Here is a 55,450-nt window from a genome sequence, read left to right on the forward strand (position 1 = left end):
TCCGCCGCCAGGCGTCCTTCCAATAGGAGGTGGCGGGGCGGTCCTGGATGAAGTTCTCCTTCTCCTGGTTGGTTGCGGGGGCAAAGTCCGCGCCGGTAAGGCCGCCGAAGTCGAAGGCCTCCTCATTGAGATGGAGGGAGAAGGGCTTTCGGAGGGGTTTCTTCTCTGCCATATCAGCCATTCTCCTTTCCAAGGTTGATGCGGGGATCCACCACTTTGTAGAGCAGGTCCACCAGCAGGTTCATCAGGATGACGAAGGCGGCCAGGAAGATGGTGGTCCCCATGATGACCGGGTAGTCCCGGGCGGTGATGGACTGGACGAAATACCGGCCCAGGCCGGGGATGGTGAACACCGTCTCCACCACGAAGCCGCCGCAGAGGGTAAAGGCGATCTGGGGGCCCAGGTAGGTGAGGACGGGGATAAGGGCGTTACGAAGCGCGTGCTTCAAAACGATGCGGGGGGTGGCCAGGCCCTTGGCCCGGGCGGTCTTGATGTACTCCTGGTTCAGCGCGTCCAGCATGGAGGTTCTGGTCTGCCGGGCGATGTAGCACATGGGATAAAGCCCCAGGGCCCCGCAGGGCAGCACGTAGGACTGCCATAGCTCCGCGTCAAAGAGGGTTGGGAAGGGCTTGCCCGCCCCGCACAGCAGCAGGAGCAGTAAGGTGGCCACCACGAAGGAGGGCATGGAGATGCCCACGGTGCACACCACCCGGAGGGCGGAGTCCGCCGCCTTGCCCCGGTTGTAGGCCGAGACACAGCCCAGCAGCACGCCCACCACCACCGCCCAGCTCAGGGCGATGGCGCCGATCTTGGCGGAGGTGGGGAACATGGTGGTGATGATGTCGATGACCGGACGGCCCTTACCCAGCTTCACCGACTCGCCCAGGTCGCCCTTGAGCAGGTTGCCCATGTAGATGCCGTACTGCTCAATTTTAGGCCTGTCCAGGCCGTACTTGGCGGTGATGGCCGCCACCACGGAGGGCGGGGGGGATTTTTCTCCGATGTACGGATTGCCGGGAACGGCTTTCATCAGAAAGAAGGTGAGCGAGGCCACCACGAAGACCGTGACGAGAGCCATGAGCACACGCTTCAAAATGTATTTTGCCATTTTGTCACTCCCTAAGATTCACTTTGCGGGAATGACAAGGTTTCCTGCCTTCCCGCGCCAAACGGTTCGTTTATTTTATCGCATAGAGGCTGTCCCGTCAAGGATTTCCCGGCCTCAAAATTATTCCTGGCTTCGTTATTCTTGACATTTGTCCGCCCGCCACGGACAATCGTTCCGCAAGTTGTCCGCCCCATACCGTCATTTTTCTCCATTTTGTCCGTCATATAAAGACAAATGCAGGCGGTAAAAATCCCGCCTGCATTTGCGTCTCCCGCCTGTTTCCGACCCGCTCAGTCGAAGGCCAGGCCCATATAACAGTTGGTGTCCGCCCCCCAGGCCTCCTGTTTGGCCCGGTCATACCACTTCATCATGGCAAAGGGCTGGATATAGCTCCCCGGCAGGCCGGTCCAGGGGGCTGGCGTGCGGAAGTGGTAGCGGACGGCCGGCAGCGCCTTGGCAATCTGGGCCGCGGCGTGGGCCATGGCTTCGGGGGCGATGATGAGCTCCTTCACCAGCACGGTCTCCTCATTGAGGTACTCGGCGGCGGCGCAGCCCTGGACCCCGGCGGCGGAGATCAGGTAGATGTCCGCCCCCTCCATCCGGGAGAGCCCCTTCTGGTACTCCACCAGCTCATCGGCGCAGGCCAGGTGGGGGATCCCCCGCAGGAGCCCACAGCGCAGGGCGTTGTACTCCGCCGGGGCGGCGGGGGAGATGGAGTCCCCCTCTCCGGCCTTGGGCAGCTTTTGGCGCAGGAACTCCACCTTCCGGGTGGAAAAGCACTCGTGAAAGCCCACGGTGCCGAAAAACCGGTGGAGGCTGGGCTCGGCGGGGACGGTGGAGATGCAGTCCGCCCCACCCTGCCGGGCGTAGTGGTCGGCGTAGTTGAGGAGCTGGCGGCCGTAGCCCTTCAGCCGGGCCTCCGGCGCGGTGGCCAGGGCGTAGATATAGGACATGCGGGCGGGCTCCCCGTCCCGGTTGGAAAAGGTCATGGGCAGGAGGGCCAGCATGGTCATGGGCACCCCGTCCTCCGCCAGCAGCACCATCCGCTCAGGGGTATAGAGCCGCTCAAAAAAGAAGTCGATATAGCTGTCTTCATCCCCAAAGGCCAGCTTCCAAAGCTCTTTGAGCCGGGGGACCTCCTCCCGCCGGGAGGCGCGCAGTTCCACCATGCAGGTCACTTCCTTTCAAGAACATCACAGGCGGTTCTATATTTAAGGTAGGGGCGCGGCTTCATTTCCGCGCCGCGCTGTGTTTTTCCACCATCCGGTCGGGGTAGTAGGACTCCTTGGCCCTCCGCAGGCCCTCGATGCCCATGTCGTCCTCCCGGTTGAGGTATTTGATCTCGGGGTGCTTTTCCCGCACCCGGCGGGCAAAGCACTGGTTGATCATGGCGAAGGCCCCCTGGAGCTCCCCGTAGGCCTTCTCGAAGTGGACGTCAAAGGTGTCGGAGGACAGCACGTCCCCCATGCAGAAGGCCACCACCTCGCCGTAGACCCGGAGGACGCCGCCCTCCAGCTTCAGCTCTTGGAAGTGGTCGGCGGCCAGGAGAAGGGCCTTTTTCTCGTTGGTCATGTCCTGGGCCTCTTCCGCCCCTTCCCGCTCCCGGCTGCGGCGGTCCCACTCGGCGTCCATCTCGATGCACTCGGCCAGGGCGCCGGGGGTCATGTCCTCGTAGGTCCAGGTGGGGTTGTTCTCCTGGAAGCGCTTGCAGTGGTTGCGCTTGGAGTGGAGCTTCCGCCCGCCCAGGTCGGCCAGCTTGTCGATCTCGTAGAGGTAGTCGAAGCCGTCCCGGTCGGCGGTGACGGCAAACTGTCCGGGGCGGAGGGCCTCCAGCTCCTCCACCTGCCGGGGGGTGAGGCACACCAGGCGGAAGGGCTCTCCCCGGTCCTGGGCGTCCCGCTCCAGCTGGGCCAGGACACCATCCAGGTCCCCGGACCCGGCGGGCCACAGGTAGCCGTAGCCCAGGGCGCCCCGAACCCGGGCGGCCAGGAACCCGTCCACGTCGGCAATTTGCTGGTCGTAGGCGGGGGCCCAGGCAAAGAGGTTGGTAAAGCTGTACTCGCAGCCCCGGTAATTCCCCTTGGCCAGACGGGCGTCCACCCAGGCTTTATCGGCGGGGAGGGGGGTATGAAATTCGATCATAAAATGAATTAGCTCCTTACTTTTCGCTGAGTTCTTCCAACGTGCCCTTCTCATAACGAAGCCGCTTGACCTCGTTGCGGGTGCCCTTGACGATCTCGTCCATCCGCAGCCCCTCGTGGATGCCGGAGACGAAGGTGTAGGCCACCCCGTGGCGCTTGGCCCGGCCGGTGCGGCCGATGCGGTGGACGTAGTACTCATTCTCGTCGGGCACGTCGTAGTTGAACACGGCGTCCACGTCGTCGATGTCCAGGCCCCGGGCGGCCACGTCGGTGGCCACAAGCACCTGGAGCCGGCCCTGGCGGAATTTGCCCAGGGTCTTTTCCCGGGTCACCTGCTGGATGTCGCCGTGGATGGCCTCGCAGGTGACGCCCCCCATGCGCAGAAGCCCGGTGAGCCGGTCGGTCATGTTCTTGGTGTTGCAGAAGGCGATGGCCCGCTCGTAGCCCCCATGGGCCAGGAGTTGGAGCATCAGCTCTGCCTTGGCCCCCCGGTCCACCTCGATGCGGTACTGGTCGATGTCCGGCTTGTTGTCCAGGTCGGCCTGGACGGTGATCTCCACGGGGTCGCGCTGGTAGACCCAGGAGATGTCCATGACTTCCCGGGAAATGGTGGCGGAGAACATGCCGATGTTCTTCCGGGACTTGATCTGGTCCAGGATGTGGGTCACGTCCCGGATAAAGCCCATGTCCAGCATCCGGTCGGCCTCGTCCAGCACCACGGTCTCCACGTGGTCCAGGCGGACGGTGCGCCGCTTCATGTGGTCCATCAGCCGCCCCGGCGTGGCCACCACGATCTGGGGGTGCTTCTTTAATTGGGTGATCTGCTTGTCGATGGGCTGGCCGCCGTAGAGGCAGACGGTGCGCACGCCCTCCTTGAAGGCGCACAGGTCCCGGATCTCCTCCTGGATCTGGATGGCCAGCTCCCGGGTGGGGGCCAGCACCAGAGAGGTGACGTCGGTCCCCTCGGGGTCGGTGTGCTCCACCATGGGGATGCCGAAGGCGAAGGTCTTGCCCGTGCCCGTGGGGGCCTTGGCGATGACGTCCTTCCACTCCATAAAGTAGGGGATGGCCCCGGCCTGGACCGGGGTGGCCTGGACGTAGCCCTTCTTGTCCACCGCCTTCAATATTTCCGCCGATAAGCCCAGCTCATCGTAGCGTTTGATTTCGTTTACCTGTTCACCATTGATTTCCATATGGGCACAAACCCTTTCTGACAGCGTTTTTCGCCTTACAGTGTAGCATACTCCGTTCCCCGACGCAAGGGTAGTCCCTCCGGCCGCACATTTCTTTTTCATCATTTTGGTAATGTGACCACAATGTAACCGAAGAAAGTTATTCTATGAGTACAGACAACAACCACCCCCCCAACAGGAGGTTTTCCGATATGAAGAAAGAACAAACTCACAAGGGCCGCAATACCGCCGTTGCCATCCTGCTCCTTCTGGCCCTGCTGGGCGGCACCGCCGCCCTGAGCGGCCGCAACGCCGGCCGGACCGCCGCCGTGGAGCCCTCCGCCACCCCCATGGCCGCCGTCCTTTCCGCTGAGACCGTCCGGCCCGAGGCCGCCGCGCCCAGCGTCCGGCCCAGCGAGGCCCCCGCCGCCGTGGCCGCGCCCCTCCCCGTGGAGAGCGCCGCCCCCAAGGCCCTGCCTCTCTCTCAGCCCGTCCGCCGGGAGGCTGCCCCCGCCGTCACCGCCGCTCCCGCCGTGGAGCCCGAAAACACCGCCGAGCCCGAGATGGAGCTCACCGTGGACGACACTCTCGTGCCTCTGGCCGCCCTGCCCCAGAACGACATCCCGGCCCCCGAGCTCCCCGTCCGGGAGCTCCCCACCCCGCCGGCGGCCCCCTCCGCCCGGCCCGAGACCGGCCGGAACGACAGCAGTGACCGGGACGACAGCGATTTCACTCCTCCCGTGGTCTCCTCCACTCCCGCTCCTTCCGAGTCCGCCGAGGTAAGCCCTGTCCCCACGCCCTCTGAGTCCGTTGAGGTAAGCCCCTCCCCCGTGCCTACCGAGCCCGTCGAGGAGGACACCCGCACCAACCTCCAAAAGACCGTGGACTTCGCCCAGGCCATCGTGGACGGGTACAACGCCTGTGAGGACGACAACGCCCGCAGAGAGTATCTGGGCGTCACCAACAGCAACTTCTCCAACGACACCTTCCGGGCTCTGATGGCCGACCGCATGGACGACACGGCCCTGGAGCTGGACGACGAGACCGTCCTGGCCGCCGCGGTCCAGGCCGGCGCCCCCGACACTCAGTATATCCACGCTTACTTCCTGAAAAACACCGCGGGTGCCGCCAGCCCCATGGACTTTGTCATCTACACCACCTCCAACCAGTCCATCAGCGGCGGCAGCAAGTGGGCCGCCTGGCTGGTGTGGCTCCCCCAGGCCGAGACCTATGAGGACGGCTGGTTCATCACCACCCAGACCCACTCCCACACCGGGGCCCTCCAGACCAATACCGTCAGCGGCTTCCGGAACGCCTCCGCCGACGTCATGGCGGAAGAAGTCCTCACCTCCGACAACGCCTGGGCCCCTCTCTTCGGCCAGCCCGCCCCCGAGTATCCCGACTACACCGACGAGGCCGCCATCCAGTGGCTTCTGGCCCAGCTGGACGACACCGAGAGCAAGGTCTATGAGTTCTATCACCGTGACAGCGTCTACACCGCCGCCCTCAACTCCACCGGCGTCAACTTCGGGGAGTCCGTCAACACCGCGCTCCGGGCCTTCTTCGGCCTGGACGAGGACGCTTCCTTCACCTGGCGCATTTACCGGGCCAAGAACGGCAGCGAGCTCAACGTTTTCTTCACCCGGAGCGTCATCGAGGACGAGGACACCGTGCTGGAGAATGTCACCGCTCACTTCAGCAAGGCCCCCGGCGAGTACCTTCAGGGCACCGCCTCCGTCATTTATGACGACGAGAACAATCTGGTCCTCTACGGCAACAGCTTCACCGCCTACGGCGCCGAGCCCATGGTCATGACCGCCGAGCTGCTCCCCATCCCCCAGGAGCCCCCCATCCAGGTGGAAGAGGAAGTCCCCGCCCAGACCGAGACCCTCCCTGAGGATCAGGACACCGAGGAGGAGACCCCCGCAGAGGAAGAGCCCGCCGAAGAGTCCCCCGTGGAAGAAGAGCCCGCCGCCGGCACCGAAGACGAGATCATTCCCGACGAGGACGAGGATCTGACCGAGGACAGCGAAGAGGCCGAGACGCCCGAGACCGATACCGTCGAAGCCCCTGAGACCGGCGCCGCCGAGAGCACCGACGGGACTGTTGAGAACACCGAGGCCCCCACCGTCGACACTGAGACTGTGGAAGAGATCTAACTTCAAAAAGCCCCCGCTTTCCGAATTGGAAAGCGGGGGCTTTTTTATCGCTTGGCACAGGTCAGCCCAGCATCTCGGCCACCACCGCCATCACGGGCAGGGTGGCGATGGACAGGAGGGTGGACAGGCTCACCAGCTGGGCCGCCCGGGCGGCGTCCCGGCCGAAGCGCTCGGAGAACATGCTGGTGATGCCCGCCGCCGGGGCGGCGGAGAGGATGACCGTGGCGGCGTAAAACATGGGGTCCAGCCGGAGGGGGAGGAGGAGCAGGGCGGTGAGGGTGGGCATCAGCAGGAGCTTTACCGCCGAGGCGGCGTACAGCTCCCCCGCCCGGAAGGTGCTCAAAAGGTCGGCCCGGGCCATCTGGGCCCCGATGACCACCATGGCCAGCGGGGTGTTCAGCTCCCCCAGGAACCCCACGGTGCTGTACACCGGCCCCGGCAGCCGCAGCCGCAGGAGGAAGAGGGGCAGCCCTACCGTGACGGCGATGACGCCGGGGTTGAGGAACAGCTTCTTCACGGAGAAGGCCCGCCGCCCGCCCATGAGCATCACCCCGTGGGTCCAGGAAAAGAGGTTGAAAACCACCATGGAGATGACGGCAAAGATCAGCGCCTCCTCCCCCAGCACCGCCCGCACCAGGGGCAGGCCCATAAAGCCGGTGTTGCCGTAGATCATCCCGAACCGGAGGGGGGCCTGGAGGTCGGGCTTTTTTTTGCGGAAAAAGAGGAGGGAGACCAGGATGTACACCACGTAGCACCCCGCCAGGGCGGCGGTGCCCACCGCCAGGGTGCGCAGGGTGGATTCCTCCCACTCGGTCTGGAAGGAGTCGATGATGACGCAGGGAGTGACCACATACATCAGCAGGAAGGACATCTCAGAGGTCCCAACCAGCGTCAGCTTTTCTCTCTTGGCCAGCACGAACCCCACTCCCATCAGGAGAAAGAGGGTCGTCACCTGCCCCAGCACCACCAGAAAATGTTCCAGCATACCCGCACACGACCTTTGGTAAAAGTAAGGTATTATACCACATCCTTCCCAAAAATGCTATAATGGAAAAAAGCGGAAGGGGGGTGCCCGGTATGCTGGCCTTCTATCTCTCCCTCATCGACGGGGAGGACAACAAATCGCTGTTCACGGAGTTTTACCGCCGGTATGAGCGCAAGCTCTACGCCGTGGCGCTGAGCCTCCTCAAAAATCCCGCCCTGGCGGAGGAGGCGGTCAGCGGGGCTTTTGAGCGGGCCGCGCGGCATTTTGAAACTTTTTTGAAAATATATCAAAATAATTGTCACGAAATCGAACCCTGGGCCGTTACCATAGTGAAGAACCTCTCCCTGGACATCCTGGAAAAGGAAGGCCGGAGCGGCGGCCTTCCCGAGGACTGGGACGCCCCCGCTCCCGAGGACACCGAGGGGGAGGACGCCTACCGGCGCCTGGTGGGGCTGATCCGCTCCATGCCCCAGCGCTACCGCCGGGTCCTGGAGCTGAAATTCGTCTGCGAGTGGTCCACAAAGGAGATCGCCCACCATCTGGGCCTCAAGGAGGACGCCGTCAAGCAGCGGGTGAGCCGGGGCCGGGAGCTGCTCATGGAAAAACTCAGGGAGGAGGGATACGAGCGTGAATCAGTCTGAACGTTTTGACGCCCTCCTCCGCGCCGCCCTCCTGGAGGCCCAGCGGTTGGACTGGGCCGGCGTGCTGGAGGGGCCGCTCCCCGAGCCCGCGTTTTCCCGCCGGTACCTCCGCCGCCGGGAGGCCCTGCTCCAAAACCCCTTCCCGGTCCTCCGCCCCCTGTGGCAAAGGGCCCTGCGGGCGGCGGTCTGGATGCTGGTGGCCGCCGGGATCGCCCTGGGCGGGCTGTGGCTCAACCCCTCCACCCGGGCCTGGGTGGAGCAGGTTATTTTCCACCGCTACCCGGAGGTGGACGAGTACCGCTTCAGCGGGGACCCGGAGGACGTCGGAGACCTGGGGAACATCCGGCCCAGCTATGTACCGGATGGGTTTGTGGAAACGGAAGCCTTGGAGCTTATGGGAAATTGGTATATCACCTATCAAAATGAAGCTGGGGTTTATATCGACTTTTCTGTTATAGCCGCTGCCGACGGCAGTTTTCTCGGCTTTGACAATGAGCATTCCACTCATTCCGAGATTACAGTGAATGGTATGAAAGGCGAACTCTACACCGCCGTCTCCTCTGAATACGAAAACTACCTTCTTCTATCAGACGAAAATAAGGGCTGTATCTATTTCTTTTCCTCTAAGGCTGGAACGGAAACATTGATACAAATAGCCGAAAGCCTTGGGGCCGTAAGCTAATAAATTTTTTAAATATTTTCAAAAATTTTGTCACCTTTTTGAGAGCTGAGCCGTTATATGAGTGAAGGGCAAAACAGCGGGCCCTATCACAAATGAGAGAAGGCTTGGTCCCCATGCAGAAAAAAATTCGTATTGTTTCCTTGTCGCTTATCCTGGCCTTGTGCATGTCCCTGTGCGCCAACGCCGCGGCCCCCCGCACGAAGAACAACTTTACCTATGGAGGAAACTTGTCTGTGTCTGGTCAGACCGCTAACTGCTCTCTGCACGTAGACGCCAGCAACGCCGGGCCTAACGCATCGATTACAGTGGACATCGACGTACAGGTCAGAACCAGCTCGGGCGGCTGGTCCAGCATCACCGGCTGGGGCTGGAGCGGCACCGGCACCCTCTCCCGCAGCAAATCCCACACCGATTCCCGCGTGTCCAAGGGCAACACCCGCATGGCCTATACCATCACCGTGGTGGGTTCTAACGGCACCGATATCGTGAGCGGATTTGTAGATGGGTGAGGGGCGCAAAGAAATCCGTCACACTGTCTATTCGGTTTATCAGTGACTAGAAAAAATTTATTTGCCTTTCTACCAAGCTATAAGAACTGTTTTGGTGGTTTTTAGTTGATTTTTATAATCCTTTTTGACTATATAAAGGAGGTTATTATGAAACGTAAAATGTCTGCTTTACTACTCTTGGTATCTATGTGTTTGAGTCTGACCTCTTCTGCCCTTGCTGCCAATGATATTTCCACCACCAAGCTGGATGTGACCAATGGAAGGTTCGTCTCTATGGAAGCCGCTCCTGCTCAGGCAGCATTGAATACATTCTTTGAAACACGGAACTATGCTTCCGGAGAAGTACTGTCTATACCTAACGCAGACGGCCTCTCCGCCATATCCGACGAGGTTGCCGACGACATAAGTGCCCGGACGCTTTCCCTGAAAGAATTTTGGGCTGATGAGGATGTTGAAATTGTCTCCACCTCTGTAACAGGCCATGTTCTTTCCGCCGTGCAGAACACCAAGGATGCCAGCATTGACGCAATTGCCTATGAGTGGACGTGGGTTGATTACATCGACAGTAATTGCGGCATTGTAGATCGCATGGGCTTTGGTACCCTGCATGATATGACATTGGCTACCGCTGAGGACGGCGCCTATTCTATCGTACGAGACAGCTATAATGAGGCCGACATCTCCGGCCATGTCTCCAAAGATTATAATGCCGAGGCTTTTGAACTTGCCACTGCGGGCATTGACACCACCGATATCTATATGAGCGAAGTAGCAAAGGAGGAAGGGCTTCTTAAATCTGAAGCCTATTCTGTTGCCGCTGTTGCTGCCACGGAAACCAAGATGCCAGCCCCTCTGGAGTGTATTAAGTACGCTGACGAATGGGTCGAACATGACATATACAGCACCCCATCCGCTGTACCCAAGTACAATCCTGTTTTCAGCTATCACGCTAGTAACGACTGCTGCAATTTTGTCTCTCAGTGCGTCTATACAGGCGGCTTCGAGATGGATCGTAAAAACGGCTGGTACCACGACATGAACAGCACTACCAGCCATGGGGCCGCATGGGGTTCTGTTTCCGCCTTCAGATCCTACTGGATGACCACCCGTGGTTTCCAGGAGGTCACGGCCACTGATACGAGTGTCTTGCCCGGAAACCCCGTTTACTGGATCAAAGAATTGGATCATAAAAATGATCCGAATTACTCTGGCAACCATATTGCCATCTGTGTCGGTTACAATGCTGCTGGAAATCCCATCATCAATGGCCATACCCGGAACGTTTACCACGAAAAACTCAACACCAGTGCATATAAACGTACCTTAAAACTGAACCAGTCCAATCCCTTCATTGTTGCACCCAAGGCTGCCACCGCTGTCCAGATTCCTGGCCTTAATAATCTATATTTACAGGCCGGGAAAGCTGAGTTTTTCAAGTTTACTGCTCCCTCCAATGGATACTTTACAGTGTACACCTCCGGTTCTACGGATACCTATGGGTATCTGTATGAGGGACAATCCGCCGCTGGTTCAGCAGGGACAATTTATCTCAAAGAGATCAGTCATAACGGAGACGCGTGGGGCGGTATCAACTGCCGTTTTGGCGGAAACTTGACAGCAAATAAAACTTACTATATCATGATTTGCGGAGAAGAGGCAACAAGTTCCGGCAGTTACAACCTGATGCTCCAAGCCGGATAGACAGGGAGGTATTTTATGTTCCAACCAAACCCATTTGCCCGTCTCCGCAGCCGACTGCTCCCAAGCGCTCTGGCGGCCGCGTTACTTCTCTCCTCTTCCCTGCCCGCCGCCGGGGTGGAAGAGAGGCGGTTCAGCGACGTACCGACGACACACTGGGCTGCGGCCCCCATTGATAAGATGGCGGAGCGGGGCGTGGTACAGGGCTTGGAAGATGGCAGATTTGCCCCGGAGAGCGTTGTCACTTATGCCGAGTTTCTGGCCATGCTGACCCGGGCGTTTTACTCTGACCGGGTGGGCCCTCAGAAAAGTCCATGGTATGACACCTATGTAATGGCCGCCGATGCTGTCGACATCTTGTCTGGCACCTCGGCCAAGATCACCCCGGAGGCGACCATCACCCGCTATGAGATGGCTCAGCTCATATACAACGTCATCGTCCAGCAGGGTACCGCTCAGTCCGCCGGGATCGGGCAATTGGACATTAAAGACTGGGCTGCTGTCCCCGTCGATTATCAGCAGGCCGTCTCGGCCTGCTACGATCAGGGGCTGCTCACCGGTACCGAGGATGGCAGCTTTAACGGCGGATCAAACATGACTCGGGCCCAGGCTGCCGCTGTGATGGAACGTCTTATTGGAGACCAACCCCTCTATGATCCGGAAAAATTTGTTGCCCTGTGGCAATGTTTTGTGGATAAGACCTTCCAGTACACAGCCCCCCAGGACGCCACCATAGAGGACGCAACACTAGTGTTGACAAAGCAGGTAATGGACAGCCTTCTGCCCTATGATCCCGCCCGGGCATTCCAACTCACTGGCTACGAGATTGTTGGCATTGATGGCCCCCAGTGGAATCCGGACGAGCAGTGCTGGTACGCCATACCACAGGTCAAAATTGCCTATACAGGCAAGTATGGGGCCATCGGTATCCAGCCCGCTGACCAGGACATGGTTCTGGTTGAAGACATCGATGGTTGGTACACCTTTGGTTCGGTCAAGATTACAAAATCAGGCAGCACCTATACACTTGTCCAGGCTGACGGTCAACCCTGAAGAAGTCAAGGGGACCGCGCTTTCGACCCACTGACCCCGCCCCTGAACGCCGCGGTTGACAGGCGGCCCCGCCTGGGATAGAATAAAATCCACATTACCACCCAGGGAGGTCCCGCCATGGGCAAGACCGTCAAGACCGTGCTCCTGATTCTTTTCGCCACCCTTCTGCTGGGGCTCTGGCTCTGGTTTCAGGCGGGCGTGAGCTTTGCCTACAAGGGCTTTTACAATCTCTTCTTCACCCTGATGTACCTGGGCGTGGTCCTGGGCCTTTGGCACAACAGGCAGGGGTGAGCCGGATCTTTTCCCCCGAAGGCTCCAGCCTCCGGAGGCGCGTGCGCGCCTCCGGGGGCTTTCTCTTTTGCCCCGCAAGTTGACACCGTTCCATTCTTTGGGATATACTAAGAAACCGGGCGGATGAGGACATCCGCCCCTACACTACGATCCCAAGGAACGGAGGCACCCCATGACCGCCCAAGAAATGAAGCACCGCGGCCACCTGGCCATTTTTGCGTCCTATTATAAGCCCCACATGAAGCTGTTTTTGCTGGATATGTTCTGCGCGCTGATGATCTGCGTGGTGGATCTGGTTTTCCCCTACGTCTCCCGCCTGTCCATGCAGACCCTCCTGCCCCAGGGGCTGTTCCAGACCTTTTTCACCGTCATGGTCATTATGGCCCTGGCCTACCTCCTGAAGGGCGGCATGTACTTCATCGTCACCTTCTGGGGCCATTTGATGGGGGTGAACATCGAGGCCGACATCCGCCGGGACCTGTTCGCCCATATGCAGACCCTTTCCTTTTCCTTTTTTGACAAGAACCGCACCGGCCAGCTCATGAGCCGGGTCACCGGCGACCTCTTTGAGATCGGCGAGCTGGCCCACCACGGCCCCGAGGACCTGTTCATCTCCACGGTGACCCTCGTGGGCGCCTTCTGCGTCATGCTCACCATCCGCTGGCAGCTGGCCCTGGCCGTGTTCGCCGTGGTGCCCCTCTTCGTGGCCTTCACCATCTTCCAGCGCCGCCGGATGAGCCGGGCCAGCGTGGCGGTGAAGGGCAAGCTGGCCGTCATCAACGGGGAGGTGGAATCCTCCCTCTCCGGCATCCGCACCGCCCAGGCCTTCGCCAACGAGGACGAGGAAAAGCAGAAGTTCGAGTCCTCCAACGACCAGTTCCGCCACGCCAAGCGGGGCTACTACAAGGCCATGGCCCTCTACCAGTCCGGCATGGAGCTGTGCGTGGGCCTCATGTCCGTGCTGGTCATCGCCGTGGGCGGCTACTTCATCATGGTGGGGCAGATGGATTACACCGACCTCATCACCTTCTCCCTCTACGTCACCACCTTCATCACCCCCATCCGCAAGCTCTCCGCCTTCGTGGAGCAGTTCATGCAGGGCATGGCAGGCTTTACCCGCTTTGTGGAGCTGATGCGCACCGAGCCGGAGATCGCCGACGCCCCCGACGCCGTGGAAGCCGGCCAAGTCAAGGGCCGCATCGACGTGGACCACGTCACCTTTTCCTACGGCCCCGGCAAGGCCAACGTGCTGGAGGACATCGACCTCCACGTGGCCCCCGGGGAAACCCTGGCGGTGGTGGGCCCCTCCGGCGGCGGCAAGTCCACCCTGTGCCAGCTCATCCCCCGGTTCTACGACGTCACCGGCGGGGACATCAAACTGGACGGCCAGGACGTGCGGGGGCTGACCCTGGCGTCCCTCAGGAAAAACATCGGCATCGTCCAGCAGGACGTGTTCCTCTTCGCCGGCACCATCTTTGACAACATCGCCTACGGCAAGCCTGGCGCAAGCCCGGAGGAGGTCTACGCCGCCGCCAAAAAGGCGGAGCTCTTCGACGACGTGATAGCCATGCCCGACGGCTTCCAGACCTACGTGGGGGAGCGGGGGGTGATGCTCTCCGGCGGGCAGAAGCAGCGGGTGTCTATCGCCCGGGTCTTTCTGAAGGACCCCCCGGTGCTCATTCTGGACGAGGCCACCTCCGCCCTGGACACTGTGACCGAGCACCGCATCCAGGGGGCCTTCGACGAGCTGGCCAAGGGCCGCACCACCCTCATCATCGCCCACCGGCTGTCCACCATCCGCTCCGCCAGCCGCATCGCCGTCATTGACGACAACCGGGTGGCCGAGCTGGGGACCTGGGAGGAGCTGGTCAAACAGGACGGGGCCTTCGCCGAGCTGTGTAAGGCCCAGGCGTTGTCATGAGGAGCCCCTCAAAATCCAAGAAAGGGCTTGATTCCATGCTGTATTATCTCCTCGCCGCTGTCCTGGTCGTTATTGACCAGCTGGTGAAGCTCTGGGTCCGGGGGAACATCCCTCTGGGGACCGCCATCCCCTTTATCCCCGGCCTGATGGACCTGACCTACTACCAGAACACCGGGGCCGCCTTTTCCAGCTTTTCTGGGATGACGTGGCTGCTGGCCCTGGTGTCCCTGGCCGCCTCCGTGGCGGTGGCGGTGCTGCTGGCGAAGGATTTTTTCCCCGGCAGGCTGGGCCGGCTCACCCTCTCCCTCATCCTGGCCGGGGCGATGGGCAACCTCATCGACCGGGTGTTCCTGCGCTTTGTCACCGACATGTTCCAGACCACCTTCATGAATTTCGCCATCTTCAACGTGGCCGATATCTGCGTGGTGGTGGGGGGCATCCTGATGGTGGTCTACGTCCTCTTTTTCTGGGACAAGGATAAGGAGAAGCTTCATGACGCCTCTTGACCTCACCGCCGACCGGGAAGGGGAGCGGGTGGACCAATTTCTCACCCGGAGCCTTCCCCAGCTCACACGCTCGGCCGCCCAGCGGCTTTTGGAGGAGGGGTCGGTCATCTGCGCCGGGCAGGCGGTGAAGAAGAACCGCAAGACCGTCCCAGGGGAAATTTACACCATCTGTATCCCCGACCCGGCCCCGGTGGACGTCCTGCCCCAGGACATCCCCCTGGAGGTGGCCTACGAGGACGCCGACGTCATCGTGGTCAACAAGCCCGTGGGGCTGGTGGTCCACCCCGCGCCGGGGCACCCGGACGGGACTTTGGTCAACGCGCTGTTATATCACTGCGGAAATAGCCTCTCCGGCATCAACGGCCAGCTCCGCCCTGGCATCGTCCACCGCATCGACCGGGACACCTCGGGGCTCATCATCGCCGCCAAGAACGACGCCGCCCACCTCTCCCTGGCCGCCCAGCTCCAGGACCACTCCCTCTACCGGGAGTATCACGCCGTGGCGGTGGGGACGCTGAGGGAGGACGCGGGCACCGTGGACGCCCCCATCGGCCGCCACGGGGTGGACCGAAAAAAGATGGCCATCGACCCCAAAAACGGCCGGGAGGCCGTCACCCACTGGGAGGTGCTGGGCCGCTACCCCGGCCACACCTACGTAAAGTGCCGTCTGGAGACGGGGCGCACCCACCAGATCCGGGTCCACCTGGCCTCCCTGGGCCACCCCCTGCTGGGGGACACGGTGTACGGGGCCAAAAAACCGGTGCCCGGGCTGGCGGGGCAGTGCCTTCACGCCAAAAAGCTCTCCTTTGTCCACCCCCGGACGGGGGAGCGGGTGACGGTGGAGTGCGGCCTGCCCGACTGGTTCCAGTCCGTGCTGGACAAGCTGGAGCGCCGGACGTGAGCGGGGCCTTCGAGACCATCTGGGCCCTGGCCCGCCAGGTGCCCCACGGGACGGTGGTCACCTACGGCCAGCTGGCCCGGCTGGCGGGAAATCCCCACTGGGCCAGGGTGGCGGGCTACGCCATGCACGCCGCGCCGGAGGACGTGCCCTGGCAGCGGGTGGTGAACCGACTGGGGGAGGTCCACTCTCCCAGGCAGCGGGTTTTGCTGGAGGGGGAGGGCGTGGGTTTTCTCCCCGACGGGCGAGTGGACCTGGCCCGCTTTTCCTGGCTGGGGCCTTGACCGTTCCAGGCTTGACACACCACAACAGAAAGAAGGAGCAGTCTATGAAACGAGTCCTCATCGGCGGGTTTTTGTCTCTCATCGGCACCATTTGGAGCCTTGCGGTCCTCCTTACCGCGATGAACAACCTGGTCTCCGGCTGGTCCACCCCGCCCGGCCGTCTGCTCTCCACGATTATGGAGCTGGGCGTGATGCCCCTTTTCGTGCTGGCCCTCCTCCTGGCGGTATCGGGACTGGTCATTCTGGTAATGGAGCTTTTCCGAAAAGACCGGTGAACCGCCCTTGACAAATTTCTACCCCCGTTATAAAATACCCCCAGACCGCAGGAACAAACTGAATACAGGGGCGCTGGACGCAAGTCCGGCTGAGATGCAGGGGTGTAACGCCACCCCCGGTCCCTTGAACCTGATCCGGGTAATGCCGGCGTAGGAAGCGATTTGGTGACACATCGTCTCTTTTTCGTACCGCAATGCGCCTTCCCCGGTTTGCGCTTGCGGTACTTTTTTCAAGAGGAGAAAGAAACGATGGAAAACACCGCGACACACACCAATGCCCGCTCCAACCAGACCACCCGCATGCTCTGCGAGGGGGCCATCATGATCGCCCTCTCCCTCATCCTGGGCCTCATCAAGCTCTTCGAGCTGCCCCAGGGGGGCTCCATCTCCCTGGAGATGCTCCCCCTGCTCCTGTTCTGCGTCCGCTGGGGCGTGGCCAGGGGCTTCATCACCTGCACCGCCTTCGGCATCCTCCAGGTCTTTGTCCAGGGGGCGGTGAGCTGGGGCTGGCAGTCCATCCTGCTGGACTACGTGGTGGCCTTCGCCGCCATCGGCTTCGCCGGCTTCGGCCGGGGGCACAAGTACGGCATCTTCTGGGGCAGCGTGCTGGGGGGCATCGGCCGGTTCGTGATTCACTTCATCAGCGGCATCACCCTGTACCGCATTGCCGTTCCCACCCCGGTGCTGGGCACCGTCTACGACAACCCCTATCTCTACTCCGCCGCCTATAACGGCAGCTACGTGGCCATCGACCTGGCCATTTCCCTGGTGGTCTTTGCCATCCTCTACAAGCCTTTGAACAAATATCTGACGGGGGGCGACCTCCGGTAAAGGAGGGACCCCTTTGGGCAAATTCGACGGTGTGCTCCTGGCCACCGACTTTGACGACACCTACTACGGCGCCGACAACCGGGTCCACCCCGCCAACCTGGAGGCGGTGGACTACTTCAAGTCCCAGGGCGGGACCTTCACCGTCTCCACCGGCCGGGCCCACCGCACCTTTTTCCCCTTCCTGGCCCTGGCCCCGGTGAACGCCCCCGTGGTCCTCTCCAACGGCGCCCAGCTCTATGATTTTGACGCCGACCGCATGGTGCTGGAGACCACCCTCCCCGTCACCATTGGCCCCGATCTGGAGGAGGTGGCCGCCCGGGTCCCAGAGGTGAGCCTGGAGGCCTACCACGGGGAAGACATCTACATCTGGAACCCCAACCGGTGGACCTGGTTCCACCTGAACAAGGCAGGCACCGGGGCCGACGAGCAGCCCATCGCCGCCATGCCCCAGCCCTGGGGGAAGGCCATCCTTCACCAGGAACACCCCATCCTCCGAAAGGCCCAGGCGGACATCCTGGCCCACTGGCCGGAGCGGTACGAGGCCATCTTCTCCAACCCCCACATGCTGGAGCTCACCGCCAAGGGGAGCACCAAGGGGGGCATGGTGCTGGAGCTGGCCCGGCGGCTTGGCATCCGGCGGGAGCACATCTACTGCGTGGGGGACAACCAAAACGACATCCCCATGCTGGCGGTGTCCGCCATCCCCTTCGCCCCCGCCAACTGCGCCCCCGAGGTCAAGGACTGGGGCGCCACCCTTCTGCCCCCCTGCGAGGAGGGGGCTGTGGCGCGGCTCATCGAGATTTTGGACGACAGGTATTGACGGACGTTCCGTTCCACCACCCACCACAGCGGGGAGGGCTTGCCCTCCCCGCTGCTTTTTGCTATAATGGGAAAGATTTTTGAAAGGGGGTTTTGACATGCGAAACGTCAGTCTTATCGGGATGCCCGGCTCGGGCAAATCCACGGTGGGAGTCCTGCTGGCCAAAGAGCTGGGCTTCTCCTTCGTGGATACCGACCTCCTCATCCAGCGGCAGGAGGGGGCCCTCCTCCAGTCCGTGCTGGACCGGCTGGGCACCGAGCGGTTTTTGGACACCGAGGCCGAGGTCATCGCCGCCCTGGACTGCCAGCGCACCGTCATTGCCCCCGGCGGCTCCGCCGTCCTCCGGGACCTGGGGGCCCGCCGCCTCAAGGAGCTGGGGCCGGTGCTCTATCTGAAGCTGCCCTGCGCCGCTCTGGAGCGGCGGCTGGGCGACCTGGCCTCCCGGGGGGTCACCCTGGCCCCCGGCCAGACCCTTCAGGATCTCTACGACTACCGGGCGCCCTACTACGAAAAGTACGCCGACCTGGTCATCGACGCCGACCAGCCCCGGCTGGAGGACACCGTGGCGCTGGCCCTGGCCGCCCTGCGGCAGCTCTGACCCCGCCGGTAAAAATCAGGGCGGACGGAGGCCCCTTCGGTCACATAGATTGCGGTGGAGATGTTTTGTTCCTTCCATTGTAATTTCCGCCTGAAAATGGTATACTAACTCTATCTGATAGTTTCACGGTCTCCACCGTGTTTGTGCCGCCCTCCAGCGGAAGGGGGGAAGGCCCGGCGCCCTTCGGCGCCGCTATACATTTTTTCCGCTTTCCCGCCGCGGACGTATCGGCAAGATACGCCCTTGTTTTGCTGTGTACGGGACATCTAAAAAAAGGACCAACGCTATGACATTTGAATCCCTGGGGCTCTGCCCCCCCATCCTCTCCGCCCTGGCCGCCCTGGACTACAAGGCCCCCTCTCCCATCCAGGAGAAGGCCATCCCCCCCGCCCTGGCGGGCCGGGACGTGCTGGGCTGCGCCCAGACCGGCACCGGCAAGACCTGCGCCTTCGCCGCTCCCATCCTCCAGCGGCTCAACGACCACCCCGCCAAGGGCCGCCCCGTCCGGGCCCTCATCCTCACCCCCACCCGGGAGCTGGCCCTCCAGATCCAGGAGAGCTTCGAGGCCTACGGCAGGAACCTGCCCCTGCGCTCCGCCGTCATCTTCGGCGGGGTGGGACAGCAGCCCCAGGTGGATAAGCTGAAAGCCGGGGTGGATATCCTGGTGGCCACCCCCGGCCGGCTGGAGGACCTCCACAATCAGGGCTTCATCCACGTGGAAAAGCTGGAGATCTTCGTCCTGGACGAGGCCGACCGGATGCTGGACATGGGCTTCATCCACGACGTGAAGAAGATCCTGACCTGGCTGCCCAAGAAGAAGCAGACCCTCTTCTTCTCCGCCACCATGCCCCCCGAGGTTCAGGGCTTGGTGGACTCCCTGCTTACCGATCCCGTAAAGGTGGCGGTGGACCCGGTGTCCTCCCCGGTGGAGGTCATCGACCAGAGGCTCTACTACGTGGACCGGAGCAACAAGTCCAAGCTCCTGGCCTCCCTCATCCAGCGGCCGGGTGTGAAAAACGCCCTCATTTTCACCCGCACCAAGCACGGGGCCAACAAGGTGGCCGCCGACCTGCTGAAATCCGGGGTCACCTCCGCCGCCATTCACGGCAACAAGAGCCAGACCGCCCGCCAGCAGGCCCTTGCCGACTTCAAGGCCGGGCGGGTGAAGGCCCTGGTGGCCACCGACATCGCCGCCCGGGGCATCGACATTGAAGAGCTCTCCCACGTCTTTAACTATAACCTCCCCGACGTGCCCGAGACCTACGTCCACCGCATCGGCCGGACCGGGCGGGCGGGGAAGGGGGGCACCGCCGTGTCCTTCTGCGAGTTTGGGGAGAAGGAGCTGCTCTCTCCCATTGAAAAGCTCCTCAAGCGGCCCATCCCCGTGGTGGAGGACCACCCCTGGCCCATGGAGGTCTTTGAGGCCCCCAAGCGGGACAAACACGGCAAGATCGTCAACCCCGACGACGCCGAGGCCCGCCAGGCCGCCCGGGAGCGGAAAAAGCTCCGGGACGCCGCCAAGAAGGAGGCCGCCCCGGCGGCGGGGGCCAAGCCTTCCCGGGCTCCCGCCGAGAAGCCCGCCAAGCCCAAGGCCCAGCCCCGGCAGGAAAAGGCCGCCCAGTCCCCCGCCGCGGGCAAGCGCAAGGCGGCGGGCTATAAGCCCAGCCGCACCCTGGACGAGGCCCTCTCCGCCATGGAGCCCAACTACACCCCGGAGGAGCGGGCCGCCCAGGCCCAGTATTACCGGGACCCCCTGGCGGGGGACACCATCATGGACGCCACCGCCCGGCTCCTGGCCCCCCGCCGCGGCGCCAAGGCCCCCGAGCCTCCCCGGCCCCAGCAGGGCAGGGAAGGGGAGCGGCGGAAGAAAAAGCCCGCCCAGACCCAGCAGCCCCCCCGGCAGGCCAAGGCCCAGAGCGGCCAGCAGGCATCTCAGAAGCCCAAGGCCCAGCCCGCCGCCAAGGACGCCCGGCGCAGAAACGGCCGGGGCGGCGGACGGCGGGGCCCCATGGAGGTCACCCTCCGGCTGGGGAACCAGAAGGACTCCACCGAGCGACAGGACAGCCTGATGAAGCCCTATTATTTCAATCCCAACGAGGATTAAGGCTTCACATCCAACAAAAAAAGCGAAAAAAGCGCCGCCGGTGATTCCGGCGGCGCTTTTTCGCTCTCTTCAATTACCGCTTCATGTACTGCCACAGCATGGCCGCGGCCTCTCCACGGGTGCAGGAGCGGCCGGGGGCGAAATTGCCCTGGGCGTCTCCGCCCACGATCCCAAGCCCCTGGGCCAGGGCGGCATAGCCCAGGTCCTCCGCCGGGATGGCGGCGGCGTCGGCAAAGTCACAGCGGAAGATGCCCGGCAGCTTGGCCACGCTGCCGTAGCCCACGCTGTCCAGCAGCAGCCGGACGCACTCCGCACGGGTCAGGACCTTTCCGTCCTCCCGCTCCCCCTTGGCCAGGATGCCCCGGCTGTACGCGTAGCTGTACAGGTCGTCGGCCTTGTCCTCGGCGGGGTCGAAGCGGTAGCCGTCGGCGCTGGCCAGAAGGGCCACGTAGGCCATCTGGGTCAGGGCCCCGTCGGGGTCGGCCCGGCCGCCCTGCCAGCCCACGTCATACTCGGCCAGCTGGTTGAAGATGGCCTCGGACCAGTGGCCGGCCAGATCGTCGTAGCTCAGGCCCCGCCCTTCGCTTCCGCCGGCCTTGACCAGCGCGCCGGTCTTGGCATCCACACCGGTGTACCAAGCGGCCTGCTCCCCCAGGCCATAGCCCAGCTTCAGGGCGTTATAGTAGCTGTACCCGGCGTCCAGCAGGGGCTTGGCCTCGGGCCAGGACAGGTCCAGCTCCACCGGCACCTCCAGGTAGGCCAGAGGCACGGGGAAGCTGGCCGCCCAGGCGTCCAGAGCGGCCTCGGCGGAGATCAGGCCCTCGGCGCTGTCAAAGGACACTTCATCGTCAAAGGTCCGGAACAGGCCCAGGATGGTGCCGTCGGCGGCGTCCACCCGGACGGTGATGGCGTTGGCGGGGAAGAAGTAGCCGTTCACCTTCTGAGCATAGGTAAAGGAGTGGGCGGCGGAGCCCTTCTCGGCGGCGGTGGAGTCATAGAGCTCGGTCTTGCCGAACTGCCCGCCCCAGAGGGCCTTCAGGAAAGCCTCGCCCTTGGCCTGGGCCGCGTCCGCGGTCAGCTTGGGCTGGGCGTCGGTGGCGGGATTGGAGCCGCTGACGGACAGGAGGGCACCCGTCTTGGCGTCCACGGTCACGGCCCGGCGGTAGATGCCCGCCTCTGTGTTGCGGCCATAGGACAGCCGGGCGGACACGTCGCCGGTCTCCCGGTCCACGGACCAGGTGGCGCCGGAGAGCTGGTAGGCGCTGAGGCCCAGCTCCTTCCAGGCCCGGACGGCCTTGTCCAGCTCCTCCTGGGTCTTGACCCCCTCCAGCTTGGCCACCCCGGCCAGCTCGGCCTCGGTAAGGCCGCCCCGGTCCATGGCGGCGGATTCGGCGGTGGCGTAAGTCATATTAGAGCCGCCCGCCCCTCCGGTGTAGCTCTTGGCCAGCTTTTCCCGCAGCTCGGTCAGGTCCACCAGCTTCCCGGCGGCGTCATCCACATAAAACTCGTGGCCGTTCTCCGGCAGGTAGCGGAGGACCGCTTTCTCCCCGCCCTCGTCCAGCACATATTCCAGCCGGAGGGCCAGGGTGCCCTTCAGCAGGGCGGCCGCCTGGGCCTGACTGGTCTTGGAGCCGGCGGCGGGCACCGTGCCCACATACTCGGAGGGATCGTCCCGCCAGAAGTTGATCACCGCCCCGTCGGACAGCCGCACGCGGGCATAGAAGCCCAGGGGGGAGGGCAGGCCGTTCAGAAAGATGCTCCCCCGAAAGCTGTAACTCTCGGCGGAGAGGACGGCGGTGGAATCGTCCTCGTCAAACACGGCCCGCTCACCGCTGGTGAGGACCTTCTCCAGGAAGGCCTGGGCCTTCTCCTGGGCCTGGGCCCGGGTCATGGCGGGAAAGCTGGGGCCAAAGCCGTTTTCCCGCTGGTCGGAGCTCTCCCAGGTGTTCATGGAGAGGACCTTTCCGTCGTCTGCGGCGGTGACGGAGATGCCCTTGTCCTCACCGCCCCACTCCAGTCCCCACTTCGTGCCCAGCGGGGTCTCGGAGGGCTCACCGTAAAATTCAGTGTACTCATCGGAAATGGACAGCGTGGCCTTTACCGCCTGGGTCACTTTGGTGAGCCGGGCGTCGGCGGCGTCGGCCGCCAGGGCGGGGGCGCCCAGGGACATTCCCAGGGCCAGCGCCAGGGCGGCAGTCACGATCCTGCGCACTTTCATAGTTTTCTTCCTCCCTTTTGGGCATTTTCCGCCCATTTGCCCATTTAGACGGAGAAAAATCGGAAAAGTTTCCCCAAAAAAGAAATTTTTGTGGAAGGTCCCTTGACAGAATCGAACAGTTGTTGTATATTCTAAGGGAACAGTTGTTCTAAGGAACATTTGTTTTTGAGTTTGAACAGCAAAGTCCCTCTTATGGGACATTTTATTTGTTACACTGGGGACATCACAGGAAACAGGAGGGAACTGCCATGGATACCACTTATTACCGCCTCAACGCCCGCCGGGTCAAAGTCAGCGGCGGGACCGACCTCGTCACCTTCGTCCCCGCCCCGGCGGCCGCCCCCGCGGGCGAGGTGCTGGATTTTGAGCGCTGCCGCCGGAAGCTGGAGACCAAAGCCGCCCTGGAGCGGTTGGAGGCCGGCCCGGCGGAGGAGGCCTCCCGGGCCCCGGAGCGCCGCCCCCGCCGGGAACGGTGGGCCGGGATCCTGGAGTTGTGCGCCTCGGCGGCGGTGATCGCCGTCAGCCTGGCGGCGGTGTGGGCTTTCCTGCACCTGGCGTGACCCTCACATCTCCTTTTCGTAACGCAGGCGGTAATAGACGGCGCTGCCGCACACGAAGAGGTAGGCGGACACCAGCAGCAGGATAACGGCCACGGGGAGCTTCATGAGCCCCAGGGCCAGGATCAGCGCGCCGAAGAGATAGAGCATCACGTCGTAGGCCTTGGCCTTGGCCCGGTTAACGATGGCCACGTTCCGCTCGTCCTTCTGCTCGATCTCGACCTGCTGCGCCGCCCCCTTGGCCGCCCGGCGGGCCAGAAGCTCCCCCATCCCTTGGCCGAAGGCCCCGCAGCCCAGGCCTACCAGCACATAGGGCAGGGGCTCGTCCACCCCCAGCCGCGTGATCAGGATCAGGCCCAGCGCCAGGACCAGGAGGCCCAGGGCGGCGATGAAACCATTCTTTTTCCCCTTCATTTGTCTTCCTCCTCGTAGATGAAGATGTCCTCGATCCTCACGTCAAAAAAACGGGCCAGCTTGAAGGCCAACAGGATAGAGGGATTGTAGCGTCCGTTTTCCAAGGACCCGATGGTCTGCCGGGAGACCTCCAGCGCGGCGGCCAGCTCTTCCTGCCGGATCCCCCGGCTTTTGCGCAGCTCTTCCAACCGGTTTTTCAAGGGGCACCCCCTTTCTATGGAAAGTTTGCTTTCCATAGACCCATCATAGCACGTTTTTTATAAATGTCAAGCGAACTTTCTATTTTGATGAAAAAAGGCGGCGGCCCGGGGGCCGCCGCCTTTTTTCTATCTTCCTTTGTATTTCTGACGGGTGGCGATGCCGCCCCGGATGTGCCTCTGGGCCTTGTTCTCCTCCAGCACGGCCTTGGCCTGGAGGTAGAGCGGCCGGTTAAAGGTGGGCAGCCGCTCCGACAGGTCCTTATGTACCGTGGACTTGCTCACGCCGAACTTGGTCGCGGCCGCGCGGACGGTGGTCCGGTTCTCTATGATGTACTGAGCCAGGCGGACGGCCCGCTCCTCCATATTGCCTTTCACGCGCAACACTCCCCAATGTGGTCGTCTTGTGAAAGGTATATGAGGGGAGGGGGCAAAATATGAAAGGGGCGGCCAAAAGGCCGCCCCAGGCCGTCGAAAAAGTCCTTTGGACTTTCCCGACAGCCTTCACAATGCCGTTACTTTCCCGGGGCAAAGCCCCGAAAAGTCCTCGCTTCGCTCGCCGAACGCCCGCTGACGCGGGCTTTTCGGGGCATTTGATCCCACACGAGGCGGGCTGCCGCCCCCTCGCGCTCCCCCGCCGCAGACCGGAAGAGATCTCTAACCCGCAGGTTTTTTGACAAGCTGAGGGGCGGCCAAAAGGCCGCCCCTTCTCAGTCCAATTCTCCCGGCTTGCGGATAATGCGGCTGTCCAGCATCATCTTGATGTGCTGGTACCCCAGCCGCCGGGCCAGCTCCTCGTTTCCGTCCCGGATGGCCCCGAAGATGGCCTTGTGCTCCCGGTAGACGTCTTTGTATACGTCTCCGAAATCCTCCGCCGTAAAAATTTTCCCCCGCTCCATCTTCCAGAGCACCAAGTTATGGGCCCGCACCAGATAGGGGTTCTTGGAGGCCGCGAACACCGCCCTGTGGAACGCCGTATCGCTGGCGTAGAGGGCGGATATCTCCGAGGTGTCGCACAGCTCCACATACTTTTCCAGCCGCCGCAGATCCTCCCGGTCCCGGTTCCGGGCCGCCAGGCGGCAGGCGGCGGGTTCGATGACGGTCCGGTACTCCATCAGGTCCAGGTAGTCCTCCCGGAGGATGTTGCTCACCTTGACCCCGTGGCCGTCGTCCTTCTTCAGCCAGCCCTCCTCCAGGAGGGTGTCAAAGGCCTTGCGGATGGTGGTGCGGCTGGCGGCATACTGCTGGGCACACCACTCCTCGTTGAGCCGCGCCCCCGGCTCCAGCCGGCAGGTGAGGATGTCCTCCCGCACCAGGGAGCAGACGATCTGGTTCATGGGCAGAAAGGGATTCTCCCCCTGCATGCGCTCGATGCGCTCCTGAACGCTCAGTTTGTCGTCATCCGCCAGCATCAGGACGCTCACCCCCACCGACTGAAATCGACAATATTATATCCGCAAAACCGCCCGGGGTCAATTTGTTTTCATTGGAAAACAAAAAGGCCCCTCTTTTTCTCATTTCGGAACAAAATTTGCCGCCCGTGTCTGAAATTTGCCCCTTCCCCCGGGTGATGCTATGATAGGCACAGTTGAGGGACCCTTTTTCAGGCCGGCCGGCACAGCGGATGGGCTTCCTCCCAACCACATATTACCGATTTAGGAGGGGGAATTATGGAAGGCCTTTGGACCATTTTTGGCCCGATCCTCACTGTTGTACTGGCCCTGCTGACAAAAAATGTGATCATATCGCTCTTTTTCGGTGTCTGCTACTTCTCCGTGGGCCTGTTCGGCCTTGACTTTTTGAATCATATCGTGGAGTTTTTCGTCGCCGGCGTCAACAGCAATGGCTTCATTCTGGTGACCCTGGTCCCACTGGGCGTGCTGCTGGCCTTCATGCGGGCGGGCGGCGGCTTCAAGGCCTTCGCCGCCTGGGCCAACAAAAAGGTGTCCAGCCGCAAGCAGGTGGGCGTAATGGTCTTTTTCCTGTCCACCGCCCTGGCCTTTGCCCAGGACCTGGTGGCCAACCTGGCCACCGGCCGCATCCTTCGCCCCGTCATCCTGGAAAAGAAGCTGGCCCCGGAAAAATCCGCCTTTATCTCCCTGTCCGCCGCTCCCAACATCGGCGCGCCCATCCCCTACGGCACCTACTTCCTCTTCTGCATCGGCATGATCACCATGCTGGTGCCCGAAGTGGCCCCCATCCCCTTTTTCCTGAAGAGCCTGTGTATGTCCTTCCACACCTGGCTGGCCGTGCTCATCGGCCTCCTTCTGGCGCTGGAGATCATTCCCGACCTGGGCTACATGAAGGAGTGCCAAAAGCGGGCCCTGGAGGCGGAGGAGACCGCCGCCGGAGAGGACGCCGGGGCCGACGAGACCCTGGGGGGCGCGGACGTCAAGCCCGATTTCGGCGCCTTCTTCCTCCCGATCTTTTCCCTGGTGGCCGGCGTGGCCGTGACCTCCCTGGCTGCCGGGGAGCTGACCATGATCCCCGGCTTCTTCATCGGCGCCTTCGTGGCCGTCTTTTACACCCTGGTCCGCAAGTCCGTCAAGCCTAAGGACGTGGGCGATCTGGTGGTGGGCGGCATCATGGAGCAGACCCCCATCCTCATCCTGCTGGCCTTTGCCTTCGCCTTCGGCGCCGCCCTGCAGATGGCCGGCCTGGACCGGTTCATCGTCACCGCCATGAGCGGCACCCTGCCCCCCGCCCTGGTGCCCGTCATCGTGTTCCTCATCGGCTGCCTCATCAGCTACACCACCGGCAGCCTGGGCAGCGGCCTGGTGATCATGCTCCCCATCGCCATGCCCCTGGGCATCGCCACCGGAGCCAATCTGCTGCTCACCTTCGCCGCCACCTTCTCCGGCGCCCAGTGGGGCGACCAGCTCTCCCCCCTGTCCGACATGGTCATCGAAAACGCCGGCGCCAACAGCATCGACCCGGTGGACCTGTTCCGCTGCGCCCTGCCCTACCGCCTGATCGAGGGCGGCATCAGCCTGGCGCTCTTCCTGGTCCTGGGCCTCCTGCTCTGACCCCGGCCCCCGTATCTCTCAATATGAAAAGGAGTGTTTCGTTATGAGTTCCAGCAAGTACGCCGAGCCCTTCCGCATCAAGTCCGTGGAGATGCTGAAGGAGACCACCCCCGAATACCGCCGCAAGGTGCTGGAGGGCGTGGGTTACAACCTCTTTAAGGTCAAGGCCGACGACATCTACATCGACTGCCTCACCGACTCCGGCACCTCCGCCATGAGCGACCGGCAGTGGGCCGCCCTCATGACCGGCGACGAGTCCTACGTGGGCAACCGCTGCTTCTACGACTACGAGAAGGCCATTCAAGACCTGTTCGGCTTCCAGTACGTCATCCCCACCCACCAGGGCCGGGCCGCCGAGCAGCTTCTGGCCCGGATGCTCTACCCCAAGCGCCCCCAGGCCAAATACGTGCTGGCCAACATGGCCTTCGACTCCACCCGGGCCGCCGCCATCATCCACGGGGTCACCGCCATCGACCTGCTGGAGCCCGCCGGCTACGACACCATCCACGAGCATCCCTTCAAGGGCAACCTGAGCACGGAAAAGCTGGAGGCCTTCATCCAGGAGCACGGGGTGGACTCCATCGCCTGGGTGCAGATGATCGTCACCTGCAACTCCAACGGCGGCCAGCCCGTTTCCATGGCCAACATCAAGGCCTGCGGGGAGATCGCCCACAAGTACGGCCTGGCCTACATCGCCGACTGTGCCCGCTGTTTCGAAAACGCCTACTTCATCAAGGAGCGGGAGCCGGGCTATCAGGACAAGACCATTCGGGAGATCTGCCTGGAGATGTTCTCCTACTTCGACTACGCCTTCATGTCCATCAAGAAGGACGGCCTTGTAAATATGGGCGGCTTCTTCTGCTGCCGGGAGCAGTCCATGTACGACGTGGCCTGGGTGGACAACATGAACTACGAGGGCCACGCCACTTACGGCGGCCTGGCGGGCCGGGACCTGGCCGCCATCGCCGTGGGCCTCTACGAGGGCTCCGACTACCGCTACCTGAAGGGCCGCATCGGCCAGGTCCAGTACCTCGGGGAGCGCCTGGACGAGTTCGGCGTGCCCTATGTCCGCCCCGTGGGCGGCAACGGCGTGTACATCGACGCCCGGAAGTTCTACCCCGACATCGCCCCCGAGCATTTCCCCGGCCTGTGCCTGGCCGCGGACCTCTATCTGAAGGAGGGCATCCGGGTCTCCGAGCTGGGAGCCTCCGCCTTCTCCTATAAGGACGACAAGGGCGTCATCCACTACCCGGAGATCGACCTGGTGCGCATCGCCATCTCCCGCCGGGTGTACACCAACAGCCACATGGATCTGATCGCCGAGACCCTGGGCGAACTGTTCAAGAGCGGCTCCCCCAACTTCAAGGGCATGGACAAATCCGACTGGTACGGCGCCACCACCCACTTTACCAGCAGCTACACCCCCATGTTCAAATAAGTCCTCCGCCTCTCTCCACAAAGAAGGGCCCGCCGGAACACTCCGGCGGGCCCTTCTTTCTTTTTCTTATACGTTGAACCGGAACAGTACGATGTCCCCGTCCTTCATCACATATTCCTTGCCCTCGGAGCGGACCAGGCCCTTCTCCTTGGCGGCGGCCATGGAGCCGGTCTTTTGGAGGTCCTCAAAGGAGATGACCTCCGCCCGGATGAAGCCCCGCTCGAAGTCCGTGTGGATCTTGCCCGCCGCCTGGGGGGCCTTGGTTCCCTTGGTGATGGTCCAGGCCCGGCACTCGTCCTCGCCGCCGGTGAGGTAGGAGATAAGCCCCAGCAGGGTGTAGCTGGCCTTGATGAGTCGGTCCAGGCCAGATTCGGGGATCCCCAGATCCTCCAGGAAGGCCTTTTTGTCCCCGTCGTCCAGCTCGGCGATCTCCGACTCCAGCTTAGCGCAGACCGGAATGACCTGGGCCCCCTCCTTGGCGGCCACCTCGGCCACCTGCTGGTAGTAGGGCACGTTCTCGTAGTCGGCGAAGCCGTCCTCGTCCAGGTTGGCGGCGTAGATGATGGGCTTCAGGCTCAGCAGCTCGGCGGTGGCGATGAGGGCTTGGTCGTCGGCGTCGTCACAGGGGAAGCTCCGGGCGGAGTTGCCGTCGTTGAGCCAGTCCTTGAGCCGGGTGAAGAGCTCGGCCTCCCGGAGGAACTTCTTGTCCCCCTTGGCGGCGGTCTCCGCCTTCTTGATGCGCCGCTCCACCATTTCCACGTCGGCCATGATGAGCTCGATGTCGATGATGCCGATGTCCCGCAGGGGGTCGGTGGAGCCCTCCACGTGGATGATGTTCTCGTCGTCGAAGCAGCGCACCACGTGGACAATGGCGCTGCACTCCCGGATGTTGGCCAGGAACTTGTTGCCCAGACCCTCGCCCTTGCTGGCGCCCTTCACAAGCCCGGCGATGTCCACGAATTCGATGACGGCGGGGGTGGTCTTTTTGGGGTGGTAGAACTCGCTGAGCCAGTCCAGCCGGTGGTCGGGCACGGCCACCACGCCCACGTTGGGGTCGATGGTGCAGAAGGGGTAGTTGGCGCTCTCGGCGCCGGCGTTGGTGATGGCGTTGAACAGGGTCGATTTGCCCACGTTGGGCAGGCCCACGATGCCTAATTTCATCCGCTTGTCCCTCTTTCGGAAAAATTCTTCAATATATTATATCGGAAAGCGGGGGAAAAGACAAGGGAAGGTTGACGGCCCTCCGGGGTCCTTTCCAACAGGGGCCGGGCCTCCCTTTGGAAAAACCACGGCAAGACCCCACACCTTTCGGGGCCGAATTGGTCCTCTTGCCCCTTCACAAGCCTTTCGTTTTTCGCTATAATATGGGTTACTTTGAAATCCGAAAGAAAAGGAGGTCTCCCCATGAACAGCAAAACCGCCATCCGCCACCCCGAGCTGGTGGCCATCGATGGCTCCGACGGGAAGATCTATTTCGGCGGCAGGACCGAGTGGTTCCCCTCTCCCGCCCAGCGGCAGCTGCGGGGCGGCGCCGTGGTGGCGGCGGAGGTCCTCTCCTACCTGGCCGCCACCCGCTCCAACCTCTGGGCGCTCTATCCCCCCGGGACCCGGCGCACCCAGGCCGACTTTGAAAAGCTGATGGCCAGGGTGTGGGATTTCCTCATCCCCGAGGGCCGGGAGCAGCTCACCCTCTCCAACTTTGTGGACGGCGTCACCGCCTATACCAACTTTGCGGGGCACCCCCTGGTCTTCAACGTTCTGGACATCCCCGCCGACCGGTCCAAGCGGCCCTCCGCCGACCGGTGCCAGGGCTTTATCGACGACGCCATGGACCGGGACGCCCCGGTGGCCTTTCTGAACCGCAGTTACGGAGAGCGGGAGGGGGAGGTCATCTGCAACTGGTCCCTTATCGTGAGCCAGGTGGGCAACCGGGTCATTTTGGCCGACGATGGGGTCCAGCGCCCCGTGGATTTCCGCCTCTGGCACGACACCACCTCTCTGGGCGGGGCCCTGGTCTTCGTCATCCGGGACCCGCTGTGATCCGGTATGTGGTCCTCTGGTGCCTGGCGCTGAGCCTGGCCGATTTCCTCTTCATGGGCCTGGACAAACGCCGGGCCCGCCGGGGGGAATGGCGGGTACCGGAAAAGTGGTTTTTCCTCCTGGCCCTGCTGGGCGGCGCCCCGGGGGCCATCCTGGGGATGTACGCCTTCCGCCACAAGACCCGGCACTGGTATTTCAAATTCGGCCTGCCCGCCATCCTGCTCCTCCAGGCCGGGGCCTGCGTCTGGCTGGCCCTCCGGGCCCGATGAGCGATCCTTTCCCGGGAAATAAAAACGGGGACTTCTCAAATGAGAAGTCCCCGTTTTTTTACCCCCTCAGTTTCCCCGATAGATGGGGGCTGTGCCCGTCAGGGCCTCGGCCTGAGCCGGGTCGGCCTTGCTCTGGTCCAGAGGAAGGGTAAAGAGGGTCCCGTCCTGCCCGTCCTGGTAGGAGATGGCCCCTTCCCCGTCCACGGCGAAGATCTCGGCGGAGGGGATCTGGTGCTCCCCGGCGTAGACCGCCAGATAGACGGTGTGGTCGGCAAAGACCTCCAGGCTGTCGCACTCGAAGAGGTAGTATACCCGGCCGTCCAGGGCGAAGCTGGAATATCCGCCGCCCAGGGTCCAGGCGTTGACCTGCCAGGGGAGATAGCCCTCCACCAGGGGGCTGGCGGTGAGCCCCACCGCGGCGTCGGTGAGGGGGCTGCCGTCGGCGGCGGCGATGGACAGCACGGCGTAAGTCCGGCCGGTGTCCACCTCCTGGGTCAGGCTGGACAGCCCTTGGCCGCTGACCAGTCCCGCCAGGGTGACGTCATAGTCCCCCACCCGGGCGGCGGCGTCCATGGCTACCGCCCCGTCACTCTGGAAGGCCTGGGCCAGGGCGGGGTCTCCCACCGCCTCGGCCACCTGTTTGGGGCTGAGCAGGGCCACGGCGGCGGAAGCGGTGACGGCCAGGGCGGCCACCAGGGCGGCGGCGATCAGGCCGGTCCTCATATTGAACTTTTTCATCGGCGCGTTCTCCTTTTCTCGGGCCAGGGCGGTCAGGCGCGCCACCGTCCGCTCCTGGAAGTCGGGACGGAACGAAACGGCATCCATTTCGGCACGGTAGGTCCTTCGGTTCATGTGTCGTCCTCCTTCAATAGTTCCCGCAGGCGTTTGCGCCCACGGGCCAGGCGGGTCCCCACGGTGGGGGAGGGGAGCGCCAGCAGCCTGGCGATCTCTTGGATGGAATAGCCCTCGTAATAATAGAGATGGATCACGGCGCTGTACGCCTCGGGCAGGGCGCGGACAGCGGAAAGGAGGGAGCCGTCATTGTCCTCGGCGGATACGGCGAGGGCCTCATCCAGGGGGGCGTCGTCACGCCGGCCCCGGCGCAGGTCGCTGGCCCGGTTCAGGGTGGCGCGCAGCAGCCACGCCTTCTCGTGCTCCCCGTCCCGGAAACGGGGGGCCTTGGTCAGCAGCCGGACAAATACGTCCTGCACCGCGTCTTCCGCGTCGGCTGGGGTGGATACCCGTGTCATCGCGGCCCGGAGGAGCATGGGGCTGTATGCCTCCACCACCCGGCGGATCTCTTGCTCGGACAGCTCCATTTGCTCAACTCCCTTCACCTATAACACGTTTGAGCGGGGCGTATTTTTTCACCCCTCAACTAAAAATCTACCCAATTCTACTCCCCGGCGGTTTTTCTCCCGGGGAAATGGTGGTATGATGAACCAAGGACGCCGGGGCCAGAGCCCGGCCCAAATCCACAGGACAGGAGAACATACAACATGGAACAGCCGACGAAAATGACCATGGGGGCCATGCTGGCGGCCCTGCGCAAAGGCCGGGGCATGACCCAGGCGGAGCTGGCGGAACAAATGGGGGTCACTGACAAAGCGGTGTCCAAGTGGGAGCGGGACATCTCCTGCCCAGACGTGAACGTCCTGCCCCGGCTGGCGGAGCTTTTCGGGGTCTCGGTGGACGAGCTGCTCCAGGCCCGGGCCGTCCCGGCCCAGCGGGGCGGGTGGGCCGAGATAGACCGCGTCCTCGACCTTGTCTTCAAGGCCGCCGCCCTGGCGATGGGGGTCGCCGTCGTCGTACTCTCCGCCCTGCGAAAGCTGGACTTCTACTCCGGCTTCTCCCTGATGGGCCTGGGGCTGACCTGCGCCGGGATCAGCCTCCTGCGGAACAAGAGCTGACTGCCTTGACAAACCGGCGGTCCGGGGCATATAATAATATAAAAGGGAATGAAGTTCTCCCTCGGGCAACCGGAACCGCTGATTGAAAGCTGATGACTTCTGTGATTTTACAGTCGCAGAAAGCATCAGCTTTTTTGCGTCTGAAGGAGGATTTTTTATGCTGACGTCTCTCGCCCTGATCTTTCTGGTGGGGCTGGCCGCGGCCGCGCTCTGCCAGCGGCTCCGGCTGCCCCGGCTCATCGGGATGCTGGTCACAGGCATCGTCCTGGGCCCCTTCGCCCTGGACCTGCTGGACCCGTCCATCCTGGGCATCTCCGCCGACCTGCGGAAAATGGCCCTCATCATCATTCTCATCAAGGCCGGGCTCTCCCTGGACCTGGAGGGACTGAAACAGGTGGGGCGGCCCGCCGCCCTCATGTCCTTTCTCCCGGCCCTGTGTGAGATCGGGGCCTTCACCCTCCTGGCCCCCCGCCTGCTGGGGATCACCACCCTGGAGGCCGGGCTTATGGGCTCCGTCCTGGGGGCGGTCTCTCCCGCCGTGGTGGTGCCCAAGATGGTCCACCTCATGGAGACGGGACAGGGCACGGACAAAAATATCCCTCAGCTCATTCTGGCGGGGGCCTCCATGGACGACATATTTGTGGTGGTCCTCTTCTCCACCTTCCTGGGCATGGCCCAGGGGGGCCCCGCCTCCCTCCTGGATTTTGCCGGGATCCCCCTCTCCATCCTTCTGGGCATCCTGCTGGGGGCCGCCGCCGGCCTGTTCCTGGCCCTGTTTTTTGAGACGGCTTACGTCCACCGTCACCTGGTGCGCAACAGCATGAAGGTCATCGTGGTGCTGGGCACGGCCTTCCTCCTCACGGCGGCGGAAACCTGGCTGACGGGCAAGCTGCCCCTCTCCGGCCTCCTCGCCGTCATGGCCATGGCCTGCGTCCTCCGGCAGAAAAGCGACCCCCGGGTCTCCCGGCGGCTGGCGGAAAAGTTTGGAAAGCTGTGGCTGGCGGCCGAGGTCATCCTTTTCGTCCTGGTGGGCGCCGCGGTGGACGTCCGCTATACCCTGGCCGCCGGCCCAGCCGCCCTGGCCATGATCCTGCTGGCCCTGGCCATCCGCTCCGTGGGGGTGCTCCTCTGCCTTGTGGGGACCGCCCTGTCTGCCCGGGAACGGCTCTTCTGCGTCATCGCCTACCTGCCCAAGGCCACCGTCCAGGCCGCCATCGGGTCCGTGCCGCTGGCCGCCGGCCTGCCCTGCGGAAAGCTGATCCTCTCGGTGGCCGTCCTGGCCATCCTCATCACCGCCCCCCTGGGGGCCATGGGCATGGACCTGGCCGCCCCCCGGCTTCTCCGCCGCCGCGGCTGAACCGGAAGAAAGAGCGGGCCCCCTGGGGGGCCCGCTCTCTGTTCACTCTTTTTTCCCCAGCTTGTGCTTGGTGCCGTCCGGCTCCTGGATGTAGGTGTTCTCCAGGTTGGCCGTCAGGCTCTCCCGCACCGCCGCCACGTACTGCGCCCGGAGGGCGGCCTGTTCTTCCTTCTCGGCCTCGGTCAGGCCCTCGGGGGTCCGGGACTTCCGGGCCAGGGCGTTGATACGGTCGATCTGCTCCTGTGTGATCATACATATCGCTCCAATACTAACATGATACGGCCTTTTTTGGACACGCCGCCCATCTCCTTAAGCAGGCACTTCCCCAGGCCCCGGCAGGTGATCACGTCCCCCTGCTCCACCGCCCGGTCGGGCTTGACGCAGGGGCGGTGGTTCAGCTCCACCTTGCCCGAGGAGATGAGCCCGGCGGCCTTGCCCCGGCCCATGGAGAAGCCGGAGGCCATCACGGCGTCCAGCCGGGGGGAGGACACGGTGTCCCGGTGGGTCCGCACCTCCACCAGGGGCGGCTCCACCTCCTCCAGGCCGATCTCCTCTACCTTTAATTTTGCCCGGCCGGCCCCGTCCCAATTCTGGAGGAGGAAGGGGCACAGCTCCCGGAATACCAGCACGTCGCAGACGCCGGGACGCACCAGGATGTCCCCCACCTTCTCCCGGTCCAGCCCTTGGCCCAGAATGGCCCCCAGGAAATCCCGGTGGGTGAGGGCCTCCCCCGACTGCCAGCGGCACCGGAGGGCGGCAAAGGGCGGCTCCCAGTCCGCCTCCTCCTGCCAGTCGGGGAGGAAGGCGCACACCTTCCGTTCGGCGTCCTCAAATCCGCCGGAGAAGAGGTGGCGGGGATGCCCCGCCGCGGCGATCAGGCGGCCGGCGGCCTCCTGCTGGGCCTCCGAAAGGAAGAAGGTGCAGGCGGGGGCCCCCCGCTGGGCGGTCTCCAGCTTGTCCAGGACCCGGGCCAGGAACAGCCGCTCCTCTCCGGACTGGGCCACCTGATTCAAAAGCTCTGTTTTTGTCACTGGGCGTCAATACCCCTCTTCTAAATATAACTTGCCACACTTCTTGAATTTTGATGCTATCATATCAGGCCTTCTCTGTCAACGCATCTTTCAGACTCTTTACACGCTCATAAATCCGCTGATTGATTCCCCGTGAAGGCCCAGCCTCCGGCGGCTCCCCTCTCTTCGTGAAGAAAGGGGAGGGAAAGAAGCCCAGGGGGAGAGTTTCGACTCTCTCCCCCTGGACCCCCTCTCAACGACCAGCCAAGGGGGCCTCAGCCCCCTTGGCTGGATTATCTCCCGGGGCTGTTCTTGCGGAGGTGGGAAAACCCCGTCTCCTTACTCCGTAACGGGTCCGGGTTTCGGCAGGTTTTAGGCTTCCCCTGGGGGAAGCTGTCGAGCGAAGCGAGACTGATGGGGGGAATGTTCTCCTCACACGGCCCCGGCCAGCATAGCTGGCCGGCCACCGCTAAAAACTTGCCACCGGCAAGTTTTCTTCACGCTATGGCCCCTCATCCGTCAGCGGCTTCGCCGCTGCCACCTTCCCCCAAGGGGAAGGCTAAGGGCGTAGAAAAACGAACCCCGGGGCCGCTGCGAAGTGCGGCCCCGGGGTTTTCACACGCTCTTGTGGACAGCTTGGGGAGGTTTCCAAAGGGAGGGGGACCGCAGTCCCCCTCCTTTGGTCGTTGAGAGGGGGTCTTGGGGGAGAGAGTCGAAACTCTCCCCCAAGCGTCTTTTCTGGGGGGTCTGGGGGTGCCATCTTTTCCACGCGGAAAAGATGGTCCCCCAGGAGGCACCACCTTCCGAAAGGTGGGCACTCACCCCATCTTCCCGACGACCCCCGCGCACCGGGGGCACAGCTCAGGATGCGCCCCATCCTCTCCCACGTGCTCGTCGTGGTTCCAGCACCGCACACACTTGGGGGCCTCGGACAGCTTCACGGCGATGGTGCAGGGCACCAGGCAGTCCTCCGCCTTCTCGCCCTCCACAGCCTCCGTGGTCACGGTGACCTTGGACACGATGCACAGCGCCGCCAAATCGACGCCCCGCAGGAATTCAGCGTCCTTCTCCCCCTCCACCGAGAGGGTGACCTCGGTATCCTGGGCCTTCTTGAAGACCCCGGCGGCCCGGGCGTTCTCCAGGGCCTTATTCACGGCGTCCCGGACGGAGATCAGCAGGCCCCAGCGGACCTCGTCGGCCTCGGACAGGGCCAGCTCGGCGCGGTAGTCGGGCATGTCGTTGAGCACCACGCTCTCGCCGTTGTCGGCCTTGGCGTGGGGCATGGCGGCCCAAATCTCGTCGGAGGTGAAGGCCAGGATGGGGGCGATGAGCCGGGTCATGCCGTCCAGGATGAGATAAAGGGCGGTCTGGGCGGAGCGCCGGTCGGCCTCCTCCCCGCAGTAGAGCCGGTCCTTGATGACGTCCAGATAGAGGTTGGACATGTCGATGACGCAGAAGTTGTACACCGCCCGGTAGACGGCGTGGAACTCGTAGCGGTCGTATGCCTCCCGCACGGTCTTGACCAGGGCGTTGAAGCCGTGGAGGGCGAACTTGTCCAGCTCGGCCAGCTTGTCATAGGCCACCATGTCCCGGTCCGGGTCGAAGCCCGCCAGGTTGCCCAGCATGTACCGGGCGGTGTTCCGGATTTTCAGGTACGCCTGGGAGAGCTGCTTCATGATTTCCCCGGAAATGCGCATGTCCTGGGTGTAGTCGGCGGAGGAGACCCACAGCCGCAGCATGTCCGCGCCGTAGTCCTTGATGACCTCCTCGGGCCCCACGGCGTTGCCCAGGGACTTGTGCATGGCCTTGCCCTCGCCGTCCACGGTCCAGCCGTGGGTGACGATCTGCTTGTAGGGGGCCACGCCGTTGGTGGCGATGGAGGTGAGCATGGAGGACTGGAACCAGCCCCGGTACTGGTCGCCGCCCTCCAGGTAGAGGTCGGCGGGGTACTTCAGATAGTCCCGCTCCTCACAGACGGCGGCCCAGGTGGAGCCGGAGTCGAACCACACGTCCATGATGTCGGTCTCCTTGGAGAAGTGGGCCTTGCCGCACTTGGGGCAGACGAAGCCCTCGGGCAGCAGGTCCTTGGCCTCCCGGTCGAACCACACGTTGGAGCCGTGGGCCCGGAAGAGCTCCGCCACCCGGGCGATGGTCTCGGGGGTGACGATGTCGGCGCCGCAGTCGTCGCAGTAGAAGATGGGGATGGGCACGCCCCACACCCGCTGGCGGGAGATGCACCAGTCGTTGCGCTCGGAAATCATGGAGATCATCCGCTCCTTGCCCCAATCGGGCTTCCAGCGGATGTCCTCGCAGGCGTCCACCGCCGCCTGCTTGATGGCGTCCACGGAGCAGAACCACTGCTCGGTGGCCCGGTAGATGATGGGGTGCTTGCACCGCCAGCAGTGGGGGTAGGAGTGGGTGATGTTCTCCTTGGCCAGAAGGAAGCCCTCTTTCTCCAGGTCCTCCACCACCAGGTCGTTGCCCTTGGCGTAGAACTGGCCGTTGTAGCGCTCGTCGGTCATGACCCCCTTGGCGTTCACCGGCACGGGGGTGCCGATGTGGGTCAGGCCCTCCTGGTCGTACTGGCGGCAGATGTTGAAGTCGTCCGCGCCGAAGCCGGGGGCGGTGTGGACGCAGCCGGTGCCGGCGTCCAGGGTCACGTGGTCGCCGCACAGCAGCACGCTCTCCCGGTCGAAGAGGGGGTGCTTGGCGGTCATCAGCTCGAACTGGTCGCCCTTAAGCTTGGCCAGGACCGTACAGGCGGCGAAGTCGATGCCCGCGGCCTTGCACACGGAGGGGGCCAGCTCCTCGGCTAGAATATAGGTCTCCCCGTTGGGGGCCTTCAGCAGCACGTAGTCGAACCCGGCGTTGACGCAGATGGCCATGTTGCCGGGGATGGTCCAGGGGGTGGTGGTCCAGATGACGAAGAAGGTCTTGGACAGGTCAGCGTACTGGGCCAGCTTGCCCTTATCGTCCCGGACGAGGAACTTGACGAAGAGGGTGGTGCAGGGGTCGTCGGCGTACTCAATCTCCGCCTCGGCCAGGGCGGTCTGGTCGTGGGGGCACCAGTACACCGGCTTCATGCCCTTGTAGATGAGGCCTTTTTCCGCCATTTGGCCAAAGACCTCGATCTGCCGGGCCTCGAACTCCGGCTTGAGGGTCAGGTAGGGGTCGTCCCACTCGCCCAGGACCCCCAAGCGCTGGAACTGCTCGCGCTGCTTGTCCACGAAGGACAGGGCGTATTCCCGGCACTTGTCCCGGAACTCGGCGGTGGTCAGCTCCTCCCGCTTGACCTTCTTGTCCTTCAAAATAGCGGACTCGATGGGCAGGCCGTGGGTGTCCCAGCCGGGGACATAGGGGGCGCAGAAGCCCATCATGTTCTTGGACTTGACGATGATATCCTTCAAGATCTTGTTGAGGGCGGTGCCGATGTGGATGTTGCCGTTGGCGTAGGGGGGGCCGTCGTGGAGGATGAAGGTGGGCTTGCCCTCGTTGCGCTTCACCATCTTGTGGTAGAGATCCTTTTCGTACATGGCGCCCAGCATGTCGGGCTCCCGCTTGGGCAGGCCCGCCCGCATGGGGAAGTCGGTCTCGGGCAGGTGTACGGTCTTGTTGTAGTCCATGGGTGGATTCTCCTTTTATGTGAAAGTTTTTAGTATTCTACAATCGCTTTCCGGCAGTCGTCGCAGAGGTAGGCGGGAACGCCTTTGGCGCTTAGGGAAAAGGGGCTGATGGTGACTCTCTCCGCCGGAAAGCTGGCCGGTTCCTCGGAGATCCAGCGGATCCAATACCCACCCGCCGTCATGCGGCCGGCCCGCATTTCTTTTCCGCATTGGGGACAGATCATAACATCACCTCAACAAAAAGCGCCCTTGTCTCCCGATAAGAGACAAAGGCGCAAACCTCTGCGGTACCACTCTTGTTGCCATGGACAAAGCCATGGCCCCTCGTCGGCGGATAACGGTGCCAGCCGCCGGGGCTTACTGCTGGTTCAGCCCCGTCGCTCGGAGGTGATGTCTTCGCCCCTTTTCCCCTCCGCCTTGCACCACACCGGCGGCTCTCTGGGCGGGATAGGGGGTTACTTGTCCTCGTCACAGCGTTTCACTTCAAGCATTTTATCCGCTTTGGGCAGGGATGTCAAGGGGGAAATGGGGTTACGTTGACTGATTGCACGTCGGGACGTGCGTGCTTCTGGGGGATGTTTCTTTTCCCGAGGAAAAGAAACATCCCCCAGACCCCCAAAGAAAAGTCTCTGGTGCTGACCTGCGCGCAGGCTCCCTTTTTAGTAGCAGGTCTACTGCTCGAAGAAGGGGTATAAACACGGGTGCGTCTGTGCGACTCGTGGTTCTCCTTGCGCCGCTTGGCCGCTGACGTGTTCTTGACAGAAGGTTGGTCTTTAGCCTTCCCCCTGGGGGAAGGTGGCAGCCCGAAGGGCTGACGGATGAGGGGAACTGAGGGTAATAGCAAAAGCCCTGCTAAAGAGATAAGTTCCCCTCATCAGTCTGCTTCGCAGACAGCTTCCCCCAGGGGAAGCCTAAGACCTGCCGCGCCCAGGCGTGCGCACAAAAAGAAGCCCCCGGCCTTACGGCCGGGGGGCTTTCCCTCATTTGATCTCGTAGTCCTTCCCGAACTTCAAATGGTTGAAGTCGATGCGCTGGGTGGGGGACTCGTCCTCCTCCACGGTGTCGTCTTCCTCCGCCTCAGCCTCCGGGGCCTCCTCGGCCCCGGCGTGGCGGGCCGGGCCTTTCTTCAGCTCCTCATAGAGGCTGTCCCCCTCAAGGGGAGCGGTGGGCTCTTCCGCCTCTTCGGGCAGCTCCTTCTCCACAGCCTTCTCCACCGCGTCGCCGATGGCGTCGGCCGCCTGGGCCACAAAGTCGGGCTTGGCGGGGGCGGCGGTGAGCTTGGAAAGGCCGCTCAAATAATCCATCTCGTGCTGGTAGAGGTCCTTCAGCTTGGAGATGTAGGCCGCCGTGGCGTTCTGGGCGGCGGTGAGGCGCAGCTGCTCGTTCTCCACCTCCTGGCGCAGGCCGGCCATTTTCTCGTTGACCTCCCGCTCCGCCTGGTCCAGCAGGGCCGCCTTCTTGTCCTCCGCCTCGGCCACCATCTGGTCGGCCATCTTCTGGGCGGACAGCAGAGCCTTGCGCATGGCGTCCTCCGTGGAGCGGTATTCCTCCACCTTGTCCGCCAGCACCTTCATCTTGGCCTTGAGGGCCGCGTTCTCCTTGTAAAGGGTGGTGTAATCGCCGGTGAGCAAGTCCAGAAACTCGTCCACCATGGCCATATTGTAGCCGCCGAAGGACGCCTTGGCAAAGGCGTGCTCGGCCACTTCCTGCGGAGTCAGCATCGTTCATCCCACGCTTTTTATCTTATTTTTTAGAAGTACAGCCCGTTGTTTTCCAGCTCGTCGATCAAATCCCCCAGAATGTCCACGTTGTAGGGGGTGATAATGTAAGTGGAGATGGCCACCTTCTTGATCTTGCCCTCCTGGGCGTAGGCCACGCCGGAGAGGAAGTCCAGCAGCCGCCGGGCCACGTCCTTGTTGGTGGACTCCAGGTTCAGCACCACCGTGCGCTTCTCCCGCAGGTGGTCGGCGATCTCGGCGGCGTTCTCGAACCGGTCGGGCTTCACCAGCACCACCTGGAGCTGGGTAGTGGTGTGGATGTTGACCACCTTATTGCTCCGCCGCTCGGGGCGCTCGGTGTCGTAGAGGGAGGCCGTCTCCTGCCGGGGGGCGGGCTTTTCCTTCACCGCGGTGCGGTCCAGCCGGCCGGTGCCCATGGCGTCGAAGTCGTCAAAGCCCTCATCCTCGTCCTCATCCTCATAGGGGCGGGCAATTCGTTTCAGTTCATCCAGAAATCCCATGTTCCGGTTCCTCCTAAAAATTCGTGGTTCCTCAATTTGCCTTGACGCCCATGGGCGGCCGGGCCCCGAAGAGGGCCGTGCCCACCCGGACCAGGGTGGCCCCCTCCCGGACGGCGTCGGCGTAATCGCCGCTCATTCCCATGGAAAGGCAGTCAATGTCAGATTTATTATCATCCATTTTTCGTTTTATGTCAACATAAAGCTGGTACATTTCCCGGAAAAATCCACGATTTCCGTCGGGACCCGCGACCGGAGGGATGGCCATAAGGCCTCTCAGGCGCACATGGGGCATCTCCCGCGCCTTCCGGGCCAGGTTTTCCACCTCGCCGGGGGCGATGCCGGATTTGCTCTCCTCGCCCCCCACGTTCACCTCCAGAAGGATGTCCTGGACGATGTTCAGCTTGGCGGCCTCCTTCTCGATGGCCTCCAACAGATGCTCGGAGCCCACCGATTCGATGAGGTCCACCCGGCCCACCACCTTGTTCACCTTATTGGTCTGGAGGTGGCCGATAAAGTGGAGGGCGGCCCCGGCGTAGGCGTCGGCCTCCAGATGGGCGGTCATCTCCTGGACCCGGTTCTCCCCGCAGACGGTGATCCCGGCGGCAATGGCGGCACGGACGGTGTCGTCGGTCTGGACCTTGGTGGCGGCCACCAGGGTGATCTCAGCGGGGTCCCTGCCCACCTCACGGGCGGCCCGGGCAATGGTTTCCTTCACCTGACGGACATTTGCTTCCAGTGACATGACGAATACCTCTCTTTCTATAACTGACAAAGCTCCCCGCGGGACCGGCCCGGCGGGATCAATCCACCACTTTGCCGTCCCAGATCTCCTGGCTGGCCACGATGACCGGGTCCCCCGGCCGGAGGGCCTTTTTCTCTTCCTTTTCCGGGGCATCCACCGCCAGCACCGGCTTCACCAGGTAGTAGTCCTCCCCCTGGGCCAGCACGGACACGGGCTTGAACTCCGCCTTGGCCCCCACCTGAACATACACGCCGGTGACCCCGGCCTCGTCCATGCGGACGGCGGCGGTGGGCACCCGGATGCCGCTTTGGGAGGAGAAGATCAGATCCACCGTCTGGCGGCGGAGCAGGGTGGTGTTGGAGAGAAACCGGGTGGAGGACAGGGTGACGGCCACCCGGCCGTTTTCCGGGGCGCTGATGCGCTCCACCGTCATCTTCACCTCCCCCGACCAGTCCCGGGAGAACCGGGCGGTGACGGTGCCCCCCTCCAGCAGGCGGGAGGCGTCGGCCTCGGACAGGGGGCAGATGAAATACCAGGTGGTATCGGTGATCAGCTTGCACAAGGCGTCGGCCCCGGTGTGGACGCTCTGCCCCTCCAGCTGGTCCAGATAGGAGGGGGAGAGCCCCTCCAGGGCGGCGGGGGTGAGGATGTCCTCATACCCGTCCACCTGGCCGGAAAAAATGCCGCTCTGTCCCACGGTGATCCGGCCCATGTCCTGGGCCGCCTGGGCCCTCAGGACGTCGATCTCCCGCCGGGTGCTGTCCAGGGCGGCGGTAAGGTCGTCGGCGTTGCCGTAGCGCAGGGCCTGCTGGAACACGGCGCTTTTAAAGGAGAGGGTCTCGTTTTCCAGATGGGTGAAGTCCCCCGCCTCCACCGACGAGCGCAGCTCCACCATGGCGTCGATGACGTTCTGGTTGGACTGGTCGCCCTGGCTCCCGGCGGCGGCGATGGCGGCGGACATCTGCTGGGCCTCCTGCTCCAAAGCCTCCAGCCGGTTGGACCGCTCCACCGACGCCTCGTCGGCGTAGAGCACGGCCACGGTGGATCCCGCCGCCACCTTTTCCCCCTCAGAGGGGATGAGGCGGACGATGCCCCCGGTGCCGGAGAGCACGGTCTCCTGCCGCACCAGGTAGCCGGTGGCCTCCACCGCGTCGTCCACGGCGTAGGCGTAGGCCTGGACGGTGGGGTAGGGGTCCCGGAAGCTCCGCCAGGCCGCCCCGCCGAAATAGAGCAGGATGGCCAGCAGAAACAGGAGCATCACGATTCGGTTGAGGATGGTACCCTGCTTCATGGGGCAGGCCTCTCTTTCGAGGACGGCACGCTGGAAAGCAGCCCTTTGGGGCCCCATCGCGGATGGGGCGGCGCCCAATGGCGCCGTGGACCTCCCGGCCGCCAATGGCGGCGGAGGGTCCCCGCAGGGTGGTTTTGCCGGCCGAGGATTTCATTTCTGAAGGGATCCCCGCCCGGCGGAAGCCGGATGGGGGACTTATGTATCGGGGGTCAGGTCAATGGGGTGCTCCGGCACCACGGTGGAAATGGCGTGTTTGTAAATGATCTGCTGCTTTCCATCGGTCACCAGCACCACCACAAAGGGGTCGAAGCCGGCGATCTTACCCCGCATCTGGAAGCCGTTCATGAGGAACAAAGTCACCGGCTCCTGGGCGCGGCGGGCGCGGGAGAGAAACAAATCCTGCAGGTCGTTGGGTCTGGACATAGGGGAAACATCCTTTCTCTATCAGATGTTTCCATAATATACCAAATTCAGGTCGAATCCCGTCGGTTTCTGTCAGACCCGCTTGAACTGCTTTTCCAGCTGGCTCCGGGTCAGCTCTATGGCCACCGGCCGGCCGTGGGGACAGTATTTGACCTCTCCGGCCATGACGGCCTTGGCCACCCGGGCCAGCTCCTCCGGGGCGTTTTTCCAGCCCCCCTTGATGGCGGCCTTGCAGGCCATGGTGTGGAGGATCTCGTCCCGGCGCTGGGCGTCCCCCGCGGCGCCGGTGGCCAGGAGTTTTCCGGCCACCTCGGTGAGGGTGGCCTCGATGTCGCCGGGGTCCACGTAGTCGGGGATCCGCCGGACGGCCAGAGACCCTCCGCCGAAATCGGTGACCTCGAAGCCCAGCCCCTCCAGCTCCTCCAGGTGGTCCAGCAGGGCGGCCCCCTCCTCGGGGGCGGGGGTGAACACCGTGGGGGTCAGAAGCTCCTGGGACATGGGCTGGTAGTCCTGGGCCCGCATCCGGTCAAAGTTCATCCGCTCGTGGGCGGCGTGCTTGTCGATGAGCAGGGCCTTGTCCCCCTGCTCCACCAGAATGTAGGTACGGAACAGCTCCCCGGCCACCCGCCAGGGGATCTCCGGCTCCTCCGCCGGGGGCTCCGGCTCCCTGGGTTCCGGCCTTTGGACGGGCGGGGGAGAGGGCGGGATTTGCCGCTCCGAGGGCGCGGCCTCAGGCCCATCGGCCCCCGGCAACACGGAAGGTCTCTCCTCAGCCCTCTGCCCCATGGCAGGCTGGCTTTCCCCAAGGGAAACCCCCGTCCCTAAAGCCTTCCCCCCGGGGGAAGGTGGCATTTGCGCAGCAAATGACGGATGAGGGGAACCCTTCGTCAAGACAGCGCCCCCCGCCCCTCCCGCGGGCCGTTCCGGCCATGCACGAGGAGCCTTGGGCGCGGTAAAGTCATGAAGCGGCAAGGTGGTCTGCCGCCCGGTCACCGTGTCGTGGGCCTTGGGGGCGGCCACCACCGCCGCCGGGCGGGACTGGTCGGCCCCCAGGGCGGCCAGGACGGCGTAGTACACCGCCGAAAAGACCTGCCGCTCGGCGCCGAACTTCACCTCCTGCTTGGTGGGGTGGACGTTCACGTCCACGGCGTTCAGCTTGGTGGTCAGGTGGAGGACGCAGCCTGGGAACTTGCCCACCATCCGCTGGTTGGCGTAGGCCTGCTCCACGGCGGCGGTCATGGTCTTGGACTTGATGTACCGGCCGTTGACGAAGAAGAACTGATACCCCCTGGTCCCCCGGCAGCAGGCGGGGAGGGAGGTGAAGCCGGACACCGTCATGCCCTCGCCGCTGCCCTCCACCTTGGTAAAGCCCAAGGCCATGTCCCGGCCCAGCACGGCGTAGAGGGCGGAGCGCAGCTGGCTGTCCCCGGGGGTCAGCAGCTCCTGCTTCCCGTCCTTCAAAAACTTGAAGCTCACCTCGGGGTGGGCCAAGGCCTGGCGCTGGACGGCGGCCAGACAGGCCGCCCCCTCGGCGGCGTCTTTTTTCATGAACTTGAGCCGGGCGGGGGTATTGTAGAAGAGGTCCCGCACCAGCAGGGTGGTCCCCGCGGGACAGCCCGCCTCCTCCTTCCCCGTGACCACGCCCCCCTCCAGGGTGAGGGAGGTGCCCAGGGTGTCCTCCAGCCGGCGGGTCAGCAGCTCCACCCGGGCCACCGAGGCGATGGCGGCCAGGGCCTCCCCCCGGAAGCCCAGGGTGCCGATGGCCTCCAGGTCGTACTCGCTGCGGATCTTGGAGGTGGCGTGGCGGAGGAAGGCGGTCTCCACCTCTCCGGGGGCGATGCCGCAGCCGTCGTCGGTGACCCGGATGAGGGACATGCCCCCGTTCTGGATCTCTACCGTGATGGCGTGGGCCTGGGCGTCGATGGCGTTTTCCACCAGTTCCTTCACCACCGAGGCGGGCCGTTCCACCACCTCGCCAGCGGCGATGAGGTCGGCCACGTGGGAATCCAGCTGTTGAATGTGAGGCATGTCGTCACCTTCCTTTCCATCGGTAAACTCGAGGGCGCCGGGCTTTGGTTCAGTGCAGGGCCAGGGCCAGAACAAAGGCGTTGATGGCGGTGTGGAGCCCCACACTGCCCCAGATGGAGCCGCCGTTGTCGTAGCACCAGGTCAGGGCCGCCGACATGGGCAGGTAGCAGATCGTCAGCAGGAGGTACCTGGGGTCCCCCAGGTCAATGGCGTACCGCCACACACAGGCCAGGGCATACCCCAGGATGGTGACCACATAGGCCAGCACCCGGCTGTACCGCCGCAGGGAACCGAAGACCAGCCCCCGGAAGAGGGCCTCCTCGATGACGGGGATGAGCACCAGCACCAGCACGGCGGTGGGGAGGGGGGCCAGGGCGAACTCCGCGGCGTACTGGGCCGGGATCGGGTCGGCCACCGGGAGGGGGAGAAAGTCCACCAGGAAATGGAGGATCTCCGCCCCGGCAAAGCCCGCCAGCAGGCCGAAGAGGTTCTCGGGCAGCCAGTCCAGCAGGTCTACAAAGTCGCTTTTCAAAAAGCTCCAGAACACCATCAGGGCCAGGACGAAGAGGAGGGAGTAATAGACCACGTTGGCCTCGGCGGTGAGGGGCTCCCCCTCGCCCAGCAGCATCCTCTGGGCCCAGCTGTTCAGGTAGGGGAACACCAGCAGGTAAAGCGCGAAGAAGACCCACCCCCGCTGGCGCTCGGAGCTGGTCATTTTCGATTTCCAGGAACGGCGGAACATGGGCGGGCCTCCTTTCTTTTCTGTTTGGGTCATCCGCAGGCTTAAACGGGGAAAACCGCCGCCGCGGGGGAAGGGGGGGACGGCGGCCCGCCCCGTCACAGCTCCTTCTTCATCTCATACAGAAGGTTCATGGCCTCGATGGGCGTCAGGGTATCCACATCCACCGCCCGGAGACGGTCGGCCACGGACTGGGCTCCCAGATCCCCCAGGGAGAACTGTCCGTCCTCCGGGGCGGCGGAGACGGCGGGCAGGGGCACCCCCTCGGTCTCCAGCTGGTCCAGGATCACCTTTGCCCGGGAAATCACCTTGTCGGGCACCCCGGCCAGCTTGGCCACCTCGATGCCGTAGCTGGCGGCGGCGGGGCCCCGGACGATTTTCCGCAGAAACAGGATGTCGTCCTTTTTCTTCTTGGCGGCGATGTTGTAGTTCTTCACCCCGCCGATCTCCCCCTCCAGGTCGGTGAGCTCGTGGTAGTGGGTGGCGAAGAGGGTCTTGGCCCCCAGACGCCTGCGGTCGGCGCAGAACTCCAGCACCGCCCGGGCGATGGCCATGCCGTCGTAAGTGGACGTGCCCCGGCCGATCTCGTCCAAAATGAGGAGGCTTTTGGCCGTGGCGTTTTTCAACAGCTCGGCCACCTCGGTCATCTCCACCATAAAGGTGGACTGGCCGGCGGAGAGGTCGTCGCTGGCCCCGATGCGGGTGAACACCCGGTCCACGATGCCCACCCGGGCGGCCTTGGCGGGGACAAAAGAGCCCATCTGGGCCATGAGGACGATGAGGGCCACTTGCCGCATATAGGTGGATTTACCCGCCATATTGGGGCCGGTGATGATGCTCACCATGTCCTCTTTCCCGTCCATGTGGGTGTCGTTGGGGACGAAAAGCTCCCCCTTCCGGGTCTTTTCCACCACGGGGTGGCGGCCCTCGGAAATGTCGATGACGTCACTGAGATCCACCTGGGGCATGCAGTAGCCGTTCTCGGCGGCCACCCGGGCGAAGGAGCACAGCACGTCCACCTGGGCCACGGCGGCGGCGGAGCGCTGGATGTCGGCCACCCGGTCGGCGGCCGCCTGCCGCACCTGGCAGAAGAGCTGGTACTCCAGGGCGGTAAGCTGGTCCTGGGCGGTGAGAATGGTGTGCTCCATCTCCTTGAGCTCGGGGGTGATGAACCGCTCGCAGTTCACCAAGGTCTGCTTGCGGATATAGGTATCGGGCACCTGGGCATAATTGGCCTTGGACACCTCGATGTAGTAGCCGAACACCTTGTTGAAGCCCACCTTCAGGCTCTTGATGCCCGTCTTTTCCTTCTCCTGGGCCTCCATGGCGGCCACCATGTCCTTGCCGCCGGTGAGAATGCCCCGCAGCCGGTCCACCTCGGCGTCGTAGCCGTCCCGGATGAAGCCGCCCTCCCGGACGGAGAAGGGGGGCTCCTCCACGAAGGCGGCATCGATCTGCCCCCGCAGGTCGGCCAGGTCGTCCAGGCTCTCCCGCAGGACGGAGAGCAGGGAGGATTGAAAGGGGGAGAGGAGGAGCCGCAGGTCGGGCAGCCGCCCCAGACCCCTGGACAGGGACACCAAATCCCGGCCCCCGGCGGTGCCGTAGACCACCCGGCCGATAAGCCGTTCCAGGTCGGTGACCTCCTTCAGCTCCCGGGCGATCTCCTGCCGGGCCACCGAGTCCCCCACGAGGTCGGCCACCGCCCCCTGGCGCTTGCCGATCTGGACGGGGGAGAGGAGGGGCCGCTCCAGCCAGGAGCGGATGAGCCGGTGGCCCATGGGGGTGCAGGTCTTGTCCAGCACCCACAGCAGGCTCCCCTTCTTCTCGCCTCCCCGGAGGGTCTCGGTGAGCTCCAGGTTCCGCCGGGCGGTGAGGTCCAGCTCCATGAACTCCCCGGTGGTGTAGTAATTGACGCTGGACAGGTGGGAGAGGTCGGTTTTCTGGGTGTCGTAGAGATAGCTCATCAGGGCCCCCACGCACCGGGTCACCGGCCCGGCGGGCAGCCCCTCCGCCCCCGGCCCGAACTGCTTTTCCACCGCCCGGGCGGCGGGGCCCGGCGCGAAGGCCTCCTCCCCGCCCCGCTCCCGGCGGCAGTCCAGCCGGGACCGGAGGAAGTCCTGGAGCAGGGGGTCCTCCCAGGCCTCGGAAGAGAGCAGGACCTCCCGGGGGGAAAAGCGGCCCAGCTCGTTTTCCACGTGCTCCCGCCAGCCCGGCCCGGCAAAGCCGGTGGCCGACACCTCTCCGGTGGACAGGTCAGCGAAGCACAACCCCGCCTTCTCCTCCTCTAGGCACAATGCGCACAGGAAGTTGTTCTTCCCCTCCTCCAGCATGGTCTCCTCGATGACCGTGCCGGGGGTGACGATGCGGATGATGTCCCGGTCCACCAGGCCCTTGGCGGTGGCCGGATCCTCCATCTGCTCGCAGATGGCCACCTTGTAGCCCTTGGCGATGAGGCGGGAGATGTAGGCCTCGGCGGCGTGGTAGGGCACCCCGCACATGGGGGTGCGCTCCTCGGGGGGCCGGGTCCGGTCCCGGCTGGTGAGGGTCAGCTCCAGCTCCCGGGAGGCCGTTTTGGCGTCCTCGTTGAACATCTCGTAGAAGTCCCCCAGGCGGAAAAAGAGGATGCAGTCGGGGTGGTCGGCCTTGATCTTGTGATATTGCAGCATCATGGGGGTGCCTTCTGCCATAGGGGGTGCCTCCTTTTTTCTCTGTGTGCGTCTGGGGCCATATCATGCAATATTTGGAAAATCCATTCTTGGCAACCAGGGCCGGAAATACTATAATAGGACTTAACCGACCTTTTGGTTTCAGAACAACTGCGAAATGGAGATGACGTTCCATGTCCGACTTACTCTCGCACCTGATGCAATTTGCCTACGAAGAGCGTTTCGAGCATTACCTCGCCCCCCGGCACGTGGAGTATAACAAAAGCCAAAAAACCGCCGAGGAGGCCCTGGCCCAGCTCCGCGCCCGGCTGGACCAGCCGGAGAGCGCCGTTTTGGAGCGCTACCTGGACAGCGTGGAGCTCTCCCGCTCCATCGAGGAAAAGACCCTCTTCCAGTGCGGACTGTCCATGGGGATCGAGCTTGTCCACCCGGAAACGCAGGAGAAAAGCCGAGAGTAAGCTGTGGACCGGAACGGGCCAAACATCAAGTTTGGCCCGTTTTTTATGTCTTTGCCGCCCGGCGCCGTAACGAACAGCGCTTCCCGCTGTTTTTTATAGCTTGCCTGCGGCAAGCTATAAAAAACGGCATGCGGCCGTCCCGGCCGCGGCCTAAAATCCCAGGCATGGCCCCAGAGGGGCCGTATGCCGTAAAAAATAGCTCAAAGAGCCATTTTTTATTTCCCCCGCGTCCCCGCCGGGGCCAGCTTTCCGAAGAGGGACCAGGTATTGGCCCCCGTGATCTCCACATTCTGATAGGTGCCCACCAGATCCGCCGCCCCGTCCGCCAGCCGCACCAGCCGGTTCCCCGGGGTCCGGGCAGCCAGGGGATACCGGGGGTCGTCCCCGGCGGCATCCACCAGGCACCGCAGGGTTTTCCCCACGTAGGCGGCGTGCTTTTCGGCGGAGATGGCGTTCTGGGCGGCCACCAGCCGGTCGAAGTTGGCGTGCTTCTCGGCGGCGGGCATAGGGTCGTCCATCCCGGCCGCCGGGGTCCCCGCCCGGGGGGAGTAGATGAAGGTGAAGAGGGCGTCGAAGCGGACCTCTTCGATGAGGGAGAGGGTCTCCTCAAATTCCTCGGTGGTCTCCCCGGGGAAGCCCACGATCACGTCGGAGGTGATGACCACGTCTGGGACCTGCTCCCGCAGGCGGCGCACCTTGTCCAGGTAGCCCGCCCGGTCGTAGACCCGGTTCATGGCCTTCAGCACCCGGTCGCTCCCCGCCTGGAAGGGGAGGTGGAACACGGGGGCCACCTTCTCGCACCGGGCCATGGTTTCGAAGAGCTTCTGGGAGGCGTCCTTGGGGTGGCTGGTCATGAAGCGGATGAGGAAGTCGCCGGGGATGGCGTTCACCGCCTCCAGCAGGTCGGCGAAATCCATGTCCAGGCCCAGGTCCTTGCCGTAGGAGTTCACGTTTTGGCCCAAAAGGGTGATGTCCCGGTATCCCGCCCGGGCCAGCTCCTCCACCTCCGCCAGCACGTCCTCCGGCTTCCGGGACCGCTCCCGGCCCCGGACGTAGGGGACGATGCAGTAGGAGCAGAAATTGTTGCAGCCGTACATGATGGACACCCAGGCCTTCACGCCGTTCTGCCGCACCACGGGGATCCCCTCGGCGATGGAGCCGGGCTCGTCGGTGTTTTCAAAGACCCTGCCCCGCCGGGTCAGCACCCGGTAGAGCAGCTCGGGAAATTTCCACAGGGCGTGGGGGCCGAACAGGAGGTCCACGTGCCGGTAGGACTGGCGGATCTTCTCGGCCACCTGGGGCTCCTGGGCCATGCAGCCGCACAGGCAGATGATCTGCCCGGGGTGGCGGCGCTTGGCGTGGACCAGGGCCCCCACGTTGCCAAGCACCCGGTCCTCGGCGTGCTCCCGGATGGCGCAGGTGTTGATGACGATGACGTCCGCGTCCTCCTCAGAGTCCGTGAAGCCGTAGCCCATGGAGCCCAGGTAGCCCCGGATGCGTTCCGAGTCTGCCTCGTTCTGCTGGCAGCCGTAAGTGTCCACAAAAGCCAAGGGCTGGGCCGGCAGGGAGGCCAGCCGCTCGTGTATCTTTTCACAAAATTCCCCCTGGCGGGCGATGTCCTCCGGGGCGATTCGGATGGTCTGTCGGTCCAAGTGCGTTCCTCCGTTTTTCACATACTTTCAACTAAAAATCATACCATTTTTCTTGAGATAATTCAAGGCGGAGACATGGTTTTTTCAAGAAAAAAGCCCGCCTCCAAAAGAGGCCGCCCCCACAGGGGGCAGGCGGGGGAAAGGACCCGGCCGCAAAGCGTTTCGCGGGGCGACCTTTTGCGCGGCGGGAGACACGGCCTTGAAACGAAAGAGGGCCTGTCGGCTTGCCGCCGATAGGCCCTCTTTTGCGATGGGAATGCTGACAAAGACGCATTTTACCAATAAAACGAAGGAAAATTAGCCCGGCAAACCGGAAGTCATTCCTGTTCACTTCCGAGATTTTTCCAGCCATACCTGGCAATAGAAATTCCGATGGAAATTTCGCTTACCGCTTCATCAATTATTCCCGCCCACGCTCCAACAATAATATTATAAATCATCCAAAGCGGTGAATTAATTAGCATAGTCACCAATCGTATTGTTCTCGCATTATAAGTATATGCCCCAATGGTAACTGCTACATTTGCTGCAACAGGTAATATACTAATCCATCCGACCCAGGTAAGTATCAATACAGCAACCTGCATAAAGCAGATAATTATACACATTTTTTTGCTTCTGCCAAAGTCCCACCTGCTGCTTAAGCAAAACGAACGAATGGCGTTTATAATATAACTTATTCCCCCAGTTGTAGCTCCTAAAAGAAGTAAATGAATTGTATATAACAAGTAAGATAGAAATTGAAATCGGAATAATGTCTTATTGTTTCGACACTGGAACGATACAAAGAACAATATAGTTCCCATGAAGCCTATAATTTGAATAACTATGTATGATTTTGTCAACTTAAACTTCTCCCCACAAATCCCAATCTGTCAAGTGCGCCTTATGTGCCCAAGACGTACTTTAAGAGCATTATAATGGATTGCCCTCCACATTGCAAAGAATCCTGCTTCGCCAAAAATAACGCCGCCCCAAATTTTACTTCTCCACCTTTGACCATTTCAACCTGTTCCCTCCAACTCAACCGCGCCGAAAGTCACAGAACCAAACCAGCCCCTTTGTTGACCTTTTTATCCGAAAAGGTTATAATAAAAGTTCAAAAACCTTTCACGGGGGAGGACCTGCGGATGCGCGCGGTGGTAACGAGAGTGAAGAACGCCCGGGTGGATATCGCCGGGGAAACGGTGGGGGAGACCGGCGGCGGCTTCCTCGTCCTGCTGGGCGTGGCCCCCACGGACACCGAGACCCAGGCCGACCGGCTGGCCGACAAGGTCTGCGGCCTTCGGGTCTTTGAGGACGAAAACGGCAAAATGAACCGGAACCTGGAGCAGGTGGGGGGCTCGCTGCTGGTGGTCTCCCAGTTCACCCTCTACGCCGACTGCAAGTCCCGCCGCCCCGGTTTCACCGGCGCCGCCCGTCCCGACGTGGCCATCCCCCTCTACCAGCGCTTTCTGGCCCAGTGCGAGGGGCGGGGCTTCCACGTGGAGCACGGCGAGTTCGGTGCGGATATGCAGGTCTACTCCCAGAACGACGGCCCCGTCACCATCCTGCTGGACACCGACATTTTGTAGGGGCGGATCCGATCCGTCCCCAGGGCAAGGAGAATACAAATGGTAATTAAGCATCTGTTTCTACCCTCCGTATATACAAACTGCTACCTTTTGGGGGATGAGGAGAGCGGCGCCGCCGCCGTCATCGACCCCGGCGCCCCCGCCCCCGAGCTGGTGGACGCCGCCAGGGAGGCGGGGCTCACCATCCGGGCCGTCTTTCTCACCCACGGCCACTACGACCACGTGGGCGGGGTGGCCGACCTGCTGGAGCGGCTGGGCAATATCCCCGTCTACCTCCACCCGGAGGACGCGGGGAAGTCCGACCCCCTCATGCCCACCGCCGCCCTGGGGGACGTGACCCTCTGGCGGGACGGGGACGTGGTAAAGCTGGGGAACCTGAACGTGGAGGTCCTCCACACCCCCGGCCACTCCAAGGGCTCGGTGGTGCTCAAGTGCCGGGACATCCTTTTCACCGGGGACACCCTCTTTGCCGGGTCCATGGGCCGCACCGACCTGCCCGGCGGCAGCTATGAGGAGATCATGGCCTCTTTGAAGCGGCTGGGCGAGCTGGAGGGGGATTTCCAGGTCCTCCCCGGCCACGAGGGCTTTTCCACCCTGGAGGCCGAGCGGAAGGGCAACTACTATATGCGGGAAGCCCTGGCGGACGGGTAAGGTCCCCCTCATCCTCCCCCGCGGGGCACCGTCCTCCAAGGGAAGGCGCCCTCCGGGGGGAAACTCCCATAAAAGGCTTCCCCTGGGGTCTAGCGGCCCTTAGCCATCGCTTAGGGCCGCTTGATGCAAGCAAAGTCGTTGAAGCTGTCGAGCGCAGCGAGACTGATGAGGGGAACCTACCCCCTTTGTGATACCTTTTTATCCCCATCCCCTCTCTTTCCAAAAGGAGGCCCCATGCAGATCACTCTACGCGGCCACGATTACCGCTACGCCGCCGAGCAAATGATGCTCACCCTGTTTCCCAATGAGCGGCCCGGAACGGGGGAAAATACCCTCATCCTCTCCCTCTCCAAGGGGAAAACCTGGCTCTCCGCCGCCGCCAAACTGACCTATGAGGGCAAAACCTATACCGCCGCCCGCCGGGCCAAAACGGCGGAGCTCACCGGCGGGCTCACCGACGACCGGGTGTGCCAGCGCATCTTGAAGCTGGCCTTCTACGACGCCGGGGTCCGGGCCCTGGGAAAGGAGCCCCCCTGGGGGGCTCTCACCGGCGTGCGGCCGGTGAAGATACCGGCCAAGGCTATGCTTCAGGGCACACCTCCCGCCCAGGCGGAGCGGCTTTTGCGGGACACCTACCGGGTCTCCCCCCTCCGCCGCCGCCTGGCCATGGACTGCGCCGGGGAGAGCGTGGCCGCCCAGAGGGCCCTCCGCTCCGACGAAATTTCCCTCTACGTGGGCATTCCGTTTTGCCCCAGCCGGTGCATCTACTGCTCCTTCATCTCCTCCGCCGTGGATAAGTGCCTGCCTTTGGTGGAACCCTTCGTGGACGCCCTGGTCCGGGAAATCCAGGCCGCCGGGGCCCTGCTCCAAGAGACCGGCCGGGCCGTCCGCACCGTCTATGTGGGCGGGGGCACCCCCACCACCCTGACGGCGGAGCAGCTCGACCGGGTCCTCTCCGCTATGGACGCCCATCTGCCCCTGGGGCGGTGCGCGGAATTTACCGTGGAGGCGGGCCGGCCAGACACCATCACGGGGGAAAAGCTGGCCGTTTTGGCCCGCCACGGGGTGGACCGGGTGTCGGTGAACCCTCAGTCCATGTCCCAGGCCGTCCTGGAGCGCATGGGCCGCCCCCACTCCCCGGAGGACATCCGCCGGGCCTATGGGGCCGTCCGCGCCGCCGGCGATTTCGCCGTGAACATGGACCTCATCGCCGGCCTGCCTGGGGACAGCGCCGCCGGCTTCGCGCAAAGCCTGACCGAGGTCATGGCCCTGGCCCCGGAGAACATCACCGTCCACACCCTGGCCCTCAAGAAGGGGTCGCGCCTGATGGAAGAGGGGGGCGACCTGCCCTCTGCCCAGCAGGTGGAACACATGCTGGACGCCGCTTGGGCCGCTCTCCGGGCCGCGGGCTATTCCCCCTACTACCTCTACCGCCAGAAGTATATGTCCGGCTCCTTCGAGAACGTGGGCTGGGCCAAGCCGGGCTTTGCCAGCCTCTACAACATCGCCATGATGGAGGAGCTGCACACCATCCTGGCCCTGGGGGGCGGTGGGGTCACCAAGCTGGTGTGGCCCAAGACCGGCAAAATCGAACGGGCCGCCAATCCAAAATATCCCCAGGAATATCTGCGGGATGTGGACAAAATATGCCGGGAGAAGGCGGCTTTGGCCCCCTTCCTCCTGGAAACGAAGGGAGATTGAACTATGGCCTATCAGCTCAAGGAGATCAACGACCGTATCCTGGCCGACACCCCCGCCTTCCTGGCCGAATGTGACGCCGCCTACCAAAAGCGGGTGGAGGAGGCCGCCGACAAGATCATCGCCCGGCTGGACACCTCTCCCATCGTCCTCCTCTCCGGCCCCTCCGGCTCGGGCAAGACCACCACGGCCCTGAAGATCGAGGAGGAGTTGGAGCGGCGGGGGATGAACTCCCACACCATCTCTCTGGACAACTACTTCAAGACCCTGGACCCCAAAACGGCCCCCCGGACCCCCGAGGGGGATCTGGACTTCGAGTCCCCGGAGTGCCTGGACATGGAGCTGCTGGACGAGACCTTCACCCGCCTGTCCAACGGGGACCAGGTCATCATCCCCAAGTTTGAGTTCACCCGCCAGATGCGCAACGACGCCCGGGGCCGCCCCCTCAAGCTGGAGAAAAACGAGATCGCCATCTTTGAGGGCATCCACGCCCTGGGCCCCGGCATCGCCGGGCCCCACCCGGAGGCCACCAAGCTCTATATCTCCGCCCGCT

Annotated in this window: 56 protein-coding genes, 2 riboswitches and 1 other annotated feature (2 of these 59 only partly in view); of the genes, 28 read left to right on the forward strand and 28 right to left on the reverse strand. The window is 63.3% G+C overall.

Features of this window, described 5'->3' with window-relative positions:
* The 5 genes from AAEU42_RS11035 to AAEU42_RS11055 all read right to left on the reverse strand — a co-directional run.
* Positions 1 to 172 carry the start of an ABC transporter permease gene (locus tag AAEU42_RS11035; protein WP_342233607.1) on the reverse strand. Its footprint begins 1,124 nt before the window's first position, so only the first 172 of its 1,296 coding nucleotides appear in the window; the start codon lies at positions 170 to 172; its stop codon lies beyond the left edge, outside the window.
* A gap of 1 nt (position 173) precedes the next feature.
* Entirely contained in the window at positions 174 to 1,109 is a 936-nt protein-coding gene (locus AAEU42_RS11040) for an ABC transporter permease (RefSeq protein ID WP_342233608.1), read from the reverse strand.
* Positions 1,110 to 1,399: 290 nt separating this feature from the next.
* Positions 1,400 to 2,278, reverse strand: a complete 879-nt coding sequence (locus AAEU42_RS11045; protein WP_342233609.1) for a GNAT family N-acetyltransferase — start codon at positions 2,276 to 2,278, stop codon at positions 1,400 to 1,402.
* Positions 2,279 to 2,339: 61 nt separating this feature from the next.
* Positions 2,340 to 3,251 (reverse strand): DUF2156 domain-containing protein, encoded by a 912-nt coding sequence (locus AAEU42_RS11050; protein WP_342233610.1) that lies wholly within the window; start codon positions 3,249 to 3,251, stop codon positions 2,340 to 2,342.
* 16 nt (positions 3,252 to 3,267) lie between these two features.
* On the reverse strand, positions 3,268 to 4,443 hold the full coding sequence (locus AAEU42_RS11055; protein WP_342233611.1) for a DEAD/DEAH box helicase: 1,176 nt from the start codon (positions 4,441 to 4,443) through the stop codon (positions 3,268 to 3,270).
* 191 nt (positions 4,444 to 4,634) lie between these two features.
* Between AAEU42_RS11055 and AAEU42_RS11060 the strand changes: the two genes are divergently transcribed.
* A complete protein-coding gene (locus tag AAEU42_RS11060; RefSeq protein WP_342233612.1) occupies positions 4,635 to 6,581 on the forward strand; it encodes a hypothetical protein in 1,947 nt (648 codons plus the stop codon).
* 61 nt (positions 6,582 to 6,642) lie between these two features.
* On the opposite strand, the gene AAEU42_RS11065 is transcribed toward AAEU42_RS11060, so the two are convergent.
* On the reverse strand, positions 6,643 to 7,566 hold the full coding sequence (locus AAEU42_RS11065; protein WP_342233613.1) for an AEC family transporter: 924 nt from the start codon (positions 7,564 to 7,566) through the stop codon (positions 6,643 to 6,645).
* A gap of 92 nt (positions 7,567 to 7,658) precedes the next feature.
* On the opposite strand from AAEU42_RS11065, the gene AAEU42_RS11070 reads away from it, so the two are divergent.
* From AAEU42_RS11070 to AAEU42_RS11140, 15 genes are all read left to right on the forward strand, one after another.
* The gene (locus AAEU42_RS11070) at positions 7,659 to 8,207 is read left to right on the forward strand and encodes an RNA polymerase sigma factor (protein WP_342233614.1); all 549 of its coding nucleotides are present in this window, start codon (positions 7,659 to 7,661) and stop codon (positions 8,205 to 8,207) included.
* A complete protein-coding gene (locus tag AAEU42_RS11075; RefSeq protein ID WP_342233615.1) occupies positions 8,194 to 8,889 on the forward strand; it encodes a DUF4367 domain-containing protein in 696 nt (231 codons plus the stop codon). The genes AAEU42_RS11070 and AAEU42_RS11075 overlap by 14 nt, the downstream gene beginning before the upstream one ends.
* A 140-nt stretch (positions 8,890 to 9,029) precedes the next feature.
* Positions 9,030 to 9,398: a hypothetical protein gene (locus tag AAEU42_RS11080; protein ID WP_342233616.1), complete on the forward strand. Its 369-nt coding sequence runs from the start codon at positions 9,030 to 9,032 to the stop codon at positions 9,396 to 9,398.
* 147 nt (positions 9,399 to 9,545) lie between these two features.
* The gene (locus tag AAEU42_RS11085) at positions 9,546 to 11,099 is read left to right on the forward strand and encodes an amidase domain-containing protein (RefSeq protein WP_342233617.1); all 1,554 of its coding nucleotides are present in this window, start codon (positions 9,546 to 9,548) and stop codon (positions 11,097 to 11,099) included.
* Between the two features lie 15 nt (positions 11,100 to 11,114).
* A complete protein-coding gene (locus AAEU42_RS11090) occupies positions 11,115 to 12,149 on the forward strand; it encodes an S-layer homology domain-containing protein (RefSeq protein ID WP_342233618.1) in 1,035 nt (344 codons plus the stop codon).
* Between the two features lie 117 nt (positions 12,150 to 12,266).
* On the forward strand, positions 12,267 to 12,440 hold the full coding sequence (locus tag AAEU42_RS11095) for a hypothetical protein (protein WP_342233619.1): 174 nt from the start codon (positions 12,267 to 12,269) through the stop codon (positions 12,438 to 12,440).
* Positions 12,441 to 12,612: 172 nt separating this feature from the next.
* Positions 12,613 to 14,361, forward strand: coding sequence for an ABC transporter ATP-binding protein (locus AAEU42_RS11100; protein ID WP_342233620.1), 1,749 nt, complete (start codon positions 12,613 to 12,615; stop codon positions 14,359 to 14,361).
* A 35-nt stretch (positions 14,362 to 14,396) separates the two neighbouring features.
* Positions 14,397 to 14,867, forward strand: a complete 471-nt coding sequence (gene lspA, locus AAEU42_RS11105) for a signal peptidase II (RefSeq protein WP_342233621.1) — start codon at positions 14,397 to 14,399, stop codon at positions 14,865 to 14,867.
* Positions 14,854 to 15,768, forward strand: coding sequence for an RluA family pseudouridine synthase (locus AAEU42_RS11110; RefSeq protein ID WP_342233622.1), 915 nt, complete (start codon positions 14,854 to 14,856; stop codon positions 15,766 to 15,768). Before lspA ends, AAEU42_RS11110 begins: the two co-directional genes overlap by 14 nt.
* A complete protein-coding gene (locus tag AAEU42_RS11115) occupies positions 15,765 to 16,049 on the forward strand; it encodes an MGMT family protein (RefSeq protein WP_342233623.1) in 285 nt (94 codons plus the stop codon). The genes AAEU42_RS11110 and AAEU42_RS11115 overlap by 4 nt, the downstream gene beginning before the upstream one ends.
* Before the next feature lie 44 nt (positions 16,050 to 16,093).
* Positions 16,094 to 16,324, forward strand: coding sequence for a hypothetical protein (locus AAEU42_RS11120; protein WP_342233624.1), 231 nt, complete (start codon positions 16,094 to 16,096; stop codon positions 16,322 to 16,324).
* A gap of 56 nt (positions 16,325 to 16,380) precedes the next feature.
* Positions 16,381 to 16,498, forward strand: a riboswitch (TPP riboswitch).
* A gap of 75 nt (positions 16,499 to 16,573) precedes the next feature.
* Complete coding sequence (locus tag AAEU42_RS11125) at positions 16,574 to 17,155, forward strand: energy-coupled thiamine transporter ThiT (RefSeq protein WP_342233625.1); 582 nt, start codon at positions 16,574 to 16,576, stop codon at positions 17,153 to 17,155.
* Between the two features lie 13 nt (positions 17,156 to 17,168).
* Positions 17,169 to 17,975, forward strand: a complete 807-nt coding sequence (locus tag AAEU42_RS11130) for an HAD-IIB family hydrolase (protein WP_342233626.1) — start codon at positions 17,169 to 17,171, stop codon at positions 17,973 to 17,975.
* Positions 17,976 to 18,072: 97 nt separating this feature from the next.
* On the forward strand, positions 18,073 to 18,573 hold the full coding sequence (locus tag AAEU42_RS11135) for a shikimate kinase (protein WP_342233627.1): 501 nt from the start codon (positions 18,073 to 18,075) through the stop codon (positions 18,571 to 18,573).
* A gap of 286 nt (positions 18,574 to 18,859) precedes the next feature.
* Positions 18,860 to 20,677, forward strand: coding sequence for a DEAD/DEAH box helicase (locus AAEU42_RS11140; protein WP_342233628.1), 1,818 nt, complete (start codon positions 18,860 to 18,862; stop codon positions 20,675 to 20,677).
* A gap of 73 nt (positions 20,678 to 20,750) precedes the next feature.
* Here AAEU42_RS11140 and AAEU42_RS11145 read toward each other — a convergent pair whose 3' ends face one another.
* Entirely contained in the window at positions 20,751 to 22,895 is a 2,145-nt protein-coding gene (locus AAEU42_RS11145; RefSeq protein ID WP_342233629.1) for an S-layer homology domain-containing protein, read from the reverse strand.
* Positions 22,896 to 23,143: 248 nt separating this feature from the next.
* Between AAEU42_RS11145 and AAEU42_RS11150 the strand changes: the two genes are divergently transcribed.
* The gene (locus AAEU42_RS11150) at positions 23,144 to 23,455 is read left to right on the forward strand and encodes a hypothetical protein (RefSeq protein ID WP_342233630.1); all 312 of its coding nucleotides are present in this window, start codon (positions 23,144 to 23,146) and stop codon (positions 23,453 to 23,455) included.
* Between the two features lie 3 nt (positions 23,456 to 23,458).
* On the opposite strand, the gene AAEU42_RS11155 is transcribed toward AAEU42_RS11150, so the two are convergent.
* The 4 genes from AAEU42_RS11155 to AAEU42_RS11170 form a co-directional block, all read right to left on the reverse strand.
* A complete protein-coding gene (locus AAEU42_RS11155) occupies positions 23,459 to 23,866 on the reverse strand; it encodes a hypothetical protein (protein WP_342233631.1) in 408 nt (135 codons plus the stop codon).
* The gene (locus tag AAEU42_RS11160; protein ID WP_342233632.1) at positions 23,863 to 24,066 is read right to left on the reverse strand and encodes a helix-turn-helix transcriptional regulator; all 204 of its coding nucleotides are present in this window, start codon (positions 24,064 to 24,066) and stop codon (positions 23,863 to 23,865) included. Before AAEU42_RS11160 ends, AAEU42_RS11155 begins: the two co-directional genes overlap by 4 nt.
* A 126-nt stretch (positions 24,067 to 24,192) precedes the next feature.
* Positions 24,193 to 24,441, reverse strand: coding sequence for a sporulation transcriptional regulator SpoIIID (gene spoIIID / locus AAEU42_RS11165; RefSeq protein WP_342233633.1), 249 nt, complete (start codon positions 24,439 to 24,441; stop codon positions 24,193 to 24,195).
* Between the two features lie 332 nt (positions 24,442 to 24,773).
* On the reverse strand, positions 24,774 to 25,487 hold the full coding sequence (locus tag AAEU42_RS11170; protein WP_342233634.1) for a GntR family transcriptional regulator: 714 nt from the start codon (positions 25,485 to 25,487) through the stop codon (positions 24,774 to 24,776).
* Between the two features lie 246 nt (positions 25,488 to 25,733).
* Here AAEU42_RS11170 and AAEU42_RS11175 point away from each other — a divergent pair, with 246 nt between their 5' ends.
* Positions 25,734 to 27,089 (forward strand): Na+/H+ antiporter NhaC family protein, encoded by a 1,356-nt coding sequence (locus AAEU42_RS11175; protein WP_342233635.1) that lies wholly within the window; start codon positions 25,734 to 25,736, stop codon positions 27,087 to 27,089.
* 43 nt (positions 27,090 to 27,132) lie between these two features.
* Positions 27,133 to 28,527: a tryptophanase gene (locus AAEU42_RS11180; RefSeq protein ID WP_342233636.1), complete on the forward strand. Its 1,395-nt coding sequence runs from the start codon at positions 27,133 to 27,135 to the stop codon at positions 28,525 to 28,527.
* Positions 28,528 to 28,593: 66 nt separating this feature from the next.
* On the opposite strand, the gene ychF is transcribed toward AAEU42_RS11180, so the two are convergent.
* Complete coding sequence (ychF, locus tag AAEU42_RS11185) at positions 28,594 to 29,688, reverse strand: redox-regulated ATPase YchF (protein ID WP_342233637.1); 1,095 nt, start codon at positions 29,686 to 29,688, stop codon at positions 28,594 to 28,596.
* Between the two features lie 243 nt (positions 29,689 to 29,931).
* Between ychF and AAEU42_RS11190 the strand changes: the two genes are divergently transcribed.
* Positions 29,932 to 30,567 (forward strand): hypothetical protein, encoded by a 636-nt coding sequence (locus tag AAEU42_RS11190; protein ID WP_342233638.1) that lies wholly within the window; start codon positions 29,932 to 29,934, stop codon positions 30,565 to 30,567.
* Positions 30,564 to 30,836 carry a DUF1294 domain-containing protein gene (locus AAEU42_RS11195; protein WP_342233639.1) on the forward strand — a complete coding sequence of 91 codons (273 nt, stop codon included), beginning with the start codon at positions 30,564 to 30,566 and terminating at the stop codon, positions 30,834 to 30,836. Before AAEU42_RS11190 ends, AAEU42_RS11195 begins: the two co-directional genes overlap by 4 nt.
* Positions 30,837 to 30,902: 66 nt before the next feature.
* Here AAEU42_RS11195 and AAEU42_RS11200 read toward each other — a convergent pair whose 3' ends face one another.
* Together AAEU42_RS11200 and AAEU42_RS11205 are read right to left on the reverse strand one after the other, a co-directional pair.
* On the reverse strand, positions 30,903 to 31,688 hold the full coding sequence (locus AAEU42_RS11200) for a hypothetical protein (protein ID WP_342233640.1): 786 nt from the start codon (positions 31,686 to 31,688) through the stop codon (positions 30,903 to 30,905).
* Positions 31,685 to 32,155, reverse strand: a complete 471-nt coding sequence (locus tag AAEU42_RS11205) for an RNA polymerase sigma factor (RefSeq protein ID WP_342233641.1) — start codon at positions 32,153 to 32,155, stop codon at positions 31,685 to 31,687. Before AAEU42_RS11205 ends, AAEU42_RS11200 begins: the two co-directional genes overlap by 4 nt.
* A 180-nt stretch (positions 32,156 to 32,335) precedes the next feature.
* Here AAEU42_RS11205 and AAEU42_RS11210 point away from each other — a divergent pair, with 180 nt between their 5' ends.
* Positions 32,336 to 32,746: a helix-turn-helix domain-containing protein gene (locus tag AAEU42_RS11210; RefSeq protein WP_342233642.1), complete on the forward strand. Its 411-nt coding sequence runs from the start codon at positions 32,336 to 32,338 to the stop codon at positions 32,744 to 32,746.
* Between the two features lie 35 nt (positions 32,747 to 32,781).
* Positions 32,782 to 32,855: riboswitch (Fluoride riboswitch) on the forward strand.
* A 48-nt stretch (positions 32,856 to 32,903) separates the two neighbouring features.
* A complete protein-coding gene (locus tag AAEU42_RS11215; protein WP_342233643.1) occupies positions 32,904 to 34,103 on the forward strand; it encodes a cation:proton antiporter in 1,200 nt (399 codons plus the stop codon).
* 42 nt (positions 34,104 to 34,145) lie between these two features.
* Here AAEU42_RS11215 and AAEU42_RS11220 read toward each other — a convergent pair whose 3' ends face one another.
* The 12 genes from AAEU42_RS11220 to mutS all read right to left on the reverse strand — a co-directional run bounded on the left by AAEU42_RS11220 (position 34,146) and on the right by mutS (position 48,885).
* Positions 34,146 to 34,352 carry a DUF896 domain-containing protein gene (locus AAEU42_RS11220; protein ID WP_342233776.1) on the reverse strand — a complete coding sequence of 69 codons (207 nt, stop codon included), beginning with the start codon at positions 34,350 to 34,352 and terminating at the stop codon, positions 34,146 to 34,148.
* Positions 34,352 to 35,134 (reverse strand): YlmH family RNA-binding protein, encoded by a 783-nt coding sequence (locus AAEU42_RS11225; RefSeq protein ID WP_342233644.1) that lies wholly within the window; start codon positions 35,132 to 35,134, stop codon positions 34,352 to 34,354. Before AAEU42_RS11225 ends, AAEU42_RS11220 begins: the two co-directional genes overlap by 1 nt.
* A gap of 797 nt (positions 35,135 to 35,931) precedes the next feature.
* Positions 35,932 to 38,736 (reverse strand): isoleucine--tRNA ligase, encoded by a 2,805-nt coding sequence (ileS, locus tag AAEU42_RS11230; protein WP_342233645.1) that lies wholly within the window; start codon positions 38,734 to 38,736, stop codon positions 35,932 to 35,934.
* A 29-nt stretch (positions 38,737 to 38,765) separates the two neighbouring features.
* Positions 38,766 to 38,960: a PF20097 family protein gene (locus AAEU42_RS14575; RefSeq protein ID WP_425288211.1), complete on the reverse strand. Its 195-nt coding sequence runs from the start codon at positions 38,958 to 38,960 to the stop codon at positions 38,766 to 38,768.
* Positions 38,961 to 38,995: 35 nt separating this feature from the next.
* Positions 38,996 to 39,217, reverse strand: a binding site (T-box leader).
* 499 nt (positions 39,218 to 39,716) lie between these two features.
* Positions 39,717 to 40,457 carry a DivIVA domain-containing protein gene (locus AAEU42_RS11235; RefSeq protein ID WP_342233646.1) on the reverse strand — a complete coding sequence of 247 codons (741 nt, stop codon included), beginning with the start codon at positions 40,455 to 40,457 and terminating at the stop codon, positions 39,717 to 39,719.
* A 29-nt stretch (positions 40,458 to 40,486) separates the two neighbouring features.
* Complete coding sequence (locus tag AAEU42_RS11240) at positions 40,487 to 40,975, reverse strand: cell division protein SepF (RefSeq protein ID WP_342233647.1); 489 nt, start codon at positions 40,973 to 40,975, stop codon at positions 40,487 to 40,489.
* A 31-nt stretch (positions 40,976 to 41,006) separates the two neighbouring features.
* The gene (locus AAEU42_RS11245; protein ID WP_342233648.1) at positions 41,007 to 41,717 is read right to left on the reverse strand and encodes a YggS family pyridoxal phosphate-dependent enzyme; all 711 of its coding nucleotides are present in this window, start codon (positions 41,715 to 41,717) and stop codon (positions 41,007 to 41,009) included.
* A gap of 58 nt (positions 41,718 to 41,775) precedes the next feature.
* Positions 41,776 to 43,008 carry a biotin/lipoyl attachment domain-containing protein gene (locus AAEU42_RS11250; protein ID WP_342233649.1) on the reverse strand — a complete coding sequence of 411 codons (1,233 nt, stop codon included), beginning with the start codon at positions 43,006 to 43,008 and terminating at the stop codon, positions 41,776 to 41,778.
* A gap of 195 nt (positions 43,009 to 43,203) precedes the next feature.
* A complete protein-coding gene (hfq, locus tag AAEU42_RS11255) occupies positions 43,204 to 43,431 on the reverse strand; it encodes an RNA chaperone Hfq (protein ID WP_342233650.1) in 228 nt (75 codons plus the stop codon).
* A gap of 72 nt (positions 43,432 to 43,503) precedes the next feature.
* On the reverse strand, positions 43,504 to 45,459 hold the full coding sequence (mutL, locus tag AAEU42_RS11260) for a DNA mismatch repair endonuclease MutL (protein ID WP_342233651.1): 1,956 nt from the start codon (positions 45,457 to 45,459) through the stop codon (positions 43,504 to 43,506).
* 49 nt (positions 45,460 to 45,508) lie between these two features.
* On the reverse strand, positions 45,509 to 46,201 hold the full coding sequence (locus AAEU42_RS11265) for a CPBP family intramembrane glutamic endopeptidase (RefSeq protein ID WP_342233652.1): 693 nt from the start codon (positions 46,199 to 46,201) through the stop codon (positions 45,509 to 45,511).
* Positions 46,202 to 46,296: 95 nt separating this feature from the next.
* A complete protein-coding gene (gene mutS / locus AAEU42_RS11270) occupies positions 46,297 to 48,885 on the reverse strand; it encodes a DNA mismatch repair protein MutS (protein ID WP_342233653.1) in 2,589 nt (862 codons plus the stop codon).
* Positions 48,886 to 49,037: 152 nt separating this feature from the next.
* Between mutS and AAEU42_RS11275 the strand changes: the two genes are divergently transcribed.
* Positions 49,038 to 49,322 carry a DUF6809 family protein gene (locus AAEU42_RS11275; protein ID WP_342233654.1) on the forward strand — a complete coding sequence of 95 codons (285 nt, stop codon included), beginning with the start codon at positions 49,038 to 49,040 and terminating at the stop codon, positions 49,320 to 49,322.
* A 215-nt stretch (positions 49,323 to 49,537) separates the two neighbouring features.
* Here the strand turns inward: AAEU42_RS11275 and miaB are convergent, their stop codons facing one another.
* Positions 49,538 to 50,974 (reverse strand): tRNA (N6-isopentenyl adenosine(37)-C2)-methylthiotransferase MiaB, encoded by a 1,437-nt coding sequence (gene miaB / locus AAEU42_RS11280; RefSeq protein WP_342233655.1) that lies wholly within the window; start codon positions 50,972 to 50,974, stop codon positions 49,538 to 49,540.
* Between the two features lie 317 nt (positions 50,975 to 51,291).
* Entirely contained in the window at positions 51,292 to 51,819 is a 528-nt protein-coding gene (locus tag AAEU42_RS11285) for a YgjV family protein (RefSeq protein ID WP_342233656.1), read from the reverse strand.
* 285 nt (positions 51,820 to 52,104) lie between these two features.
* Between AAEU42_RS11285 and dtd the strand changes: the two genes are divergently transcribed.
* The 4 genes from dtd to AAEU42_RS11305 form a co-directional block, all read left to right on the forward strand.
* Positions 52,105 to 52,548, forward strand: a complete 444-nt coding sequence (gene dtd / locus AAEU42_RS11290) for a D-aminoacyl-tRNA deacylase (protein WP_342233657.1) — start codon at positions 52,105 to 52,107, stop codon at positions 52,546 to 52,548.
* 39 nt (positions 52,549 to 52,587) lie between these two features.
* The gene (locus AAEU42_RS11295) at positions 52,588 to 53,199 is read left to right on the forward strand and encodes an MBL fold metallo-hydrolase (protein WP_342233658.1); all 612 of its coding nucleotides are present in this window, start codon (positions 52,588 to 52,590) and stop codon (positions 53,197 to 53,199) included.
* A gap of 234 nt (positions 53,200 to 53,433) precedes the next feature.
* A complete protein-coding gene (gene hemZ, locus AAEU42_RS11300; RefSeq protein ID WP_342233659.1) occupies positions 53,434 to 54,900 on the forward strand; it encodes a coproporphyrinogen dehydrogenase HemZ in 1,467 nt (488 codons plus the stop codon).
* Between the two features lie 3 nt (positions 54,901 to 54,903).
* Positions 54,904 to 55,450, forward strand: the 5' portion of a protein-coding gene (locus AAEU42_RS11305) for a uridine kinase family protein (RefSeq protein WP_342233660.1). 392 nt of this gene lie beyond the right edge of the window; 547 of the gene's 939 nt are visible here — the first part of the coding sequence; it begins with the start codon at positions 54,904 to 54,906; the stop codon falls past the right edge of the window.

Origin of the sequence: Pseudoflavonifractor phocaeensis (genome assembly GCF_038439875.1) — a bacterium.
In the GTDB taxonomy this organism is placed as follows: domain Bacteria; phylum Bacillota; class Clostridia; order Oscillospirales; family Oscillospiraceae; genus Vermiculatibacterium.

Excerpts from the sequence above, each read along its gene's own strand:
- AAEU42_RS11125 (WP_342233625.1), top strand. The coding sequence starts at position 16,574 with ATGGAAAACACCGCGACACACACCAATGCCCGCTCCAACCAGACCACC.
- AAEU42_RS11145 (WP_342233629.1), bottom strand. The coding sequence starts at position 22,895 with ATGAAAGTGCGCAGGATCGTGACTGCCGCCCTGGCGCTGGCCCTGGGA.
- AAEU42_RS11250 (WP_342233649.1), bottom strand. The coding sequence starts at position 43,008 with ATGAAGCAGGGTACCATCCTCAACCGAATCGTGATGCTCCTGTTTCTG.
- AAEU42_RS11085 (WP_342233617.1), top strand. The coding sequence starts at position 9,546 with ATGAAACGTAAAATGTCTGCTTTACTACTCTTGGTATCTATGTGTTTG.
- AAEU42_RS11245 (WP_342233648.1), bottom strand. The coding sequence starts at position 41,717 with ATGTCACTGGAAGCAAATGTCCGTCAGGTGAAGGAAACCATTGCCCGG.
- mutS (WP_342233653.1), bottom strand. The coding sequence starts at position 48,885 with ATGGCAGAAGGCACCCCCATGATGCTGCAATATCACAAGATCAAGGCC.
- ychF (WP_342233637.1), bottom strand. The coding sequence starts at position 29,688 with ATGAAATTAGGCATCGTGGGCCTGCCCAACGTGGGCAAATCGACCCTG.
- hemZ (WP_342233659.1), top strand. The coding sequence starts at position 53,434 with ATGCAGATCACTCTACGCGGCCACGATTACCGCTACGCCGCCGAGCAA.
- AAEU42_RS11175 (WP_342233635.1), top strand. The coding sequence starts at position 25,734 with ATGGAAGGCCTTTGGACCATTTTTGGCCCGATCCTCACTGTTGTACTG.
- AAEU42_RS11200 (WP_342233640.1), bottom strand. The coding sequence starts at position 31,688 with ATGAACCGAAGGACCTACCGTGCCGAAATGGATGCCGTTTCGTTCCGT.
- AAEU42_RS11155 (WP_342233631.1), bottom strand. The coding sequence starts at position 23,866 with ATGAAGGGGAAAAAGAATGGTTTCATCGCCGCCCTGGGCCTCCTGGTC.
- AAEU42_RS14575 (WP_425288211.1), bottom strand. The coding sequence starts at position 38,960 with ATGATCTGTCCCCAATGCGGAAAAGAAATGCGGGCCGGCCGCATGACG.
- mutL (WP_342233651.1), bottom strand. The coding sequence starts at position 45,459 with ATGCCTCACATTCAACAGCTGGATTCCCACGTGGCCGACCTCATCGCC.
- AAEU42_RS11295 (WP_342233658.1), top strand. The coding sequence starts at position 52,588 with ATGGTAATTAAGCATCTGTTTCTACCCTCCGTATATACAAACTGCTAC.
- AAEU42_RS11050 (WP_342233610.1), bottom strand. The coding sequence starts at position 3,251 with ATGATCGAATTTCATACCCCCCTCCCCGCCGATAAAGCCTGGGTGGAC.
- AAEU42_RS11190 (WP_342233638.1), top strand. The coding sequence starts at position 29,932 with ATGAACAGCAAAACCGCCATCCGCCACCCCGAGCTGGTGGCCATCGAT.
- AAEU42_RS11055 (WP_342233611.1), bottom strand. The coding sequence starts at position 4,443 with ATGGAAATCAATGGTGAACAGGTAAACGAAATCAAACGCTACGATGAG.
- AAEU42_RS11140 (WP_342233628.1), top strand. The coding sequence starts at position 18,860 with ATGACATTTGAATCCCTGGGGCTCTGCCCCCCCATCCTCTCCGCCCTG.
- AAEU42_RS11045 (WP_342233609.1), bottom strand. The coding sequence starts at position 2,278 with ATGGTGGAACTGCGCGCCTCCCGGCGGGAGGAGGTCCCCCGGCTCAAA.
- hfq (WP_342233650.1), bottom strand. The coding sequence starts at position 43,431 with ATGTCCAGACCCAACGACCTGCAGGATTTGTTTCTCTCCCGCGCCCGC.
- AAEU42_RS11210 (WP_342233642.1), top strand. The coding sequence starts at position 32,336 with ATGGAACAGCCGACGAAAATGACCATGGGGGCCATGCTGGCGGCCCTG.
- AAEU42_RS11110 (WP_342233622.1), top strand. The coding sequence starts at position 14,854 with ATGACGCCTCTTGACCTCACCGCCGACCGGGAAGGGGAGCGGGTGGAC.
- AAEU42_RS11040 (WP_342233608.1), bottom strand. The coding sequence starts at position 1,109 with ATGGCAAAATACATTTTGAAGCGTGTGCTCATGGCTCTCGTCACGGTC.
- ileS (WP_342233645.1), bottom strand. The coding sequence starts at position 38,736 with ATGGACTACAACAAGACCGTACACCTGCCCGAGACCGACTTCCCCATG.
- AAEU42_RS11265 (WP_342233652.1), bottom strand. The coding sequence starts at position 46,201 with ATGTTCCGCCGTTCCTGGAAATCGAAAATGACCAGCTCCGAGCGCCAG.
- AAEU42_RS11205 (WP_342233641.1), bottom strand. The coding sequence starts at position 32,155 with ATGGAGCTGTCCGAGCAAGAGATCCGCCGGGTGGTGGAGGCATACAGC.
- AAEU42_RS11235 (WP_342233646.1), bottom strand. The coding sequence starts at position 40,457 with ATGCTGACTCCGCAGGAAGTGGCCGAGCACGCCTTTGCCAAGGCGTCC.
- AAEU42_RS11240 (WP_342233647.1), bottom strand. The coding sequence starts at position 40,975 with ATGGGATTTCTGGATGAACTGAAACGAATTGCCCGCCCCTATGAGGAT.
- AAEU42_RS11150 (WP_342233630.1), top strand. The coding sequence starts at position 23,144 with ATGGATACCACTTATTACCGCCTCAACGCCCGCCGGGTCAAAGTCAGC.
- AAEU42_RS11215 (WP_342233643.1), top strand. The coding sequence starts at position 32,904 with ATGCTGACGTCTCTCGCCCTGATCTTTCTGGTGGGGCTGGCCGCGGCC.
- AAEU42_RS11065 (WP_342233613.1), bottom strand. The coding sequence starts at position 7,566 with ATGCTGGAACATTTTCTGGTGGTGCTGGGGCAGGTGACGACCCTCTTT.
- AAEU42_RS11120 (WP_342233624.1), top strand. The coding sequence starts at position 16,094 with ATGAAACGAGTCCTCATCGGCGGGTTTTTGTCTCTCATCGGCACCATT.
- AAEU42_RS11135 (WP_342233627.1), top strand. The coding sequence starts at position 18,073 with ATGCGAAACGTCAGTCTTATCGGGATGCCCGGCTCGGGCAAATCCACG.
- lspA (WP_342233621.1), top strand. The coding sequence starts at position 14,397 with ATGCTGTATTATCTCCTCGCCGCTGTCCTGGTCGTTATTGACCAGCTG.
- AAEU42_RS11070 (WP_342233614.1), top strand. The coding sequence starts at position 7,659 with ATGCTGGCCTTCTATCTCTCCCTCATCGACGGGGAGGACAACAAATCG.
- AAEU42_RS11060 (WP_342233612.1), top strand. The coding sequence starts at position 4,635 with ATGAAGAAAGAACAAACTCACAAGGGCCGCAATACCGCCGTTGCCATC.
- AAEU42_RS11180 (WP_342233636.1), top strand. The coding sequence starts at position 27,133 with ATGAGTTCCAGCAAGTACGCCGAGCCCTTCCGCATCAAGTCCGTGGAG.
- dtd (WP_342233657.1), top strand. The coding sequence starts at position 52,105 with ATGCGCGCGGTGGTAACGAGAGTGAAGAACGCCCGGGTGGATATCGCC.
- AAEU42_RS11100 (WP_342233620.1), top strand. The coding sequence starts at position 12,613 with ATGACCGCCCAAGAAATGAAGCACCGCGGCCACCTGGCCATTTTTGCG.
- AAEU42_RS11275 (WP_342233654.1), top strand. The coding sequence starts at position 49,038 with ATGTCCGACTTACTCTCGCACCTGATGCAATTTGCCTACGAAGAGCGT.
- AAEU42_RS11090 (WP_342233618.1), top strand. The coding sequence starts at position 11,115 with ATGTTCCAACCAAACCCATTTGCCCGTCTCCGCAGCCGACTGCTCCCA.
- AAEU42_RS11095 (WP_342233619.1), top strand. The coding sequence starts at position 12,267 with ATGGGCAAGACCGTCAAGACCGTGCTCCTGATTCTTTTCGCCACCCTT.